The organism is Ruegeria sp. N4 (assembly GCF_056531425.1).
The window spans coordinates 169691-227361 of the sequence record NZ_JBQFLT010000001.1 but is presented as its reverse complement, the minus strand read 5'-3'; the positions used below and the strand labels follow the sequence as shown (position 1 = coordinate 227361).

The following is a 57671-nucleotide window of genomic DNA, read 5'->3' as shown; positions in this document are numbered from 1 at the left end:
GAAGTTGTCGGCATGTTCCGCGACAACTACAACATTCAGCTGATCCACGCGGATGAAAGCGAGCTGTTCCTTGGCGAGTTGGACGGTCAGAGCGACCCTGAAACCAAACGCAAGATCATCGGCAAACTGTTCATCGACGTGTTCCAGAAACACGCCGACACCATCGATGGGGCCGAGTTCCTGGCGCAAGGGACGCTGTATCCCGACGTGATCGAATCCGTCTCGTTCTCGGGCGGGCCTTCGGTGACGATCAAGTCGCACCACAATGTTGGCGGCCTGCCGGAAAAGATGGGTCTGAAACTGGTCGAACCCCTGCGCGAATTGTTCAAGGACGAAGTCCGGGCACTGGGCCGCGAACTGGGCCTGCCAGCCAGCTTCATCGGTCGCCACCCCTTCCCCGGACCGGGGCTGGCCATCCGCTGCCCGGGCGAGATCACCCGCGAAAAGCTGGAGATTCTGCGCGAGGCCGATGCCATCTACATCGACCAGATCCGCAAACACGGTCTTTACGACGACATCTGGCAAGCCTTCGTTGCCATTCTGCCCGTGCGCACCGTTGGCGTTATGGGTGACGGCCGCACCTATGACTATGCCTGTGCCTTGCGCGCTGTGACCTCGGTCGATGGTATGACCGCCGATTACTATCCGTTCAGCCATGAATTCCTGGGCGAAACCGCCACGCGAATCATCAACGAGATCAAGGGCATCAACCGCTGCACCTATGACATCACATCCAAGCCCCCCGGAACGATCGAGTGGGAATGACAGAGCATCGCAAAAGCCGGGATTGGTGACCACCATCCCGGCTTTTTTGTTTGCTGGCGCTGCTTCTGCGTCGACCTTAGGTTCTTAGGACCCTGCTGAACTCAGGCGTGACCCATTGCGCGATACAGCGCAGATCCGTCAAAACCGGATTCAGGGTGCCCGATCCGCACGAATCCGTTTAAGCCCTGTAAGACACAGGAACAAAGCGCGGAGGATGCGGGGTGGAGAAAGGATCGGTCCAGGTCTTCAAGGCCGGTTTCTGGATGATCGGCGCAATCCTGTCGTTTTCCTCGATGGCTGTCGCCGGGCGCGAACTGAGCCTGCATCACGACACGTTCGAAATCATGATGTATCGCAGCATCGTGGGCATCATTGTCGTCGCGACTGTGCTAAGCGCAGTTCGCGGGTGGCATCAGGTCACCACCGAACGCCTGAGCCTTCATGCGATCCGGAACGCGCTGCATTTCACTGGACAGAATCTTTGGTTCTACGCAGTCGGGGTGATCCCTTTGGCACAGGTCTTCGCCTTGGAATTCACGCAGCCGCTGTGGGTCATCCTGTTATCGCCGTTGTTTTTGAATGAGCGTCTGACAACACTCAAGGTCACTGCGGCCCTGATCGGTTTTGCAGGTATCCTCATCGTAACGCGCCCCGGTACCGCCCCGTTAAGCCCCGGCCTGATGATGGCTGCCGCCTCGGCAATTTTCTTTGCGTTTACAACGATAACCACCAAAAAGCTGACGCGGTTTGCAAGCATCGGATGCATCATGTTCTGGCTGGCCGTTATGCAGGCCGTTTTGGGGGCCGCAGCCGCAGGTCTGGACGGTCAAATCGCCCTTCCCACCCTGCAAACCGCACCCTACTTGCTGTTGGTCGGGTTGGCCGGGTTGCTGGCACATTTCTGTATTACCAACGCGTTAGCCATCGCTCCGGCCACTGTGGTCATCCCCTTTGACTTCGCGCGTCTTCCCACAATCGCCGTGGTCGGAATGCTTCTTTACAACGAGCCCATCGATCATTGGACAATGCTGGGGGCCGCCGTGATCTTCTCGGGGATTTTCCTGAACGTGTGGTCCGAGAATCGTAACAGTTTGGCAACAGTCCGCGACTCTAGTCGTAACTAGTAACGCACGGTCACGACTTGACCTTAAACTAACTGGAAAGAAAGTATCGGGCACATTTTTGCAGGTTGGAACGCAACTCACACTCAACGCGTAGCCGAAAGCACCTGCGAGGGACTGTAAAGGGAGGTTCAAAATGAAAAAAGCGCTACTGACGACATGTGCGCTTTGCTTTGGAGCGACAGTTGGTCATGCAGGTGGCCTGGATCGAAGCGGGCAAGGCATCAACCTGATTTTTGAGGAGGGATCGGTAGTTCAGTTTCGCCTTGGGTACACCAACCCAAGTGTATCGGGAACAATGCCTGCGTTAATCGGGCCAAATGCTGGTCAACCTGTCGATTCGGGCAACGTTGCAAATGACTTTTTTACACCGCACCTGGGGTACAAGACTGCTCTGACTGAACAGTTGGACTTTGCGATCATGTATGATCAACCTTTCGGCGCGGACATTGAATATGCCGATGATTACCCGCTGTCGATCAACCCAAACCCTGCTGGACGCCAGGATACTCTGAATGCAACCGCAGACACAGATGCTGTGACCGCGCTTTTGCGTTACAAATTTGACAACGGGTTCAGCGCACTGGGTGGCGTACGCGCGCAGCGCGTAAAGGCATCGGTTAGCGTACCACTTGTAGCCGGGTATGAAGTCAATACGGACGCGGACATTTCGTTCGGATATGTTGTCGGAGTCGCTTGGGAAAAACCGGAAATTGCTGCTCGTGTCGCACTGACTTATAACTCAAAGATCAGCCATAACCTCTCGCAAACCGAGGCACTTGATTCCACCGGTACACTCAACTCAGGAACCGAGATCGAAACACCGCAATCGGTCAATCTGGATTTTCAGACTGGCGTCGCCCCGAAGACCCTACTTTTCGGATCTATTCGTTGGGTTGACTGGCCTCAGCTCAACTTTTCGCCGCCGAATTATCCATTTAACCCACTTGTCGACTACGACAACGCCACCTATACCTATTCGCTCGGTCTTGGTTATCAGTTTTCCGACGAATTCTCTGGTGCGGTAACACTTGGCTATGAAACCGACGAGGGTGAACCAGTATCGAACCTTGGTCCGACCGACGGTTTCTGGAGCATCGGTGTCGGTGGAACATATTCGTTGGAAAAAGCCAAAATCTCGGGAGGCATCCGCTATACCGACATCGGCGATGCGACCGTGGACGGCGCAGGCCCCAACGCACGCGCCGACTTCTCAGGCAACAGCGCCTGGAGTGTTGGTTTCCAGATCACCTACGCTTTGGACTGATCTGACCGATCACGCAAACACAAGGCCCCGCCCATTCGGCGGGGTCTTTTTTTGTCGCATGTTTCGGGTCGCTTCGGCGTTCGCGTGGTGACAGGTTGGCCCTATGGAACCTCAGAAACATCTCTCATCCCGGGCCTGGGCCGAACTGTTGCTTCTTGGCCTGATCTGGGGCGCGTCCTTTGTGTCGATTCGCATTGCGCTGGATACGATCCCGGTGATGACCTCGGTCCTGCATCGAACTTTCTGGGCCATGGCCGCGCTGTGGCTGGTCGTTTGGATCAAACGCCTTGAGCTGCCCCGGGACCCGCTGGTCTGGCTGGCCTTCCTGATCATGGGTCTTTTGAACAATGCCGTTCCCTTCTCGCTGATGGCGTGGGGACAGTTGCACATCGACACCGGGCTTGTGGCCATCTTGAATGCGGCAACGGCGATCTTTGGCGTGCTGGTTGCGGCCTTAGTCTTCGCGGATGAACGGCTGACAAAGTCGCGCCTGACCGGGGTCGTTCTTGGGTTTGCGGGCGTCTCGGTCGCCATCGGCCTTGGCAACTTTGCAGGTTTCAACCTGCAAAGCCTGGCTCAGCTCGCCGTTTTAGCGGGCACGGTGTCTTATGCCTTCGCCAGCGTGTGGGGCCGAAAACACCTGTCCGGCATGTCCCCAGTCGTCGCAGCGGCGGGTATGCTGACCGGCGCGACACTCTTGATCCTGCCGATCGCGCTGATGGTTGATGGCGTGCCAACCCTGCGCCTTCCGGCTGCAACATGGGCGGCCATCGGATACTATGCCATCATCGCAACGGCGGGGGCCTATCTTCTGTACTACCGGGTGCTGGCAATGGCCGGTAGCGGCAACCTGATGCTGGTCACTTTGGTCATCCCGCCCGTCGCCATTGTCCTTGGCGCAGGGCTAAGGGACGAAGCGCTGCCGCCCAATGCCTATGTCGGTTTTGCAATCCTTGCCTTGGGACTGGTAATCCTGAACCGCTCGGGCAAGCGTGATTGACGCGGTCCCCTGCCCGTTCTAGCAAAGGCAAAACTAAGGGACAGCACAACATGATCTACGGCTCGGCAAAGGATTGGCGCAGCGCTGCGCGGAAGAAAGTGCTGTTTTTCGGCATGTCGGGCCTGGGCAAAACCTATGTGTCGAACATCCTGCGGGATTCGGGCGACTGGTTCCACTATTCGATCGATTATCGGATCGGCACGCGCTACATGGGCGAATACATCACCGACAATGCCAAGGCCGAGGCGATGAAGGTGCCGTTTCTGCGCGACCTGCTTTTGTCGGATTCGATTTACATCGGCTCGAACATTTCATTCGAAAATCTGACACCTGTCGCCGCCTATCTGGGCAAGCCCGGCGATCCAGCCAAAGGCGGGCTTGAGATGCCCGAATACCGCCGCCGTCAGGAACAGTTCCGACTGGCCGAGATTCATGCCTTGCTGGATACCGAGTATTTCATCGACCGGGCGCAGCGTCTGTATCATTACCCGCATTTCATCTGCGACACCGGCGGGTCGATCTGCGAATGGGTCGATCCGAATGATCCGTCTGATCAGGTGATGACCGAACTGTCCAAGCACACGCTTATGATCTGGCTGAAGGGGGACGAGGATCACACGGCAGAGCTTGTCCGCCGCTTCGACAAAGCTCCGAAACCGATGTCCTATCAGGCCGAATTCCTGGCCCGCGTGTGGACCGACTATCTGGACCAACATGGCTGCGCCGAGGCCGAGGTCGATCCGAATGCCTTCATCCGCTGGACCTATGCGCAGGCGCTGGCCCATCGTCAGCCCAGATATGCGGCCATGGCCAAAAACTGGGGCATCACCATCACCGCCGATGAGATCGGCAAGGTGCGCGACGCGGCCGATTTCGATGAGTTGATCGAACGCGCCCTTGAGACCCAACCCAAGAACGCCTAACTACAAGCTTCTGTAAAAACCCATAAAAGCCTGAACCGATGCCGATCAAGATCCCCTCAGACCTGCCCGCCTTTGACGTCCTGACCAAGGAAGGCGTCATGGTCATGGCCGAGGATCAGGCAATGCGTCAGGATATCCGCCCCCTGAAGATCGGGTTGCTGAATCTGATGCCCAAGAAGATTCAGACGGAAAATCAGTTCGCACGTCTGATCGGTGCAACGCCGCTGCAAATCGATCTGTCCCTGATCCGCATGACCGAGCATCGGACCAAGAACACCGCAGCCGAACATATGGCCGAGTTCTACCGCCCCTTTCAGGAGGTGAAGGACCAGAAATTCGACGGTCTGATCATCACCGGCGCACCGATTGAACATCTGGAATTTCCGGACGTCACCTATTGGGACGAAATCAGCGAAGTTTTCGAGTGGACCCAGACCAACGTGCATTCCACCTTCGGCGTCTGTTGGGGCGGGATGGCGATGATCAACCATTTCCATGGCGTCAAAAAGCATATGCTGGATGCCAAGGCCTTCGGCTGTTTCCGGCATCGGAATTTGAACGCGGCTTCTCCGTTTCTGCGTGGCTTTTCGGATGATTGCGTCATTCCGGTCAGCCGCTGGACCGAGATGAAACAGGCCGAGATTGACGGCGCACCGGGGCTGAACACCCTGCTGGGCAGCGACGATGTCGGCCCCTGTCTGGTCGAGGATCCGGGGCATCGGGCGCTCTATATCTTCAACCATTTCGAATATGACAGCGATACGTTGAAGCAGGAATATGACCGGGATGTGGCCAATGGCACGCCGATAAACGTGCCGATGAACTACTACCCCGATGACGACCCGACCCGGACGCCGCAAAACCGCTGGCGCAGCCACGCGCATCTTTTGTACGGCAACTGGATCAACGAGATATACCAGACCACACCTTTCGACATGGATGAAATTGGCCGTTAAGCTACTGATATCATTCGCCGTACTCGTTCTGGGCTTTACCGCGTTTACCGCGTGGCGCAGCGCCCAGATCGAAACACGGGCCGAGGCTGCCTTTCCACCGGAAGGTCAAATTCTGGACGTCGATGGGATCGCAGTCCACGCTGTCGTGATGGGCGAAGGCCCCGATGTGGTACTGATCCACGGGTCCAGCGGAAACACGCGCGACATGACCTTTGCGTTGGCGCCAATCCTTGCCCAGACCTACCGTGTCATAGTGTTTGATCGTCCGGGGCTGGGCTATTCCGCCAGTTTCAATCCTGACGGAGAAACCATCACCGAACAGGCTGACATCCTGCAAAAGGCTGCCGCTCAGCTGGGGGCTGATAAACCCATCGTCGCTGGCCAAAGCTATGGCGGATCCGTCTCGCTTGCCTGGGCTGTAACACGGCCCGACAATATCTCGGCCCTTGTTCTGATCGCCCCGGCCGCCATCCCGTGGGTGACGCCGCTTGATGGGTTCAACCGCTTGGCCTCGACCTCTGTCGGGAACACGCTCGCCCTGCCCCTGATCACGTCTTACGTGCCGGGTTGGTATGTCGAACAGGCGATGGACAAGGTCTTTGCCCCGCAGACGGCCCCCGAAGGATACGCCGCGCATTTCGGACCCGGCCTGACCATGCGCCGGGCCTCGATGCACGCCAATGCCAAACAACGCGCCAACCTGCTGGACGAAGTCGCCGCGTTACAACCCCGTTATGCCGAGATTTCGGTGCCGACGGAAATCCTGCACGGCACCGCCGACGATACGGTCGGGCTCGAATGGCACTCGCATCGCCTGATCGATCAGATACCAGGCGCCGAATTGATTGAACTGCCCGGCATCGGTCACATGCCACAGGTCGTGGCTGCCGAGGAAGTCGCCGCCGCAATCAACCGGGCTGCGCAGCGTGCGGGTTTGCGTTAGGCGGGCACCTAATCCATAGTAAGAAATGGATTTTATTGCGAGGTGATGCATGGCCCGGTCCGAAAAAGGCTCCATCGATAGCTACTTCCGCAAAGGCGCGCCAAAGGATGTACGCGACCTGATCAAAAAGGCAAAGAAGGGCGAGATTCTGAACCCGACCTATCCCTATGCGGAAAAGATGAAGTCCAAGGACTATGAGGCACAGATTGAGGCGTTGCAGATCGAACTGGTCAAAATGCAATCCTGGGTCAAAGAGACCGGTCAGCGGGTTGCAATCATCTTCGAAGGCCGCGACGCGGCGGGCAAAGGCGGTACGATCAAACGCTTTCGCGAAAACCTGAACCCGCGCGGCGCACGCAATGTGGCGCTGGCCAAACCGTCCGACGCCGAACGCAGCCAGTGGTATTTCCAGCGTTATATCCAACATCTGCCCACGGCTGGGGAAATCGTATTCTTCGACCGCAGCTGGTACAATCGCGGTGTCGTTGAAAACGTTTTTGGCTTTTGCGAGCCCGAACAACGCGAACGTTTCTTTCGTCAGGTTCTGCCGCTGGAAACCGGGCTGGTGAATGACGGCATCCATCTGTTCAAGTTCTGGCTGAATGTCGGGCGCGCCGAACAGCTGAACCGGTTCCTCGCGCGGGAAACCGACCCGCTGAAACAATGGAAACTCAGCCCCATTGATGTGGCGGGATTGAACAAATGGGACGAATACACTCAGTCGATCTCGGAGACTTTGACCCGATCCCATACCGAGCATTGCCCCTGGACCATCGTCCGATCAGACGACAAGAAACGCGCCCGCATCGCAGCGATTCAGACGGTTCTTGGCGCGCTGGAGTATGATGAAAAGAACAAGGGCGCGGTGGGTAAAATTGACCCAAAAATCTGCGGCGGGCCAGAGATTTGGGACGCGTAGGCACGCAGCACCAAGTGATGGACGCTCAGACACAGGTGGACTATGTCTTTGCTTCCCAAGGAATGAAAACTGACCTGAGGCCAGGATGACGAAACGCGGTTACCACCATGGAAACCTGAAACAAGCCCTGATTGAGGCTGCGTTGTCCCTGATCGAGGAAAAAGGCCCAACGGGGTTCACTCTGTCCGAGGCGGCGAAGACGGCCGGGGTCACGCCAGCGGCTGTTTATCGGCACTACCACGGGCGTGAAGATCTGATTGCAGAAGCTGCCAAGCAAGGCTTCGAGATGTTTGCCGACCTGATGCAGTACGCCTATGACAAAGGCCAGCCCTCGGCCCTTGCCGCGTTCGAGGCGACGGGCCGCGCCTATCTGGCTTTTGCCCGCAAACATCCCGGCCACTATATCGCGATGTTCGAAAGCGGCGTGTCTCTGAACCGCACGCCCGAGCTGTCTCTGGCGGCCAATCGTGCCAAGAACGTGTTGGAAAAGGCCGCAGCCGATCTGTCGCAACATATTCCACCGGAAAAGCGCCCGCCTGCCTCGATGTTCAGCGCACATATCTGGGCGATGAGCCATGGGGTTGTCGAACTCTACGCCCGCAACACGGGCGCAACGTCGCCCTTCCCGCCCGAGGACCTGCTGGAAAGTGGTATCGGTATCTATCTGCGTGGATTGGGGTTGGTGCCGCAGGACGACTGAACCGGTTCAGACCCGCTGACTGTTTTGCGGTACGCTCAGGCCAGAGGTGACATTGATCAGGTTCATCTGCCCCATGCCCTTTATGTCGACAAGACCGATATCCGAGACCTGAAACTCGTCGATCAGGGCGTATTTCATTTCCTCCGGCGCGACGATATTCATCGGGTTTGCAAAGACTTGCAGACGCGCGGCGGTGTTCACCGCTGGACCAAAGACGTCATAGACGTATTTCTGGATACCCACGACCGACCCGACCGCAGCCCCCATGCCCAACCCGACACGTGCCTGCCATTTATGGGGGTGGCTTTCATTGCGGCGTTCGAGATAGCGCAGAAACCGCACGGCACAATGGGCCACGGCGGTTGCGTGATCCGGCGTCGCATCGGGCATGCCCGAAACGGCCAGATAGGCGTCACCGATCGTCTTGATCCTCTCGCATCCGAACTGTTCTACGATCCGGTCAAAGGCTGTGAAGATGTCGTTCAACTCGCTCAGCGTCACTGTCGGATCGGTTTTCGCGGCAAAGTCGGTGAAGCCGACAAAATCCAACATCACGACCGAGACCTGATCGTACAATTGCGGGGTCACAACACCAAAGGTCTTGAACTCTTCGTACACCGCGCGCGGCATCACGTTCAGCAGCAGACGTTCGACCCGTTCCTTTTCGCGCTCCAACTCTCGGGTGTTGCGTTCCACCATGGTCGAGTAGCTGTCGATCATGCTTTCAAGTTCGCGAATGCGCGTGATGTTCTGGCATTCGATGATCAGAACCTGCTCGGACAGGCCATTGGCCAATGACACTGTGACCGCAAAGATCAAGGTCCGGCGTCTGGGCTTGATCTGCAACTCGACCGAGTAGCGCAGGCCAGACTGTTTGACGTCATCCAACTCTCTCAGATCAAGATCGGGCACCAGATCCAGCAGCGTTTGACCGTCCTCTGGTTTGCCGAACCATTCGGCGAAAGAGCCATTGTGAAAGACAAACTCCAGATCCTCGGCCCGCACCACGGCCACGCCGACGCCAATAGCGCGCAACAATTGCTCGTTGATGGCATGGATGCTCATGCAGCGTCCCGGGCGACGATGATCGAGCGTTTTCCTTCAATCGCGCCAAGGGCTGTCTTGATGTCTGGCTCTGACATACCGTGCATTTCCAGCGCCTCGCCGAACAACACGGCCATGGCGTCGAAATCCTCATGACTGATATTGAGATGGCGGTGAACCGCCTCGATCCTGTCGTCACTGAATGCAGCAGGCCCCCCGATCAGAGAGGAAACGAATTTGGTTTGATGGTCGATCAGGCGCGGCATGTCGATATCTTCGAAATAGTCGCCGATCTCGTCGGAATCCAATGCCATTTCGTAGAAGGACATCACCACCCGGCTGATCGTTTTGAACCCACCGTATTTCTCATAAAGCGTCTGTGTCACACCAATACCCGGGCGTTACCAATTGAATAACGCCACAAGACTATAACAAATTCCGATTTTTGTTAACGTTTATCAGACTTAAGGGTCTATTCGCCTGTTGTGGGGCTGTTTTTTGAACCCGGAAAGCGCCGCGAAAGGTCCAACCTCAATCCGTTCCATGGGTGCGGCTATAGGCCGAAACGGCCGGCGGTTCATGCGCAGCACGGGCTGTTTCACCGGGGTCGTAGACCTCGATCAACAATGGGTAGCAAGCGGCGGTGTCCGAGGAATGCTCGGACGAACAATCCCCGCCCGGGCAGGCCGACAGACCGACGATCAAATCGATCTCGGCGTAAAACTCAAGATAATCCCCCGGACGCACCGGGCTGGCCTTCATGAAATACTGACCGGTGTCCCGCGTGAACCCGGTGCACATGAAAACGTTCAACACGTCATGCACGTGCATCTCGGCCTCGTGCAGCGGCAGGCTGCAATGCCGGGACAAGGCGCGTGTCAGATTGGAATGGCAGCAATAGTGATAGTCGTCACCAGACAACAGCCGACCGGTATACGGGTCACAGCGCGTCCCGATAACATCGTGGACCGAGCCGCCGAACTCATCGAATCCATACCAGTCCAGCGTATCGTCAATGATGGTCGCCATCGGGCGCATGGTAGGGAAACTCGACCACATCCGGTCGCCGGTCGACAGATGCGTGCCATGCAACGCGCGGGTTTTTCCGGAATAGAACCGCTCGGCCAGATCGTGCTTGTTCCACAGGTTCAGATCGCCGACCTGAGACCCCTGCACCGACACAATGCGGAAAAACGCGCCTGCGGGGACGTCGATACACGCCGCATCCCGAGGGGCCGCAGTGACCTCGGCGGATTTTACGGCTGCGTTGCGCAGGGCACGCAGCCCGGTCAGGTCCGGCGGGTCCAGCGTGTCTGGCGGATAGCAGATGACGGGTTCAATGGCCTTGCGCTGAGACGCATCTGCAGGTGGCGTGGAGTTCGGGATTTCAAGTTTCACGGCGCACCTCTTGGCGAAAGACAATCAAATTGACGAACTCTGTAAGGGATAGAGCAAATCAGGCCGAACCGCCAAGGCCCGGAATCACAAATGCGCACCCCTTTCCGACACGCGTCAGCGCGCCATTCGCGCGCGCCGCCGGGCGATTGATTGCCGAAAGGCCCAATCGCTGAACACGGTCAACGGGAAAAGAACCCGCTCACCCAGCCCATCGATCACAACAAGCCGACCGCCGCGTTCCTGCGCGCGGACGATGTTTGCGGCCCACAGGTCGCCCACGATGATACGACCGCGCTCCAGATCGTCCAAAAGCTCCAGTAGTTCGGCCTTCAGCTTTTGCTGAACCTCGGGTTTATCCTTTGCCGCCACCATTTCAGCGTGCAGCGAGGGCGCGAGATCTCCGTCCGGCCCGGTCATTTTTTCAACCACAAGGGCCGGTCCCCGAGAGGTCGGCGCATAGCCCATGAACCGGGCCAGACGCTCAATCTCGGGACACCCACGATTCAGGGCCGCCAGGTATTCATTCGCCTCACGCGCCCATTGTCGCAGATTTCCGTACCGCCATTCGGCATAGCGCGGAATGAGATGGTTGCGCTTTGGCTCATCAACCCGAACCTTCAGCAAGGCGTTTTCCAGTTCAGGATGTTGGAATATCTCGTAATTCTGGCTTTTGCGCAGCGGCGCATTACCGTCCAGCTCAATCATTTTGTTTTTTGTCCTGTCTGCCGATATGCAGAGTTTTCCGCTTGAGGCAAATATAATCCCGTCATCAATTCGTTACAATGCAGGCAGTTGGCGCACCGGCGTTCACAGCTTGGCAATTGGACAGCAAATCGGATAAAAGTGGCGGAGAGACAGGGATTCGAACCCTGGAGACGGTTTCCCGCCTACACACTTTCCAGGCGTGCGCCTTCGACCACTCGGCCACCTCTCCGTGACGGCGATATTTGGACCAATGCCGGTGGATTTGCAAGGGCCGAATTCAGGGAAAGTGAACGGTTTCAAACAAATCCGTGACGTCGAAATCCGATGCCGTCTATGGACGGATCAAAGCTCATCCCCGGCGTCAGGGTCCAGATCCGCCTCGGTCATTTGGATCGGGGCAGACGTCGCCTTTTTCGCGACCTCGGGTTCTTTCTCAGGCGGCTCGGACGGGCCTTGGGGCGCCGGGTGCAGAACTTCGGGGTTGCGCAGCCACAGATCACGCTGCGCAAACGGGATCTCGATCCCGGCCTCGGCAAAGCGGCGGTTGATTTCGTGGTTCATGTCGGATTTCACCGACAGCACCCAGTTCACGTCGCGCAGGATGGCCCGGATTTCGAAATCTAGCGAATCCGCGCCAAAGCCCTGGAACACCACGCTGGGCGCAGGGTTCGCCAGAACCATCGGATGGGCGTTTGCGATCTCACCCAGAATTGTTTCGACTTGTTGCGTGTCAGTGCCATAGGCCACGCCCACCGGCACGATCACCCGCCCGATGGTATTGCCCCGCGTATAGTTCGTAACCACGCCGCTGATCAGGTCCGAGTTCGGAACGATCACATCTGTTCGGTCGAAGGTCTCAATCGTCGTGGACCGGACCGAGATATCGCGCACGTAGCCCATCATCCCGTTCACATCGATCCAATCCCCCTTCGAAATCGGACGCTCGACCAGCAGGATAATGCCCGAGACGAAATTCGACACGATGGTTTGCAGACCAAATCCGATCCCGACAGACAGCGCCCCGGCCACAATCGCAAGCGAGGACAGATCGAACCCGGCCACCATGATCGCGATCAGCGCAGCGATGGTGATCCCGACATAGCCGGACCCGGCCACAATCGCGTTCTGGCCGCCGGGATCAATTTTTGTTTTGGGCAACAAAGAGTTGCGCAACCCGCTTTGAACCAGCCGCGTCACCGTATAGCCGATGGCGAATACAGCCACAAAGGTCAGGAAATTGCTGGGTGAAATTGTGACCCCACCGATGTCGAAACCCAGCAGAATGCGCGTCCAGACTTCGATCAGATCAGTCTCGCGCGCGCCCCAGTAGATGGCCAGAACAGGCACCGACAGGATCGCAAGCGCAAACCCCAGCAGCACCGAAAATAATGAGTCGCGCGCGGCGTCGCCCTGCCCGGTTATCCAACCGTAAACCGTTGTCAGGAAGCGCTGTGCGATCACCAGCGCCGCAATCAGGATCAGCGTTTTGACCGCCGGAAAAACGATGGCCTCGGCTGCGTTCGTATAGCCGAACATCGCCAGAACTGGCGTCGCGATGCCAAGCAGGAACAGCACACGACGCAGCAGCTCGATCAGTTGACTCAGGCTTGCGCCCCGTGTTGAAGCGTTTGGGTCAACTTCGTCCTGTTGGACGTCATTGGTCCGGATATGGCGCACCCGCAGCAGAAGCAGCGCGGTCATGACGACAACCGGGAAGCTGACAACAGCCCGCGTCGCGTCCGAGATATTTTCGATCTGATCGAACAGAATGGCCAGTTCGTGCAAAATCAGCATGATGGCCAGCAGATCCAGATAGACCCGCAATTCCTTGATTTTATTTGCCGACAGGCGGCGGAAATTCTGCGCCTCTCCGATCAGATAGATCTGCCGACCGATCCAATCGTAGAAGAAAATGATCGCTGCCCAATACGGAACGCTTTGCAACAGAAACGTGCCGCGCAAGCCCAGCACCCCGGTCAGCGTGATCGCCTGAACGGCGGCCCAGACACCCAACCAGGGCAGAGCAATGCGGAACAGCGAGACGACAAAGGTCCAGACACCGGTGCCCCCACCGCCCAGTTTACGCAGGTAGTCCCCGCCTCTTTCCGACCAATAACGCCCAAAGATCAACAGAACCGCCGAGGCAACCATCAACAGAAAAATGCCCAGGCCGCGCTCGCGGATTTGTTCGCGGACGGAATCTGTACGCAGGTTCTTGGCGGTCTCGTTGAACAGGCTGCGGGTGGCTTCGGTCACATCCGCCCAGGCCGGCCGCCAATAGATCGGGTTGATCGGGGACGGGCCACGCTGCAACAGCTCTTTTTTCTGGCGGTCCCGGATGATCCGGTCAATCTCGCTGATCAACCCGTTGGCCCTGCTATAGGCCTCTTCCGAGATGATCCGGGGGACGCGCAGGCTGTTGAGTTGTTCGTCCAGATGCGCGCGCAACATCGCCAGTTGTTCTGGTTCTTCGGCATCACCTTCCGGCTTTGGACCCAGCGCTTTGATCTGGCCTTCCAATGTCTGAATGCGGTCAGTGTTTGCCCCGCGCGCCTGATTAAAGTCCTCGCGGTAATTGTTTATTTCAGAACGTAGATTTTCTAACGCAGCATTCGAGGCCCTGTTGGCCTCGATCACCGTTTCGGCCCGGTCCGCCGTCTTGATCCAGCCCTGATAATATTCGCTCTGCCGGTCGGTCAGTTGCGCGGTGGCCGCGCCAACAAACCCGAACAGACATAGGGCAACCAGAACAAGACACAGGCGGACCTGTTGCAGCATCATACGTCCTCGAACACGCCCGGAATGCTGCGGGGCGCTTCGGTCATCCAATCCGGTACCGGCAGCTCTTTTTCGCGCAGGAATTCCGGGTTGAACAGCTTGGACTGATAGCGCGTGCCATAGTCGCACAGGATGGTCACGATGGTATGGCCGGGGCCCAGATCCTTGGCCAGACGCACCGCGCCCGCCATGTTGATCGCGGTCGAACCGCCCATGACCAGACCTTCCTCGCGCAGCAGATCGAAGATCAGGGGCAGCGCCTCATTGTCGGTCATCTGGTACGAAAAGTCCGGCTTGAAGCCTTCCAGGTTCTTGGTGATGCGCACCTGTCCGATGCCTTCGGCGATCGAGCTGCCCTCCATCGCGATCTCACCGGTGGTGTAGTAGGAGTAAAGCCCTGCCCCCATCGGATCGACCAGGCCGATCTTCACACCTTTGGGCTGCAAAGCGTCGGCCACACCGGCCAGCGTTCCGCCTGAACCTACGGCACAGACAAAACCGTCCACCTTTCCATCGGTCTGTTCCCAAATCTCGGGGCCGGTGGTTTCCACATGGGCCTGACGGTTGGCGATATTGTCGAACTGGTTGGCCCAGATCGCGCCATTGGGTTCGGTTTGCGCCAGTTCCTCGGCCAGACGGCGCGAGTAATGCACAAAGTTGTTTGGGTTGCGATACGGCGCCGCCGGAACCTGAACCAGTTGCGCGCCGGCAAGGCGCAGCATGTCTTTCTTTTCTTCCGACTGGGTTTCCGGAATCACGATCACCGTCTTGAAGCCCATTGAGGCACCAACCAGCGCCAAGCCGATCCCGGTATTGCCCGCCGTGCCTTCGACAATGGTGCCACCGGGTTTCAACTGACCCCGCGCGACCGCATCGCGGATGATGTAAAGCGCCGCGCGGTCCTTGACCGACTGTCCCGGGTTCATGAACTCGGCCTTGCCGAGGATTTCGCATCCGGTCTCTTCACTGATGCGCTTCAGCCGGATCAGCGGTGTTTTCCCGACTGCGTCGGCAAGGTCTCGTGCAATGCGCATGGCGCCCTCTTGTCGTTTGGTATCAGGGAAGATTTACAGCCGAGCCGCCGCAACCACAAGCGCGATAGTCACTGGCGCAAACGGTCCCGGTGACGGGCCAGCCAATGGGCCAGCGACAGCAAGGGCAAATCCTTGAAGGCGTGGCTGTCCACAAGCCCGATGAATTCCGAATACGGCAGAATTCGGGTGCGAATATCCTCGCCTTCGCTGTCCAATCCGCCTGCGTCGGTCGTTTCGGTCAAAGCTCCAAGACCGACATACAGATAGACATACTCGGTCGAAGACCCGCTTGAGGAATAGGCCCCACCCGCAAATTCTAGCGCATCGAGCGTGACCTGAGCCTCCTCCAACGCCTCGCGATGGGCCGCCTGTTCCGGTGTTTCACCAGCGTCGATCATGCCCGCCACCGGCTCCCACATCCAGGGTTCGGGGTCTTCGATCAGGAAGATCGGGGGGCGGAACTGCTCGACCAGCATCACGGTATCCTGCACCGGATCATAGGGCAGAACCACAACCGCGCTGCCCTGCATCAGGCTGTTGCGGTTCAGAACAGGACCCATCGAACCGTCGTGCAAGCGGTGCTGTAGCTGGATTTCCTCCATGCCGAAATAATCGACATAGGCGCGTGTATGGCTGTGGACGACAACATCCGTTGCCGTATCGCGCGGATCACCCGAGCGGCGCTGCCGAGCAAACAACTTGGCCTGGGCGCGGGTTTGTATTGCCGGGATGCTGCGGGTCATCTTTTTGGCATCAACCTTGCCGAAATAGGCCATCTCTTCTTCGGCGGCCAGCGCGGTGACCTCGCCCAGTTTCTCGGCCCACCGCTCCAGCGACCAAAGACCCGCAGGCACCCAGGCACCGGGGGCCGGGAAAAACACCTGAGCGATCGTCGTGCTGCCATCGGGTAAGGCTACGGCCAAGGGCTGCAAATCATAGTCGAACCCGCCTTCGTAATAGGCCAGTCGTGCCAGATCTTGCTTGGTCAGGTCGCGGGCCAAAAGGCCGTCGGCCTCAGCCCCCGGCATTGGCTGGATCATTGGAAAGTCCTCTCCTACCACCTCATGAACGGCATGATCCGGCAGAGTGGCAGGGGTCAGCGACACATCCCCGGCGGACCGGCCCAGCACACGCTCCAGCAGTGGAACGTAGCGCAGGGTGCCGTAAAAGAACAAATCAGACACGGGTGAACAGCTTTCCTGTCAGGTTGAGGGTATCAGCGCCAGCGTCGGCTGGCGATTTCCGTGGCCAGTCCGGCCAGCACGGACCCGACGGCCAGAGTGATCAGGATTTCAGGAACCAGCAGCAACCGCCCATAGTCGACCCCGATCACGAAGATCGCCTTGAGCGCCTCGAACGGGCCATCATAGCGGTTGCGCATGGCAAGGCGAAACATCTCATAACAGCCCTGCACAAACAGCGCCCAGAACACCAGCGAGGCCACGCCGGTCAGCCCGTTGTTGATCCCGGCAGTCCAGCCGCGCCCTGCCCGTTTGCCCATGATTTTCCAGCCACATGCGACAGCGATTACAAGGTTCACCACGGTGAAATAGCCGTAATCCTTACCCTCTTCCCCGTTGTTGATAATCATGCTGGAGACCAGAAAGGCCACCACCGCAAGACAAAGGGCGGCAACTAATCGCGCGGCTGTGGGCATTTACCAATTCCGTTCCTTAACTGGGCTTTGCTATGGTGATCTGTGTCACATCGCAATTGCCCGTGTCAAAGGCCGCGCCACATGCGGTCAAATAATAATTCCACATGCGGCGGAAACGCTCATCAAACCCCATGTCAGCGATCTGATCCCATTTGGCGTTGAACGTGTCATACCAGCGGCGCAGCGTCAGGTCGTAGCTTTTGCCAAACTCTTTCGAGCGCACCAGATCAAGCCCCGCCAGATCGATCTGTTGGCGCAGGATCGTGGGCGATGGCAACATGCCGCCCGGAAAGATGTATTTCTGAATGAAATCAACGCCGTTCTTGTAAAAATCCCAGCGGTGATCGCCCACGGTGATGATCTGCAACGTGGCCTGAGCGCCGGGCTTCAGACGTTCGCGCACTGTCTCGAAATAGACAGGCCAGTACTTTTGCCCCACAGCCTCGAACATCTCGATCGAGGCGATGCCGTCATACAATCCGCGCTCGTCCCGATAATCCTGAAGCTTCAGCTCGACCATATCGGAAAGTCCAGCTTTTTCCATACGTTGTCGCGCAAAGTTCAACTGTTCCTGACTGATGGTCAGGCCGGTGACGCGCAAGCCACGCTCTTTCGCGGCATATTCGGCAAAGCCGCCCCAGCCGCATCCGATCTCAAGCACATGATCCCCGGGTTTGACGCCCATTTCGTCAATGAGGCTGGCATATTTGGCCGTCTGCGCCTTTTCCAGGCTCTCCTGTCCGGTCTCGAACAGGGCGCTGGAATAGGTCATCGTGTCGTCAAGCCACAGGCCATAGAAGTCATTGCCCAGATCGTAATGGTACGAGATGTTCTTCTTGGCCTGTTTCCGGTTGTTGCGATGCAGCCAGAAGCGCAGACGCTCGTAGGCCTGCACCAGGAACTTGCCGGTGAACCCGTCATAAACCGTTTCCGAACCGAGATGGACAAGATCCATAAAGGATCGCAGGTCGGGCGTGCTCCAATGTCCTTCCAGATAGGCGTCCGAGAACCCAAGCTCTCCTTCCCGGATAAGACGTGCAAAAACATCCGGGTCGTGGATTTCGACCGCTGCAATCGGGCCGGGTTTGGGGCCCTCTGATCGAAACACGCGACCATCCGGCAAAGTGATATCCAGCCGCCCGGACTCCATCTTGCCCAGCATCTTGAAGACTTGCGCGAAATATCTGGGCAGGTCTGTCTGCCCCTCGGTCGACGTCAGGATCATCCGCTCTCCCCTCTGCGGTGTTTGGTTCAGGCTAGGACGGCTTTTTGTTTCTGGCAAGTTTTCAGTTCCTTACTGGGTTTTTCGGCTTTCATACGCAGACAGAGCGCGCTTGCGCCCGTCAGCCAAATCCACGGCCGGTGGCGGGTATGGCGTGGACGGGTTCATTCCCCAGGACCTCGGGATCGCGTCGAAATAGGCCAAGGCGGTAGCGCTTGGGTTTGCGCGCCCTTCCGCGATCCAACGCTGCAGGTATCGGTTGTCGGGGTCGAACTTTTCCTGCTGCGTGTGCGGGTTGAAGATGCGGAAAAACGGGGCCGCATCCGGACCTGATCCCGCCACCCATTGCCAGCCCATCGCGTTCGAGGCCGGGTCCCAGTCGATCAGGCAGTCCTCAAACCAATTCATCCCGACTTTCCAATGGGTCATCACGTGCTTGGTCAGATAGCTTGCGACAATCATCCGGGCACGATTGTGCATCCGGCCGGTCACATACATCTCGCGCAGGCCCGCATCGACTACAGATATGCCGGTTCTGGCCTGTTTCCAGGCCAACACCTCGGGGTGGTCCGGGTCGGTATTCCATGGGAAGGCATCCCATTCGGGCCGCCAGTTGCCGGTCAGCAGGTGCGGCGTGTGGTACATCAGGTGATAGGCGAACTCGCGCCAGACCAACTGCCGTAAGAATCCGTCGGTCCCGGTCGTTCCCATCAACGCGGCCTGTTGCACCCGGTGCCACGCCGCCCGAGGGCCGATCTCGCCCAGCGACAGGAATTCCGAGAGGTTCGAGGTGCCATCGACATCCAGTCGGTCCCGGTCTTCGGAATAGCGCGAAACGCGCTCCAAAAAGGCGTTCAGTTGGTCATAGGCCGCGTTTTCACCGGGTCGAACATGCGGGCGAACGACCCGAGCGCCCCGGTTCATCGATTTTCCCATAACCCACTCACCCAGCGTCTCTGACACAGGCCAACGGGTGGGCGCGTTCAGGTTGGTTACTTTGGGAAACGGCTCGGGCACCTCGCGCCCCTGCACTGCGCGCCACATCGGAGTGAACACACGGAACGGCTGCCCGGTTTTCGTGGCAACGGTCCAGGGTTCGAACAGCAGATGGCCTGCAAAGGACCTGGCTTGAACGCCATCGTCGATCAGGGCCGCTTTGACTTTGGTATCCCGCGCAATCGACTCTGGATCATATGCCCGAGACCAGTAGACCTCGGTCGCGCCGGTCTCGGACACCAGTTTCAGCAACTGGTCCAACGCATCGCCGCGTCGTAGGATCAATTGGCTGCCAGCCTGACCCAGCGATTGCGCGAAGGCTTCAAGCCCCAAACCCAGACGCCATCTGGGTGCAGCGCCAAGTGCCTCGGTCAGTGGATCAAGAATGAACACCGGAATGACAGGCCGACCGGTTTGCGCGGCGGCAGACAAGGCCGGATGGTCCGACAGGCGCAAATCTCGTCGGAACCAAATAATGATTGGGGACTGAGTAGATGACATGACCGCCCTGGTGTTTTCTTCGTGATACGAAACAGGGCTTTGAGTGGATCACAAAACGCGATCAAGCGCCTCCAACAATTGATCAATTTCCTGTTGCGAGGTGTAGTGCGTGAAGCTGACCCGCAATACGCCCTGCGCCGGATCAACGCCCATGGCTTGTAACGGTCGCACCGCGTAGAAATCACTGCCACCCGCCATGATGCCATATTTGGCCAACTCGGCTGCCACAGGCTCGGCCGGTTTTCCCAAGGCCAAAGCGACCGTCGGTGCACGACGCGCCGCATCAGAAGGTCCGATCAGGCGCACGGCATTGCGCGATTTGACCGCATCCAGAACCGGTTGCAGCAACGCCTCTTCATGGGCGCGCATCAGATCATGGACAAAAGCCCCCTGCGCGGCCGCACCTGTGTCTGGTCCGCCGTGGTGCTGGCACAGCAGTTCGATGTAATCCGCCATCCCCGCACTTGCCGCGATCTGCGCGTGGTCGGGACCAGCGGGGGTAAAGCGCTTATACAGAACGTCCCCGTTGAAGTAATGCGCCTGGTTCGGCAGCAGTTCCCCAAGCGTTCGCCGAATGACCATGCAGCCCTGATGCGGGCCATAGGTCTTGTAGGCCGAGAACAGGTAGATATCCGGCCCCAGATCCCCAACATTCGGCAACCCGTGCGGCGCATAAGACACGCCGTCAACGCAGACAAACGCCCCGGCGGCATGAGCAATGGCGGTGATTTCCGTCACCGGATTGATCTCGCCCACCACGTTCGAGCAATGCGGAAAGCAGACAAGGCGGGTTTTCTCGTCCAGCAGATTCTCAAGGTCCTGCGGGTTCAGTGCGCCTGTCTGGGGGTCGATCTGCCATTCCCGGATTTCGATCCCCGCATCTGCCAGGCGTCGCCACGGACCGGAATTTGCCTCATGATCCTGGTTGGTTACGACGATGGCTTCACCCGGATTCATCCACTGCCGCACCGCCTGCGACAGAACGTAAGTGTTTTGGGTGGTCGAGGGTCCAAAGCTCAGCTCATCGGTATCGACACCCAAAATGGCCGCCAGCCGCGCGCGGGCTTCGTCCATTTCAGCCCCTGCAAGCTGGCTGGCCTCAAACGGCGCATAAGGCTGCACCTTGCGCTGGGTGTAGAACCGCGTCAGCCGGTCAATCACCGGCTTGCACGTATAAGACCCGCCCGCATTTTCGAAAAAAGCCTGCCCTTTCAGGCTGGGCTCGGAAAAGGCCGGGAACTGAGCCCGAACGAAATCGATATCCAAAGACGTCATGGCCGGTCCCCTTCCCCAATTGCTTTCAAAAGCGCCGCGTCAGCCCTGAACCTTGGTATAGGTTCCCTCACCCGCCAGAATGCCGCGGAAGCCACCGGGCTCATCAAGGCCGAACACAATCAGCGGCAGGTTGTTGTCCCGCGCCAGCGCAATGGCCGAGGCGTCCATGACCCGCAGCCGCTTGGCCAGAACATCATCATAAGAGACGGTGTCGTAGCGCACCGCATCGGCGTGCTCTTTCGGGTCCTTGTCATACACGCCGTCGACACCGTTCTTGCCCATGAAGATCGCCTGACAGGCCATTTCGTTGGCGCGCAGGGTGGCGGCGGTATCGGTTGTGAAATACGGGTTGCCGGTTCCGGCGGCAAAGATGCAGACCCGCTTTTTCTCCAGATGTCGCACCGCACGGCGGCGGATATAGGGTTCGCACACTTCATCCATGCGAATGGCCGAGATCACGCGGGTGAACACCCCAATCTCTTCCAGTGCCGACTGCATCCCCAGCGCGTTCATCACGGTGGCCAGCATTCCCATATAGTCGGCGGTGGTCCGTTCCATCCCCTGCGCCGATCCGCTGAGGCCGCGAAAGATGTTGCCCCCGCCGATCACCATGCAAATCTCGACCCCCAGATCATGAACCGATTTCACCTCTTGCGCGATACGCTGCACGGTTGGCGGGTGCAGACCGAATCCCTGATCCCCCATCAGCGCCTCGCCTGAGATTTTCAGCATGACGCGGTTATACTTGGGTTTCGTTGTTTCGGGTGATGGGGTCAGGCTCATATTGCGCTCCGGGCTGGCACGGGTTTATTTGCGGCGCAAAATGAAGCAAAAGTTCCGCAGGTTCAATGCGGATGCTTAGGAAGAAAGCGACCCTGATGGCGGACCGACCCGCAACACGAATTTGGGACCGGTTGCCGCCTATCGAGGATGGCAAGCCCGTGCTAATCGCAGGCCCGACCGCATCCGGCAAATCGGACCTGGCTTTGCAGATCGCCGAAACCTTTGGTGGGGTCATCGTTAACGCCGATGCCAGTCAGGTTTATGATTGCTGGCAGGTGATCTCGGCCAGACCATCGCCGCAGGACGAGGCGCGTGCACCGCACAAGCTGTATGGCCATGTCGCCTATGATCAGAGCTATTCCACCGGCCACTGGCTGCGCGAAGTTGTGCCCCTGCTGACCGCTGGGGAACGCCCGATCATCGTCGGCGGCACAGGGTTGTATTTCACCGCCTTGACCGAAGGGATGGCCGAGATCCCGGCCACCCCTGCTGAGGTTCGGCAGATCGCGGATCAGATGTCCCTGCCGGATCTGATCGATGGCGTGGACAGTCAAACGCTTAACCGATTGGACATAAACAACCGCGCCCGCGTCCAACGCGCGTGGGAGGTTCAGGCCGCAACGGGTCGCAGCCTTCAATCCTGGCAATCGGAAACGCCACCACCTGCATTGAAGCTGGAGGACTGCGTTCCGATCGTCTTTGATGTGGACAAAACGTGGCTGCTGGATCGGATCTCACGCCGATTTGATCAGATGGTGAGGACAGGTGCCTTGGACGAGGTTGCAGCCATGCGCGACCGATATGATCCGTCGCTGCCCGCCTTCAAGGCCATCGGCGTGCCCGAGCTGATGTCTTATCTGGACGGAGAAATGACACTGGACGAGGCACGTGAACGAGCCACGATTTCGACGCGCCAATTCGCAAAACGTCAGCGCACGTGGTTTCGCGCGCGCATGAAACGCTGGGCAAATGTGGATTTCTCCAAGTAACAAGATGGTAAGATAACGACGCGGGCCCCTTCCCTGAAGAAAACTTAATCCTTGTCCATGTTACGCAAGGAATCGATGCGCAATCCCCTAAAAACAGGCGGAAATACTGCGAATTTCGTGACAGACCGGTGCAACCTGTTACCGAAAACATCCCGAACACAAGACCGGCCAATGTCGTTTTTGTGCCTCGAATGACGATTTCGAACATTGACGCGTTCCAAATTCTGGTGCCGAATACGCCCATGGGGATGCAGAGAATCCAAAAAACAAATCCCGTAGATTTACCCGTCGGCGCGAAAAGCGCCGGGTAAGCTGGTTCATCAAATCAAAAAAACTGTTACTCAGGGAGATAGAGTAAATGTCAGATCGAACACCAACCGGAGCATCGGTTCATTGGGCAGCAGAGATGCACGCCCAGGAATGCCGCGACGGTAAACTCAGCCGACGCGAGTTCATTGCCCGCGCCACGGCGCTGGGCGTCGCAGTGCCAACGGCCTATGGCATGATCGGCTTGCAAACACCGGCGGCCGCACAGGAACCGCCGCGTGGCGGCACCATCCGCTATCAGATGGAAGTGCGCGCGCTGAAAGATCCGCGTACCTTCGACTGGACACAGATTGCCACCTTCACCGCAGGCTGGCTGGAATATCTGGTCGAGTATAACAATGACGGCTCGTTCAAGCCCATGCTGCTGGAAAGCTGGGAGGCCAATGACGACGCCACCGAATACACTCTGAACGTTCGCAAGGGTGTAAAGTGGAACAACGGCGACGATTTCACAGCCGAAGACGTTGCCCGCAATATCACCGGCTGGTGCGACTCGGCGGTCGAAGGCAACTCGATGGCGTCGCGGATGGCGTCGCTGGTTGACGAAAGCACCCAGAAAGCAGCCGACGGCGCAATCACCGTTGTTGACACGCACACCGTGAAGCTGAAGTGCAACGCGCCGGACATCACCATCATTCCGGGCATGGCCGACTACCCTGCCGCCATCGTGCACAGCAGCCACGACCCCGACAACATGTTGGGCAACCCGATCGGAACAGGCTTTATGCTGCCCGAAAGCCACGAAGTGGGTGTCAAAGGCGTTTTGGTGCGCAACGAAGGCTTCGACTGGTGGGGCTATGAAGCCGGCAAAGGCGGCTATATCGACCGGATTGAGTTCATCGACTACGGCACTGACCCGGCAGCTTTCCTGGCCGCTTACGAGGCCGAAGAAATCGATATGAACTGGGAGTCGGTTGGCGAATTCGTAGATATCTTCGACGGCATCGGCCTTGTGCGCTCAGAAATCCCGTCGGGCTTCACCATTGTCATTCGCCCGAACCAGCTGGCCGAAGACGCCGACGGCAACAAAATCTACGGCGACAAACGCGTGCGTCAGGCGCTGGCGATGGCCGTGGACAACGAAGTGTGTCTGGAGCTTGGTATGTCCGGCTACGGCATCGCGGCTGAAAACAGCCATGTTGGCCCAATGCACCCCGAGTATGACTCGTCGGTCACCCGGATCCCTTATGATCCAGCCGCTGCGAAGGCCCTAATGGACGAAGCTGGAATGGGCGACTTCGAGCACGAAGTTCAGTCCATCGACGATGACTGGCGCCGGAACACAACCGCAGCTGTTGTTGCTCAGCTGAATGACGCCGGGATCAAGGCGAAGCACACCGTGTTGCCTGGCTCGACCTTCTGGAACGACTGGACCAAATACGCCTATTCGTCGACCAACTGGAACCATCGTCCGCTGGGAACTCAGATCCTGGCGCTGGCCTATAAGTCAGGCGTGCCGTGGAACGAATCCGGTTTCGCGAACGAGGAGTTTGACGCGCTGCTGGCCGAGGCCAACTCGATTGCCGATGTAGACCGCCGTCGCGAAGTGATGGGCAAGCTGCAGGCGATTATGATCGAAGAAGGCGTTGTGATCCAACCCTACTGGCGCACGGCGATGCGCCACCACCGCGAGAATATGGTGGGGGTTGAGAAACACATCGCTGACCTGCCGCAAATCTACAAATTCGGCATTCTGTCCTAAGCCGAAAAACCCAAGGCCGCGCCGCGCTGGCGCGGCCTTTTCGTCCTGAATGCGGCGACCATAAAAACAGCTAAGCGTGAAGCCAGACGACATTCACGCCAGCCTACCAACAGGGGCTAACATGGGACTATTCATTCTAAGGCGCGTCGGCATCATGCTATTGACAGCATTATGCCTGACGTTCCTGGTTTTCTTTCTGACCAACCTCTACCCGAACCTTGAAAAGCTTGCGAAGACGCAAGGCAACTTCCGCATGTCGGATGAACAGGTCGAGAGTTTCCTGGAAAAGAACGGCTATCTTCAGGCGACGCCGATAAAATACGGCGAATGGCTGGGCGTGTTACCCTCGTACCGGCACACCAATGAGGACGGCACCGTTCAAGGCCGCTGCATTTTGCCCGGTCAACCTGCGGAAGAAGCGCCCAATTTCTGCGGCATCCTGCAGGGATACTGGGGCTATTCGACGGTCTTCAAAGACGAGGTCTCGGCGGTTGTTGGAACCCGTCTGGCGCTGACTGGACGGCTGATGTTCTGGGTCATGTTGCTGATGGTCCCTTCGGCGCTGATCCTTGGCATTCTGGCTGGGATGAAAGAAGGCTCGGCCACGGACCGCACGTTGTCCACCTTTGCCATTACCACGACGGCAACGCCGGAATACGTCTCGGGCGTTATCTTCATCGCGATCTTCACTTCGTCTGCTGTTGGATTGAAATGGTTCAAGGGGACGGCAACACAGGCAATGGAGAACCCGACGTTTGAGAACTTCTTCCTGCCGGTTCTGACCATTGCTCTGTACGGGATGGGCTATATCGCCCGAATGACTCGCGCCTCGATGACCGAGGTGATGACGGCGCAATACATCCGAACCGCGCGCCTGAAAGGTGTCTCATTCCCGAACATCGTCATGAAACACGCGCTGCGCAACGCGCTGATCGCGCCCTTTACCGTCATCATGTTGCAGTTCCCATGGCTGCTGAACGGCGTTGTGATCGTCGAGACCCTGTTCAACTACAAGGGTTTTGGCTGGGCGCTGGTACAGGCGGCGGGCAACAACGACATTCAGCTGTTGCTGGCGATCTCGGTCGTGTCGGTCTTTGTGGTGCTGGTGACGCAGCTGATCTCGGATATCGGCTATGTCTACCTCAACCCGCGCATCCGCATCGCATAAGGAGGGATAGATCATGGAACCACTTACCTGGACCGGCTCTATCGCCTTCCTCAACCCGCTTCTGGCGCTTGCACTGGGGCTGATGTTCCTGTCGATCATTGTCTGGATGCTGGCCAGCATCGTGCTGCCCGAAGATCAGATGACCGTGAACCCGGATGGCACGCTGACCTCAAGCTCGGGGCTGCGCAACATGATCCAGGGCGCGCTGCGCTACAGCTTTCTTGCAAGTGTCGGGATTGCAGTAGCCTATATCGTCCTCGGGATCGTGATGGGCACCGGCGCCGGTATCATCGGCGCGATATCGCAACAGTTCCTGCCGGTTTGGCTGTCACTGATCCTGCTTTATGCAATGTCCATCGCGTTCAAACGCAAGCTGGGTCTTTACGGCAAGCTATTCGACAGCCCCATCGGCATGATCGGCTTTGGTCTGGTCATGTTCTGGGTGTTCACCGGGATCTTCGGAGCGCTTGATCTGATCGTCACCCATGACCCGCTGGCGCAGGTCTCGGGCATGAAGAACAAGGTGCCGGGAACCCCCCTGCCGGGGTCGGAGGAAGGCGCGTATTCCTGGTATCTGCTGGGCGGCGACAACCTGGCCCGCGATGTCTTTAGCCGGATGGTCAAAGGCGCGTGGATCGTGGTTCAGATCGCGCCGCTGGCGACGATGTTTGCCTTCATGGTCGGCATCACGCTTGGTCTGCCCGCAGGATATTACGGCGGTCGTCTGGACACGTTCATCTCGTTCCTGGCAAACCTGATCCTAGCCTTCCCCGTGATCCTGCTGTTCTACCTGCTGGTCACGCCCGAGATCGTGGCGACCGGGGTTCCGAACTACATGGCTGCCGTGCTGTTCGTGTTCCCGATCCTGTTCCTGGGTGTATTGCTGAACTCGCGCTACTACACGCGTCCCAATTTCCGCACACCGTTGCTGATCGGGGTGCTGGGAGTGACGATCTGGCTGTATCTGTCGCTGATCTCATCCGGCGGCTACATCATCGACACCGATGCCTATCGCATCTGGGGCCTGCCGACCTATCTGGACCTGTTCGATATTCCGGGCGGGATTCTGGTGGTGTTCGTCTCGGTCGTCTTCGTCAACTCACCCACGGTGTTCCGCATCGTGCGCGGGCTGGCGCTGGACATCAAGACACGCGACTATGTGGCAGCGGCGCAGACCCGTGGTGAAGGCCCGTGGTACATCATGCTGTGGGAAATCCTGCCCAACGCGCGTGGTCCGCTGATCGTCGATTTCTGTTTGCGCATAGGCTACACCACCATCCTGCTGGGGACCTTGGGTTTCTTCGGGCTGGGCCTGCCGCCGGAAAGCCCGGATTGGGGGTCCACGATCAACGAGGGGCGCAAGCTTTTGTCGATCTATCTGCACCCGGCCCTGCCTCCCGCGCTGGCGCTGCTGTCACTGGTTCTTGGGTTGAACCTGCTGGCGGATGGTCTGCGCGAAGAAAGTCTGAAGGACTGATGTGATCTGTTCTGGGGGCTCTGCCCCCAGACCCCCGGGATATTTTTAGCCAGATGAACGGGATCCCCGGACTCTCGCGAGGAGATACAAGATGAACAAACTGGCGGATTATGATGGGCCAATTCTGGAAATCGACAAACTGTCGATTTCGTTCTTTACCCGTCTGCGTGAAATTCCGGCCGTTATGGATTTCTCGGTCAGCGTACAGCCCGGCGAGGCGGTCGGGCTGGTAGGTGAATCCGGCTGCGGTAAGTCCACCGTGGCCCTTGGCGTGATGCAGGATCTTGGCAAGAACGGTCGGATCGTCGGCGGCACGATCAAGTTCAAGGGGCGCGATCTGTCCGAAATGACGTCGGACGAATTGCGCGACGTTCGCGGCAATGAGATCGCGATGATCTATCAGGAGCCGATGGCCAGCCTGAACCCGGCGATGAAGATCGGCAAGCAGTTGATGGAAGTGCCGATGATCCACGAAGGCGTCGGCGCGGAAGAGGCTTATGCCCGCGCTTTGGAAGTGGTGACGGATGTGCGCCTGCCCGACCCCGAGCGGATGCTGAACTCCTTCCCGCATCAGTTGTCGGGTGGTCAGCAGCAGCGGATCGTGATTGCGATGGCGCTGATGTCGAAACCATCGCTGTTGATCCTGGACGAGCCGACCACCGCGCTGGACGTGACGGTCGAGGCCGCCGTGGTCGAGCTGGTCAAGGATCTGGGCAAGAAATACGGCACCTCGATGCTGTTCATTTCGCACAACCTGGGGTTGGTTCTGGAAACCTGCGACCGGTTGTGCGTGATGTATTCGGGCGAGGCGGTCGAGCGTGGCTCGATCAAGGATGTGTTCGACGAGATGCAGCACCCCTATACGCAGGCGCTGTTCCGCTCGATCCCCCTGCCCGGCGCGGACAAGAACGCACGCCCGCTTGTGGCCATTCCGGGGAACTTCCCCCTGCCACATGAACGGCCGCCGGGCTGTAACTTTGGCCCGCGCTGCGACTATTTCGAAGAGGGTCGCTGTGACGCGCAGAATATTCTGATGGAGGCTGTGCCGGGCAATGATCGCCACCACACGCGCTGTCTGAAGTTCAAGGAAATTGACTGGAACGCGCCCATTACCGTTGGCGAGCAGAAAGAAAAGGCCGAGATCGGGCGCACCGTCCTGAAAATGGACAACCTCAAGAAATACTATGAGGTGGCGGCCAATGCCCTGTTCGGGGGCGGCGAAACCAAGGTTGTGAAAGCCAATGAGACGCTGAGCTTTGAGGCCCATGAATCCGAGACCCTCGCCATTGTGGGTGAATCCGGTTGCGGCAAGTCCACCTTTGCCAAGGTGTTGATGGGGCTTGAGACGGCAACGGACGGTCAGATCCTTCTGGACAACCGCAATATCGAGGCGGTGCCCATCGAAGAACGCGATGCCAAGACTGTGGGCGAGGTTCAGATGGTATTCCAAAACCCGTTTGACACGCTGAACCCGTCGATGACGGTTGGGCGACAGATCATCCGGGCGCTGGAAATCTTCGGTGTCGGCAATTCCGAGGCCGAGCGCAAGCAACGGATGCTGGAATTGCTGGATCTGGTGAAGCTGCCGCGCGCCTTCGCCGACCGGATGCCGCGGCAATTGTCGGGTGGTCAGAAGCAACGCGTCGGTATCGCACGCGCCTTTGCGGGCGATGCACGGATCGTGGTTGCGGATGAACCCGTTTCGGCGCTGGACGTGTCGGTGCAGGCGGCAGTGACCGATCTGCTGATGGAGATTCAGCGCGAACACAAGACCACCTTGCTGTTCATCAGCCACGATCTGTCGATTGTCCGGTACCTCAGCGACCGGGTGATGGTGATGTATCTGGGCCACGTGGTCGAGTTGGGGACAACCGATCAGGTCTTCTCGCCGCCATATCACCCCTATACCGAGGCCTTGCTGAGCGCGGTTCCGATTGCGGATACTTCGATCGAGAAAGAGCATATCGTTCTGGAAGGCGACATCCCCTCGGCCATGAACCCGCCGCCGGGTTGCCCGTTCCAGACTCGCTGCCGCTGGAAGTCCGAAGTTCCGGATGGGCGATGCGAGTCGGATGTGCCGCCGGTCAAGACACTGGCTGATGGACATCAGGTGAAGTGCCATCTGGCCGACGAGGTTCTAGCCCGTATGGAACCGGTGATCAAAATCGCGGCGGAATAAACCCTGCAACACTGGAAAAAAGGGCCGGTTCAAGGACCGGCCCTTTCTTTTGCGCCCTGAGTCGGGAAAACCGTCAGATTATCGGCGCACTTGATTTGCGAGTGGTGGTTTTGCCGGTCCTTGTATCAACCGGTCATCACGTTGTTGCCGAAATGCATGAATTCCTGAGTCATGCCGCCAATCTCTCCGGCCTCAAGCGTCAGGCTCGCGCTGTCGAGCATTTTGTAGCTGGGTTGCGCCTTCACCCAGTCATCTGCCGATTGCAGCGTGGTCAGCGTGTAAGACGTGACCTCGTTCAGGTAGTGGGTCGGAATAACAACCTTCGGCTTCAGCTTTGAGACGATGTCATCGCCCTGCTGGTAGCTGAGGATATGCTCTGACCCATCGACCGGAAGGGTCAGCACGTCCACCTGCCCGATTGCATCCCAGAATTCCTGCGGCGGGTTATGGCGGTTGTCGCCCCAGATCAGCGTGCGAATGCCGCCGGTTTCGACCAGATAGACCACCATATCCATGTGACCCACGTTGTTGGGTGGGCAAGCTTCCACGCCAAACTCGGCCAGCGCATTGGTCCATTCGTACCAACCCGGTGCCACGCAGGCGTGTTTGTCTGCAAAGCCGGTGATTTTGACATCGGCAAATTCGAAATTGCCGACCATCCGGTCCAAAACCATGGTCGAGCTTGGGCGCTCGATCGCGTCATGGTCAAAATGGGCGTGGGTCGACAGGGTTATGTCCACAGGGATCTGAGGGAATTCGTTGCGGAACCAAAGGCCCCAAGCCCCCGACGGATCGTCCCGCCACGGGTCGAACAGCACGGTCGCACCGTTGGGCGAGGTGATCTTGATCGCGCAATGCCCGTAATAGTCGATCCCGACTGTGCCCGTGCTGGCCTGACCGGTCGCGCCTTGCAGGTCGATAACATGGTTATTGTTGCCCGGCTGCAGCCAGGCTTGCGATTGCGCCTGGGCCGGTTTTCCGTTCAGCAGCGATGCCCCGACTCCGGCCGCGCCTGCCGCCATAAAGAAAGACCGGCGCGACAGACCCTTGGCCAATCTGTCTTTCTGTCCGTTCAGGATTGTGGGCTTCAGATCTTTGCGATCCATCTTGTACCTCCTTGTTGGTCAGGCGCGCGTGCGTCGCACCTGATCGGAAGGGTAACAACGGGGGAACAACAGGCTCAGATCAGAAAAATCTGGGGGGAATATGGGGGCATTCCCCATATTCGATACTCAGGAAATAGACAGCAGATGACTGCGCAGATTCTGATCGCGCCCATCCAAGCCCAGTTTCCGACGAATGTTGTTGCGATGGAAATCGATGGTCGACGTCTCACGCGACAAGGCCCGCGCAATGTCTTTCGTCGTTTTCCCGGACATCACCAACTGCGCAATTTCGATCTCGGTCGGTGTCATGATCGAGAACGCATCGGACAGTTTGTCCGACAGCATCGAGGTCATATCCCTAAGGTTGCTTTCGGCCAGATCCAGATAAGCATGGGCCGCGTCGCCCTCGGGCAGGTGTCCGCGCAGCTTGTCCAGATAGGGCAAGACCATCAGGCGCACCCGCTCGACAATATCCTGGTCATGGTCTTTGCGGTCATCATCGACGCTGGTCAGCAGAACGCGCAGGGCGGTGTTTGTTTCTTGCAATTCACGGGTGCGAGCCTGAACCCGGCTTTCCAGTTGCGCCAATGTCTGGTTCAGCTTTTCTTCCAGCGCGCGACGCAGATAAACCTCTTGAATCAAAGCAAGATCGGATTCGACCATGCGCGCAAACTGCGCCAGCCCTTCGCGAAACAACAGCGCACGGCGATTGCGCTGCCGGTCCAGGATGCAGATGGTTCCAAACACGGCCCCATCGGGCCATTTCAGCGGCAATCCGATGTAAAAGGACATGCCGTGTTCCATGTCGTCATTGCCGCTCCAGACGGGATCACAGGTGGCGTCCTCGACCACCAACTCGCTGTCCTGTTGCAACACGCCCTGACAATACAGCTTGGGATTCAATTGAAAGTTCATCCCCACGGGATACGGATTCTGAGGGTGGTCCGAGGTGATCAGGACCGTATGATCCGGCGCATCCGTTTTCATGATCAGGCTGGCAGGCACGTCGGCAAGCTTGGCAACAAGGTCCACCAACCTTTGCCAATTGGCCTTTGTTTCGGCGGGAATTTCCGGTCGGTCTTGCAACATCGGCACCTGTTCGGGTCCTGAAAGATCGCCTACAGGTTAGGTCAGCGGTCATTGCCGGATCAAGGATCAGATCATGCCGCCTTGCAGCATCACCCGATCAGCCGCCCCAGATTACCTTCACGTAGTTCTGAGTTTCCTTGTAGGGTGGGATTCCGCCGTGCTTTTCAACCGCTTTCGGGCCAGCGTTATACGCCGCCAGCGCCAAAGGCCAGGATTTGAACTTGCGGTATTGCCAGGACAGATAGCGCGCGCCGCCTTCAAGGTTCTGCTTGGGATCATGCGGGTTCACGCCCAGCAACTTGGCGGTCTGAGGCATCAGCTGCGCCAGCCCCAACGCCCCCTTGTGAGATTTGGCATGCGGGTTCCAGCCGCTTTCCTGCTGCACCAGCCGCAGGAACAGGTCCTCGGGGATGTTGTGCAACCGGGCCGCATCGCGCGCGAGGCTCAGGTATTCGCCCCGGTAGCTGCCGGTATAGCGCTTGTTTACCTTGGCGCGATCAGTCTTTGGCTTAAGGCGTTCGGACCCGCGATATTGCGTCGCTGCGCGGTTATCCAAAACCTTGGACTGCTTCAGAAAAATGTCCATCCGGCTTTTCGTGGACAACGTGTCCGCCTGCACAGATCCAGACAGCAGCACAACGCCCAGAACCGTTAACCCAACACACACAGAACGCATGAAAGCCTATCCCGCTCGCTCAAAAATCAGTCGGAGTATAGGTATTCCAGTCAAAAATGAAAGCTTGGTAAAGACAGACGCAAGAATTCTTGCCGAACGTTGTCGTGATCAATCATGTTTTAACCAAGACGCAGGCGATATAGGGTCGCAAAGACATCCGGCGCCAGATTCGGCGCACTCAGATCAATACAGAACGGGGAAATACATGGCGGGTTCAGTCAACAAGGTCATTCTGGTCGGCAATCTTGGCCGCGATCCCGAGGTTCGGTCATTTCAGAACGGCGGCAAAGTGTGCAACCTGCGCATCGCCACTTCCGAGAACTGGAAAGACCGCAACACCGGTGAACGCCGGGAACGGACGGAATGGCACTCGGTTGCCATCTTCTCGGAACCGCTGGCCCGCATTGCCGAGCAGTATCTGCGCAAGGGCAGCAAGGTCTATATCGAAGGCCAGCTGGAAACGCGCAAATGGCAGGATCAATCGGGGCAGGATCGCTATTCGACCGAAGTGGTGCTGCGCCCCTATCGCGGTGAACTGACACTGCTGGACAGCCGCGGCGGTGAAGGCGGCGGCGGTGGCGGTTATGGCGGAGGACAGTCGGGCGGCTATGGCGGCGGTCAGGCCGGTGGCGGCTATGGCGACCCCTATGGTGGCCAATCCAGCGCCCCTGCCCCTGCATCCGGCGGAATCGACGACGACGAGATTCCGTTCTAAGCGAAACGGAGTAAACACATGACATGGTCCTTCGCCCTCGGCCGGTTCCTCGGGTCCGAACTGAGGGTCCATGTCACCTTCTTCCTTTTGTTGGCCTGGGTCGGCTTTGCCGCCTATTCCAACGGTGGCTGGCCTGCGGTCATCGACAATCTGCTGTTTGTGCTGGCCCTGTTTGCCTGCGTCGTGGCGCATGAGTTTGGCCATGCCCTGATGGCCCGGCGCTTTGGTATCAAAACCCCCGATATCACGCTGCTACCCATCGGCGGTCTGGCCCGTCTGGAACGGATGCCGGAAAAACCGATGCAAGAGGTCTGGGTGGCGCTGGCCGGGCCTGCGGTGAATATCGTTATCTGGTTGGTGTTGGTTCTGCTGGGTTCGGGCATTTCGCTCGGTTCAGTCACTGATCTGGACTCGGCCAGTTTCGGGATCTTGCAACGGTTGGCCTATGTCAATTTGCTTCTGGCGGCCTTCAACATGATCCCGGCCTTCCCCATGGATGGGGGTCGCGTGGTCCGCGCCCTGTTGTGCCTCAGGATGGACCGGGTTCAGGCCACCCGCATTGCCGCATTCAGCGGGCAGATCGTTGCCATTGGGCTTGGGTTCTGGGGTCTAAGCTCGGGCAATCCGATCCTTGTTCTGATTGCCGTTTTTGTGTTCATCGCAGCAAATGCCGAAAATCAGGACGTCGCGCTGCGATCCGTCGCGCGCCGTGTGCTGGCGCGGGACGCGATGATCACCGAGTTTCACGCGCTGTCGCCGCAGGACAGTTTGAACACCGCCGCCCAAGCCGTCATTCACACGACGCAGCACGAGTTTCCCGTCTTGGATACCGACGGGGCCTTGCTTGGCTTTGTCGCGCGGGATCGTTTGTTTGCCGCGCTGGCGGGGGATCATCCCCGGTCGGACCCTGCGACCTCGATCATGGAGGGCGATATCCCTCAGGTTGGACTGACTACCGGCCTTGAGGCGGTTCTGAAAGGGCTGCACAAGGGTGCCCCGGCGATTGCTGTCACCAGCCGCACGGGTCGTATGATCGGCTATATCACGCGGGAAAACATCGGCGAATTGATGGTGATCCGGGGGCGTTAGAGCGTGCGACCTTGAACCCGAGACACGAAGACCCTGCCACGCCTAAGGCGCTCTTGGGCCATTCGTGTCGCATGGTGCTTCAGGTAAAAGATCGCACGCTCTTGTATCAGGCTGTAGGCAACGCGTCCTGCAGCACCGACATCACCGCATCACGCGGCACATCCGATGTGACAAAGGCCTGACCGATCCCGCGCGCCAGAATAAAGCGCAACTGACCGTCAATGACCTTCTTATCCTGCGCCATCAGATCAACCAAAGCGTCGGCACCCGGAAGCTCTCCGGGAATGTCGGCCAGATCGGTTTTCATGCCCATGGCCTTCAGATGCGCCCGCACGCGGCTTGGGTCCTCCTGCGAACACAGACCCAGACGGGACGATAGCTCAAACGCCAGCGCACAGCCGATGGCGACACCCTCGCCGTGCAGCAGGCGGTCAGAATAGCCCGTCGCGGCCTCCAGCGCGTGACAGAAGGTATGGCCGAGGTTCAGCAGGGCGCGGTCGCCCTGCTCGGTCTCATCCCGCACGACAATGTCAGCCTTCATCTGAACAGACCGGGTGACAGCGCGCACCCGTGCGGCCATATCACCGGATGAAACGTCGGGGCCGTTGGCCTCCAGCCATTCAAAGAAATCCGCGTCGCCCAGCAGCCCGTATTTGACCACTTCGCCGTAACCGGACAGGAAATCCCGCTGCGTCATGGTGCCCAGAACCGAGGTATCGGCCAACACCAGCGAGGGCTGATGAAACGCGCCAATCAGGTTCTTGCCCTGCGGTGCGTTGATCCCGGTCTTGCCACCCACCGAACTGTCGACCTGCGCCAGCAGCGAGGTCGGGATTTGCACAAACCGCACCCCGCGCCGCAGCACGGCAGCGGCAAAGCCAGCCAGATCGCCGATCACGCCTCCGCCCAAGGCAACAACCACATCGCGCCGCTCGATTTTTTCGGCCAACAGCCATTCCACCGCACGTTCGAAATGCGGCCAGCTTTTGGTCGCCTCACCTGCCGGAAGGGCCAGCGCCGACATCTCGATTCCGGCAGCAGCCAGACCATCGCGCAGCGCGTCCAGATGCAGCGCGGCGACGTTTTCATCGGTCAGAACCGCAACCTTCGGACGGTGCAGCAACGGGGCAATCCGCGCGCCGGACTGCGCCAGCAGATCGGGGCCAATCTCGACATCATACGAGCGTTCGCCCAGTTCCACATGTACGGTTTGATGCATTTACTTCCGTTCCAAAACATCCGGGCGGGCCAACAGGGCCTCGACCACGCGGTCCACCATATTGTCGATCGAGGTCTCGCCATCCGACTCGGCAATCAGATCAGCCTCGGCATAGACCGGCACGCGATCCTCGTACAGGGCCTTGAGCGTCGCATACGGGTCGGAAGTGCGCAGCAGCGGGCGGGTATCCTTATGGCGCACCCGGTTCCACAGCACGTTCAGATCGGCCCGCAACCAGACCGAGGCCCCACGCTCGCTTATCATCGCGCGGTTGCCCTCTGCCATGAACGCGCCGCCGCCGGTGGACAGGATGCCGCGTTCCTCATCCAGCAGACGGCCAATAACTTGCGTTTCCTTCTGGCGAAAAAACGGCTCACCATCGCGTTCAAAGATCTCGGGGATGGTCATGTTGGCCGCCGATTCGATCTCGGCATCGCTGTCGAGGAACGGAACACCCAGCCGCGCGGCCAAAGCGCGGCCCACAGCCGTCTTTCCTGCCCCCATCATGCCGACAAGAACCACGGTTTTGTGCAGATCATATCGTGATCCCGTATCCGCCGGATGCGTGTTATGCTTAATTTCGCTCATTTCACCGTGAATGACGTGATCTTGGAAAAAATGCCAGTTATAACTTGGCCAAAATCAAAAATTGAGGCAGCGTGGCGCCATGGGTCGTCTGATCAAGTTCCTGATTTACTTAATTTGCCTGAGTTTCATCGGGCTGGTGGCCTATGCCTATATCGGCCCCTATTTCGGGGCGGATTTCTCGGCCCCGCAAACTGAAATCCGTGAACCGGTCACTCTGGATGTCGACTAAGCACATTGCGGTGGCATTGCTGCTGGCCGGGGCCGCACAGGCGCAAGAGCCGCTGTCGGCTATCGAATGGCTGACCGAGCCGCCGGAAAACCTGCCCGGAACCGTTCTGTTGGAGCCGCCTGTCACCCAGAACGGGGTGCAGCCTCAGGTCGAGGTAACACCGCTTGAGGCGCTGTCGCAGCCGCTGGGTCTGGTGTCATCCACTGTCACCGGCTTGCCGGTTGATCTGTGGCAGGGCAGCGACCCGGAACGTCTGTCCGAACTGATTGCGCGGGTGCCGGTCAAGCATAACCCGGCCATGCAGCGGTTGCTGTTCACCCTGCTGCTGTCCGAAGCCCGCGCGCCCGCCGGTTCCGGCGCCGAAGAGGTTTTGCTACTGGCGCGCCTTGATCGGTTGATGCAATTGGGGGCCGCTGATCCGGCGCAATCGCTGGTGCAACTGGCTGGTCCCACGGATTCGCAGGCTCGGTTTCAACGCTGGTTCGATGCTACTCTGCTGACCGGGGACGAAGACCGCAGTTGTACTGCCCTGATCGCGCAACCGCATCTGTCGCGTGATTATGCGGCGCAGATTTTCTGTAAGGCCCGGCGGGGCGATTGGCCTTCGGCTGCGCTGACGCTGGAGGCCGCGCATGCGCTGAAAATCCTACCACAGGATGAGTTGGACGTGCTGGATCGTTTCCTGAGCCCGGAACTTTACGAAGACGCAGCGTATCTGCCGCAGCCCGAAGACCCGACGCCGCTCAGCTTCCGCCTGTTCGAAGCGATCGGGGAACGATTGCCATCTGCCCCGCTGCCCCGCGCCTTTGCCAATGCAGACCTGCGCGATGTGGCCGGGTGGAAAGCCCAGATCGAGGCCGCCGAACGTCTGACGCGTATCGGGGCCCTGACGCCCAACCAGTTGCTGGGGCTTTTTACCGAGCGAGATCCGGCTGCATCGGGCGCGGTCTGGGATCGGGTCGCGGCCATCCAACAGTTCGAAAGCGCGTTGGACAGCGGCAATGCCGAAGCGATCGGAAAGACCCTGCCCCGCGCATGGGATCAGATGCGCAGTGTCGGGCTGGAAGTCCCATTCGCCGAGCTGTTCGCCGACCGGCTGGCCAACGTGGCCCTGCCCGTTCCGGCCACGGACAACCTGCGCTGGCGCATTCTGATGCTGTCCGAGCAATACGAGCGGGCAGCCCTGACAACACCGGACAAATCAACCGAGGCGCAGTTCCTCGTGGCCCTTGCGCAAGGGGACCCCGGTCGCGCCGTCTCACCCTCGCCTCTGGCCGACGCGGTGGCGCAGGGGTTCGAATGGGCCGCGCCTGTTCCGTCAGATATCGACGCCCTGCTGGAACAGGGACAGTTGGGAGAGGCCATTCTGGAGGCCATGCAACTGTTCACCCATGGTGCACGCGGCAATCTGGTCGATCTGACAGCGGCTATTGCGGCCTTTCGGCGCGTGGGACTGGAAGACACCGCCAGACGCGCGGCGCTGAACCTTCTGATCCTGCAGGGGTGACGGTCATGGGTGGACCAGCCTCGCAAGAATTGTGGATCTCGACCTTTTTGCAGGCGCAAGCGGCCGAGTTGGGGGCCGCAACCAACACTCTGCTGGCCTATGGGCGAGACCTGAAGGATTTCGCCGCGTGGTTGGAGCACCGAAACATAACGTTCGAACAGTCAGATCGCGACCAGATTGAAGGGTATCTTATCGATTGCGATGCACAGGGATTGTCGAAGTCAACTCGTGCGCGGCGGCTTTCAGCGATCAAACAGCTTTATCGGTTTGCATTTGAGGAAGGCTGGCGCGAGGCCAATCCCGCCATTCAGATCAAAGGCCCCGGTCGAACCAAGAAACTGCCCAAAACGCTGGACGTGCCCGAGGTCGACCGGCTGCTGGAAGCCGCCCGCAATACCGGGCGCACCGAAGCCGACCGCGTGCGCAATTCCTGTTTGATGGAGTTGCTCTATGCCACCGGCATGCGCGTGACCGAGCTGGTCTCGCTGCCTGTGTCATCGGCGCGGGGTGATCCGCGCATGTTGCTGGTGCTGGGCAAAGGCGGCAAGGAACGCATGGTGCCGTTGTCGCCCCCGGCCCGCGAGGCGCTTTCGGAATGGCTGAGAATGCGGGACGAAGCCGAAGACAAGACGGTCGAAAAAGGCGGGCAGCGATCCAGGTTCCTGTTCCCGTCACGTGGTAAATCCGGCCATCTGACGCGGCACCGGTTCTTCCTGCTGGTCAAGGAACTGGCGGTTCAGGGCGGTGTATCGCCCGAAAAGGTCACGCCCCACACTCTGCGCCACGCCTTTGCCACCCATCTGCTGGCCAACGGGGCCGATCTGCGCTCGATCCAGACGCTGCTGGGCCATGCCGATGTTGCCACGACCGAGATCTACACCCATGTTCTGGACGAAAGACTTGCGGAACTGGTGTTAGAGCATCACCCGCTGGCGAAAGACCCCGGCGACAAGGGCTAAACCCTTGATCCATAGGGGCAGCATCCCCATAACGGATGCAGAAACACGAACAACCAAGGACCGATGGAACCCACATCCTCTCTGATCGACGGCGCATTCTGGTTAACCTCAGGCGCTATCCTGCTTTTGCTTTTCCTGTCTGGCTTTTTCTCCGGCTCTGAAACGGCACTTACAGCGTCATCGCGCGGTAAGTTGCGCGCGCAGGCTGACAAGGGGTCGCGCGGGGCCAAGAAGGCGCTGGAAATCACCGACGATAATGAGCGTCTGATCGGATCGGTTCTGCTGGGCAACAACCTTGTGAACATTCTGGCGGCCTCGCTGGCCACGGCCCTGTTCACGCGCCTGTTTGGGGAAAGCGGCGTGGCGCTGGCGACGCTGGTCATGACCCTGCTGGTTCTGATTTTTGCCGAGGTTCTGCCCAAGACCTACGCCATCACCAACTCGGAAAAAGCGGCGGCAGCCGTTGCGCCGATCATCAGCGTGGTGGTCACGGTGTTTTCGCCCATCGTCGCGGCGGTTCGGCTTCTGGTGCGGGCTGTTCTGCGCCTGTTCGGGGTTCAGATCGACCCCGACAGCAACATCCTTGCCGTGCGCGAGGAAATTGCTGGTGCTTTGCAACTGGGTCACTCCGAAGGCGTCGTCGAAAAGGAAGACCGCGACCGCATTCTGGGCGCGCTGGATCTGGGCGACCGGGTGGTGGAAGAGATCATGCTCCACCGTTCGAACATCGAGATGATCGATGCAGACGCAGCGCCCGAGGCGATCCTGAAGCAATGTCTGGAAAGCCCCCATACCCGCCTGCCCGTCTTTCGGGATGAGCCCGAGAATATCGTCGGTGTTGTCCACGCCAAAGACCTGTTCCGCGCCATGTACGCGCAGGTCGGCGGGGCCGAAGGTGACACGGACCGTCTGAAAGCGTTCGACATCTCAAGGGTTGCCAATGACCCGTATTTCGTGCCGGAAACGACCACTCTGGACGACCAGATGCGAGAGTTCCTGCGCATGCACAGCCATTTTGCGCTGGTTGTGGACGAATACGGCTCGCTGCGTGGTCTGATCACGCTTGAGGATATTCTGGAAGAGATCGTCGGCGAGATTGCCGATGAGTTCGACCTTGAAGAAGAGGTTCCGGTCACCCGAACCGATGATGGCCAGTATCTGGTCGAAGGGGCGATGACGATCCGCGACGTGAACCGCGCGTTGGATTGGTCCCTGCCGGATGAAGAGGCCAACACACTGGCCGGGCTTGTCATTCACGAGGCGCAGATGATCCCGGTTGTGGGTCAAGTCTTCTCGTTCCACGGCTTCCGGTTCGAGGTCACGGCCCGTGAGGGCAACCGGGTAACGGGCCTGAAAATCCGCCCGCTATAAACTGCCGAAAGAAAAACCGGCGCCCGATCACAGGGCGCCGGTTCTGTTTCAGGGGTTACGCAAACCAGGTCCGGCTTGCGACATAACCGTCCATCAGGTCGCCATTGGCATGTGCGGCCCAGCCGGTCACCTTGTCCGAATAGCCGTCGATGAACTGGTTGAACATCGGGTTGATCAGACCGCCTTCTTCCCAAACGATCCGGGCCATCTGACCGTAGATTTCTTTGCGCTTGGTCTCATCCAGTTCGGCACGGGCTTTCAGCAGCAGCGCGTCGAATTCTTCGTTCTTGAAACGGGTGTCGTTCCAGTCGGCAGTCGACAGGTAGCCAACCGACCACATCTGATCCTGCACAGGACGCCCGCCCCAATACGAGGCGCAGAACGGCTTGTTGTTCCACACTTCCGACCAGTAACCATCTGCAGGCTCACGCTGGATTTCCAGCGGAATACCGGCCTCTTGCGCCGACAGCTGGAACAGCTGCGCCGCATCGACCGCACCGGCAAAGGCACCGTCCGAGACATGCAGAACGATGGGAGAGCCGTCATGGCCCGACGCCTTGTAATGCTCGGCAGCCTTGGCCAGATCGAACTGGCGCTGCTCCATCGTGCCGTCGAACAGCGGATAGGCTTCGTTGATCGGAATGTCATTGCCAACCGAGCCGTAGCCACGCAGCACCTTGTCAACCAGTTCCTCGCGGTTGATCGCGTATTTCAGCGCCAGACGCAGGTCTTTGTTGTCGAACGGCGCGGCGTCGCAATGCATGACAAAGATGTAATGCCCCCGGCCCGAGGTCGCGTTGATGGTTACACCCGGCGCGCGACCGAACAGTTTCGCGGTGCGCGGCGGCACGATGTTGATCGCGTGGACCTGACCGGCCTGCAACGCGGCCGAGCGGGCGGTGTCGTCGTTCAGAACCAGAATCTCGTGGCTGTCGAAATGGCCGACACTGTCGTCCCAATGGTTCGCGAATTTCTCGAACGCGTAGCGAATACCGGGCTCATCCGCGACCACCTTGTAGGCACCGGTCGAGATCCCCTCGGCCGGGTTGTCCATGCCACCGCCCGGCTGCATGATCAGGTGATAGTCGGACATCAGGTAAGGAAGGTCCGCGTTGGGGGTGGTCAGGCTGATCACGACATTGTCGCCATCGACGCGAATATCCTCGATCCCGCGCATGATCCCCAGCGCACCGGACTGCGACTCTTCGTTTGAATGGCGCGCAAGGGTCAGTTGCACGTCTTCGGGTGTCAGGGTCTTGCCGTTGTGGAACTCGACCCCTTTGCGAATGCGGAAGGTCCAGTCTTTGGCGTCTTCCGACGCCTCCCAGCTTTCAGCGATGCTGGGCTCAAGCCCGCCATCAGCCGAGACAACGGTCAACGTGTTGCCAAAGGCCCGCAGCGCCTTGGCTGTCACATGCGATGCCGACAGCGCCGGGTCCAGCGTGTTGGTGCTTTCGCCGCCCTTCAGGCCCAACACGAAGTGGCCGCCCTTCTTGGGGGTATCCGCCAGACCGGCCTCGGCCCAGATCAGGTTAGCCGCAGCGGCGCTCAGGCCCAGTGCGCCTGCTTTTGCCATGAATTCACGGCGGCTCAGCGACAGCGGTTTGAGGTCAAACTTGCTCATCTCATTTTCCTTGTTGAGTGTTTCAGGAGGGATCCAGTCGGCGCGGCAGTTAGCTTGATTCTGTAACAGCCTTGTGACCGCTTTTGTCTGTCATTGACCGGATTTGAGGAATTCGTCCAGCGACAATTCTTGTCGCATTTGGCGTTGCATCTGCGCGCGCGCAGATCACAGTGGAAACCAAGCAAATCGGAGGCGTTCATGAAACTTCAAACCCGTGTGGCGGTGATAGGCGGCGGCGTTGTCGGGTGTTCCGTGCTGTATCACCTGACCAAGCTTGGATGGGCTGATGTGATGCTGCTGGAACGCTCGGAACTGACCAGCGGTTCGACCTGGCACGCGGCGGGCGGGTTTCATACGCTGAACGGCGACACCAACATGGCGGCGCTGCAAGGCTATACGATCCGGCTGTATAAAGAGTTGGAAGAGATCACCGGCATGTCCTGCGGGCTGCACCATGTGGGCGGTGTGACCCTGGCCGACAATCAGGACCGCTTTGACATGCTGCTGGCCGAGCGGGCCAAGCATCGCTTCATGGGGCTTGAGACCGAGATTGTCGGCCCGGACGAGATCAAAAACATCGCCCCCATCACCAACACCGACGGCATCATCGGCGCGCTTTATGATCCGCTGGACGGGCATCTGGACCCCTCGGGCACGACACACGCCTATGCCAAAGCGGCGCGGATGGGCGGAGCCACGATCGAGACCCATTGCATGGTGCGCGAAACCAACCAGCGCGCCGACGGCACATGGGACGTGGTCACCGACAAGGGCACGATCCACGCCGAGCATGTGGTCAACGCAGGCGGCCTTTGGGCACGTGAGGTCGGCGCGATGGCGGGGGTCTATTTCCCGCTGCACCCGATGGAGCATCAGTATCTGGTGACGGACTCGATCCCTCAGATCGAGGCGATCATCGACGCGGGCGGCGAGCATCCGCATGTGATGGACCCTGCGGGCGAAAGCTATCTGAGGCAGGAAGGCCGCGGCCTGTGCATCGGGTTCTACGAACAGCCCTGCAAACCCTGGGCCGTAGACGGAACGCCATGGGAGTTCGGGCATGAACTACTGCCGGATGACTATGACAAGATCACCGACAGTATCGAGTTTGCCTATAAACGCTTTCCGGTTCTGGCCGAGGCCGGTGTGAAATCGGTGATCCACGGGCCGTTCACCTTTGCGCCGGACGGGAACCCTTTGGTCGGGCCGGTGCCGGGGATGCGCAACTATTGGTCGGCCTGCGGTGTCATGGCCGGGTTCTCTCAGGGCGGCGGCGTTGGCCTGACGCTGGCGCAATGGATGATCGAGGGCGAGCCCGAACGCGACGTCTTTGCCATGGATGTGGCCCGGTTTGGCGATTGGATCAGCCCCGGCTATACCCGCCCGAAGGTGATCGAGAACTATCAAAAACGCTTCAGCGTCGCCTACCCGAACGAGGAACTGCCCGCCGCCCGCCCCAACCGCACGACCCCGATGTATGACATCTTCAGCGATCTGGGCGCGGTGTGGGGGCAGCAATACGGGCTTGAGGTGCCGAATTACTTCGCCCAAGGGGATGAACCGGGCTACGAAACGCCGTCCTTTCGCCGCTCGGACGCGTTCGACGCCACTGGCCGCGAGGTTCGCGCCGTCCGCGACAGCGTCGGCATCAACGAGGTCCACAATTTCGGCAAATACCGCGTCACCGGCCCCAACGCCCGTGCATGGTTGGACCGGATCATGGCCGGACGCATTCCTCAGCCGGGGCGCGTGTCTTTGACGCCAATGTTGTCGCCCAAGGGCAAGCTGATCGGCGATTTCACCGTTTCCTGCCTGCGCGAGACCGAGTTCCGCCTGACGGCCGCATATGGCAGTCAGGCCTATCATATGCGCTGGTTCCAACAGAATTTGGCCGAGGGCGTGACGGTTGAAAATATCAGCGACCGTCTGAACGGCTTCCAGATTGCAGGGCCAAAGGCCACCGAAGTACTGGCGGCCTGCACACGTCAGGATGTGACAGACCTGAGGTTCCTCGACGTTTGCCCGATGACCATCGGCATGACCGACTGCATCGTCCAGCGGGTAAGCTATACCGGCGATCTGGGGTATGAGATCTACTGTGATCCAATGGCTCAAAGGCAGCTCTGGTGGACCTTGTGGCAGGCCGGGCAGCCGCACGGAATAACCCCTTTCGGTATGCGTGCCATGATGTCCCTTCGGCTGGACAAGTTCTTTGGCTCGTGGATGCGAGAGTTCTCGCCCGATTACACCGCCGCCGAAACGGGGCTGGACCGCTTTATCTCATTTTCCAAGAACGCGGACTTCATCGGCCGCGCCGCCGCCGAGGCGGAACGTGCCAATGGCACCGCCCGTAAACTGGTCGCTTTTGAGGTCGACGCCGAAGACGCCGATGTAAATGCTTACGAGCCGATCTGGCTGGACGGGTCCGTCGTCGGTTTCTGCACCTCGGGTGGGTTTTCGCATTATGCGCAGAAGTCCGTCGCCATGGGCTTTCTCCCAACAGAACGTGTAAGCGACGGGCTGGTGGTCGAAATCGAAATCCTGGGCCAGATGCGCAAGGCCCGCGTGATCTCGACCCCTCTGTTCGATGCGGATGGTGCCCGGATGAGGGGATGACTCGGCGTCGCCCGGACGGCATGTTGGCGGAATGACGAAGATTCCCATCATCTTGCTGGCCGCCGGGCAATCGTCGCGGATGGGCGGTGCGGACAAGTTGTTGCAACAGGTGGACGGTGTTCCGCTGCTTAGGCGATCTGCACAAACTGCGCTGGCTGTGGGGCCTGTGACGGTCGCCCTGCCCCAAAGGCCTCATCCCCGGTATCAGGCGCTGGACGGTCTTGATGTTCGTCGGGTGCCGATTCCGGACGCTGCGGAAGGAATGAATGCCAGCTTGCGCGGTGCGTTGGCGCATATGGGCCCGGACGCAACGGCCGTCATGGTGATGCTGGCCGATTTGCCCGACCTGACATCGAACGATCTGGCGGAGGTTCTGGCAGCACACAACAACAACCCCGACTTCCTGATCTGGCGCGGTGCCACACAAAGCGGCAAGCCGGGTCATCCCGTGGTGTTCGACCAAAGCCTGTTTGCGGCGCTGGCCCAATTGACCGGAGACGAAGGCGCGCAATCCGTCGTGCGCGCAAACAAGGACCGGGTCTTCACAGTTGCCTTGCCGGGGTCACATGCACTGCTGGATCTGGACACGCCCGAGGACTGGGCCGCATGGCACCAAAACCAGCCCCCAAAATGATCACGGCCCGGTCGTTGAAGACCGGGCCGCGTACCCAAACAGGACTACCACTTTTCTTCGATCTCAAAAGCGCGACCAATCTCGCCAATCAGGCTGACTGGGTTTTCCGCCGCTAAACCTAAACAAGACCCCCTCGTTAACATGCCGCTAGCGCTACTTAAGACCGAGATCACCGTTGGCACCCCCTAGTGCCTTCGGTTCCCCCTCACTTGGGCAGGTTCATATTCCCCGATCCGATCCGTCGAAACAACGTAAAATTGGACAAAACTGCCCAGTTCAGACGCAAACGGATGGCTTTTAAGCAACATTCTGCTTTCGCTTACACAACTTCCAAGTGTGCTTAGATTTTAAGGAATTCACAAATACGGCCGTTATGCACATGCGTAATGCGCTATCTGATAACAATCTCGTGTTATTAAACCGGTCGGCTCACAGTTTTTGGAACCGGTCCACAACTAAAGGAAGATCACTCTCTTTTTGATATTTCAGGCCACCCGATTGTCCACGAGGGAAACGAAATTCAACACTTTTGAGTGTTTGACACACGTTTCGGCAACAATCCTCCGATTCGCACAAGCAGTTCCCGCGAATCTCTGACTCGCTTTGACGGGCACTCAACAGACGGTTTGTGGCAAAATTAAGTTTTCTTAATTCACCAGTCAGGAAAGGCACAGGTTGGCGGCATATCTGCCTGTTCAACGCGCGACAGCAATCGCGCGATATGAACAGGAGACACAAATGAGCATCCGTAAATCCTCGCTTCTTTTGCCGCGAAATTCCAGTTGGATCGGCGTCAGCGCACTGGGCGCTGCATTGCTGGCGACAACCGCCCTGCCCTCGATGGCGGATGAGGCACTGGCCGATCTGGTCGAAACCGTTTCCCCGTCGGTGGTGACCATCATCGCTGAGCAGGACATCGCCGCAAGCCCGGCGCAAGGTCAGGAGTTTGACTTCGAAACCCATCCCTTTGGCGAGTTCTTCAAACGCTTCGGCGGCCCCGAAGGTTTCCAAATGCCACAACGCGGCCCCGCGCAAGGTCTGGGATCGGGGTTTGTTCTGGATGAGGCCGGGTTTATCGTGACCAACCACCACGTGGTCGACAACGCCTCATCAGTCACCGTGCGCCTTAACGATGACCGCACGTTTGACGCCGAAGTGATCGGCACCGACCCGCTGACCGATATTGCCGTTCTGAAGATCGACGCAGGCGAAACCCTGCAAGCGGTCGAAATGGGCGACAGCGACGTGATCCGCGTGGGCGAGGACGTGGTGGCCATCGGCAACCCGTTCGGCCTGAGCTCGACCGTTACCACCGGGATCGTATCGGCCAAGGGCCGCAACATCTCGCAAGGGCCTTATGCCGAGTTCATTCAGACCGATGCGGCCATCAACAAAGGCAACTCGGGCGGTCCGCTGTTCAACATGGAAGGCGAAGTGGTCGGCGTGAATTCGGCCATCTATTCGCCCAGCGGCGGCTCGGTCGGCCTTGGCTTTGCGGTGACATCGAACATCGTGGAACATATCGCAGCCGATCTGCGCGATGACGGTCAGGTCAGCCGTGGTTGGCTGGGCGTGTCGATCCAGAACGTCAGCCCGGAACTGGCGGCGGCGCTTGGTATCGACAGCTCGACCGGTGCTTTGGTTTCGGACGTCGTGGCCGGTAGCCCGGCGGACGGTGTTCTGGAACAGGGCGACGTGATCCTGAGTTTCAATGACGAGACCGTGGATAACAGCAGCGACCTGCCCCTTCTGGTTGGCACCACCAAAGTTGGCACCGAAAGCACCCTGACCGTGCTGCGCGACGGCACCCGACAGGACCTGCAATTGACGATTGGCCAGCACCAGTCGGCCCAGGCCCAAGTGGACGGCCCCGTTGATGCGGAAGCCACTGGTACCCAACTGGGTGTCACCGTTGCGCCGCTGACCGAGGCCGCCCGCGCCGAGATGGGTGTGGCCGAAGGCGTTGACGGCGTGGTTGTGACGGACCTGAAACCTGACAGCCCTGCCGCCAAGGCCGGTCTGCAGCGCGGTGATGTCATCGTCAAACTGGGTGGCCAGGACACGCTGACGCCGGATGCACTGAAAGCTGCGCTGGACAGCGAAAAGACCGACCCGGCGCTGGTGCTGATCAATCGCAGCGGCAACCAGATCTTTGTCGCGGTTGAAATCGCCTGACCGAAGACCCGCGCGCGTCACATGATGGGGATATATGACGTGCGCTTCCTGGCGGAATTGATTTGTCCGCAATCCGCCGGGCTTGCCGGGTGCGCGAGGCCGCACCCGGCTCGATCCCTCAGATACGAACCATTCTCAAACCATGTGCTTTATCTGAAAATTGTGTTTAAATCCCGATAGAAAGGAACCCCGATCATGAGCCGACGCCTGCTGATCGTCGAAGATGACGAAGACACACGGGACTTCATCGCTAAAGGTTTCAGTGAGGAAGGCTATGTGGTCGAGGTTGCCGCCGATGGCCGCGAGGGGCTGTATCATGCCACCGATGGCGGCTTTGACGCCATTGTTCTGGACCGGATGCTGCCGGGCTTGGACGGGTTGTCCCTGATCAAATCCATGCGCGCTGCCGGGTTGAAAACCCCCGTTCTGATGCTGACCGCCATGAGTGCGGTGGATGAGCGCGTGAAAGGTCTGCGCTCGGGCGCGGATGATTATCTGGTCAAGCCGTTTTCCTTTCAGGAACTACACGCAAGGATCGAGGCGCTTTTGCGTCGCCCGCAGGAATCCGAGGAAACGCCGACCCTGACCTGCAAGGATCTTGAGATGGATCTGCTGACCCGCAAGGTCACGCGCGACGGGCATGAGATCACGCTGACCCCGCGTGAGTTCCAGATCCTCGAATTCTTCCTGCGCCGCAAAAACCGCGTGGTCTCGCGCACCATGCTGCTGGAAGGTGTGTGGGATTATCATTTCGACCCGAACACCAATGTCGTGGACGTCCATATCTCAAAACTGCGCCGCCAGTTGGACGAAGGCGGCGACGCGCCGCTGATTGAAACGGTGCGGGGTGCGGGTTACATGATGTCTGATGGATAACATACGGCTTTCTCTGAACAATTCGCGCACGCGGCTGGTTCTGGCCAGCATGGTCCTCAGCACGCTTTTGACGGCGACAGTGTTGGCACTGGTCTATGTCACGGCCAATCGCAGTATTGAATCCGAGACCCGCTCGGTCGTGTCAGCAGAACTCACGGGGTTGGCAGATGAATATGAACGCCGGGGGCTGATCGGGCTGATTGCGGCCATCGAACGCCGCCTTCCCAGCGCTTCGGAACGGGATGCGCTGTATCTTCTGACGGATCGGTTCGGCAACAAGCTGGTCGGGAACCTCAAGCAATGGCCCGAACATATCACGGCGGGCAGTGGCTGGGTTGAACTGGAACTGCGCCGCGCCGATGACGATCAACTGGTCCCCGTCTCGGCCGCGTCGATCCGCCTGCCCGGCAGGGAGCGCCTTATCGTCGGCCGTGACGCCGTCGCGCAGCAACAATTCGACCGGGTTCTGTTGCGATCCGTGGCGCTGGCCCTTGGCATCGCATTGGCACTGAGCGTGCTGACCGGCTGGTTGTTCACCCGGCTGGTTTTTTCCCGCCTGTCCGACATCGCCAGCACTGCTGAAAACATCGTCTCGGGCGATCTGTCCCGGCGCATGCCATTGCGCGGAACTGGCGATGAGTTCGATCAGGTGGCCGGAACGCTGAACAACATGCTGGATCGGATCGAAGAACTGATCAGCAACCTGCGTACCACGTCCAATTCGATTGCCCATGACCTGCGCTCGCCCCTGTCGCGATTGAAACAACGGGTCGAGGCGCTTTCGGATCCTGACAAAAGCGACTTGGATCGCGAGGTTGATATTGCCCGCGCCACAGGTGAAATCGACCACGTTCTGCGGGTGTTGGGGCAGTTGACGGAAATTTCACGCGCCGAGGCCGGGCTGGGGCGTGAACAGTTCGAACAGGTGGATTTGCAGCAACTCGCCCGCGACGTTGTTGAACTCTACGAACCTGTCGCCGCTGATCAGAATATCCGGCTAAAGGTTCAGGGACAGGCCGCCCCGATACAGGGCCACCGGCCCCTTCTGTCTCAGGCGCTGTCGAACCTGCTGGAAAACGCTATGCGCTATGCGCCCGAAAACACCGCCATCACAATCTCGATCGGTGAAGATGGTGACACGGCCCACCTGAGCGTGCGCGATCAGGGACCGGGCGTCCCGCCAGAGGACCTGCACCGCCTGCAACTGCCCTTCGTGACGCTTGACCCCGCCCGCACGGAACGCAATGCGGGGTTGGGGTTGGCGCTGGTCGCGGCGATCTCACACATGCATGGCGGGCGGTTCGCGGCACGGAATTGCGAACCCGGCCTGGAAACCACCCTAAATCTGGCGCGCCGGGTTTAGTCAGGCGCGCCGTCGATGGCCATGTTCCTGTTTTTATAACGCTTATCCTCGGTCACATCCACGCCGAACCAAGCGGGCGGCGCAAAACTGTGCGCCTCGTCTTCTGACGAGAACTCAACCTCGACCAGTTGCAGCGGCGCCAAATTGCCCTGAAAAATATCCAGTTCGAATACCCGCCCATCCGGCAAAGCGCCGGTGAACCGTTCTTTTTCGACCCGCCGCCCTTCGGTCTCCGGCCAGAAGGTTTCGAATTGATCGGCCGAGATTTCGGCCTCACGCTCGACCCGAACCAGCCCTCCGCTGCCTTTGAGGGTCAGGAAGTACCGGTCATTCTTCTGCCGCAACCGCAGCTCGGTCGAATCGTCAGGGGCCGTCAGATAACCCTGCCGGACAACCGCTTTCTGCGCGCCGCTCAGGTCCGGCAGACTGTTGACCAGAAACTTACGCTCGATTTCCTTGCTCATTTGGTCGAAACCACCCCGTTTTCCAATTCCTCATACAGCGCATTGTAGGCCGCCCCCGCCACGCCGCGCGGGGCGTAGGTGACCACCGGCGCGCGATATTGGCCCATCTTCTCGATATCCGAGGCAAAAGGAATGCAACTTTGCATGAACCGCTTCCGATAAGCCTTGCGCATCGTCTCCATCGTCTGCTGATGCAGGGTTTTGCGCTGCTGCACCATCGAAAAGAATGCCTTCAGCTTTTTCTTCGGCAGTTTGTGTTCGTCAAAGAACCCCACCAACTGATCGAACGTACGCTCAGACAGGGTGGTTGGGATGACCGGCACGACAATCTCATCGGCGGCCTTGAAGATATTCTCGGACAGGGTCGAAAAATTCGGCGGGCAATCGAGGATGATGACGTCATAGTCACTGCCCGCCGCCGTCAGAGCCTTTTTCAGGCGCGAGCGCTTGTTCCGCATCCGAGACAGAAACACATCAAAATCGCGGAAGGTCAGATTTGCAGGCAGAATGTCCAACCCTTCGAAGTCGCTGGCCCGAATGGCGTTGGTAAAGCGCTTCACATCCTCAAAGAACCGGGCATCCGTTAGTTTTTTCGAAGGCTTGACCCGAAAATAAAACCCCGAGGCCCCTTGTGGATCAAGATCGCACAACAGCACCAGCTTGCCCGCCGCGGCATAGGCATGGGCCAGATTGACCGAGGTTGCGGTTTTCCCGACACCGCCTTTGTTGCTGTAACAGGCAATGATCTTCATTCCTCACTCCTTGGGCTGGTGAAACAGGCTGCGGAACAGATGGCGTGTTTCGGGGGCATCGAATTGCTGGAAATTGGCGATCACCCGGTCACGCTCGGCCCTCTGACGCTGATCCAGAACGGCGATCAGCCCGCCAACAGCCAAACCGACCTGAGCATCCACACGGCCTTGGGCGTTTGATTGCTGAGACGTAAAAGCCAGCAGAACCTCTTGCTGGACCGAGAAATCGTTGAACAGTCCAAGGTTATCCTGAAGCTTTTTCAGGGGCTTGAGGATCGATTTGAAATCCTTTGCGTCGAACAGGGGCGCAAAGAACTCCATCAGGTATCGGAGTTTCTTGCAGTCGATCCGAAGGCCATGCACTGATTCATCCGGAGTTTCGGGCGTGATGCTGCGCGCGATCTTGCAGACCTTGCGATAGCGTTTCCAGATCAGCGCGCAGGCATAATCATACGCCCCGCGCTGCGCATTCGGTCCCGGTTTTACGTTATCCGTCCCGTCAAACAGCGCCCTGAGGTCAGACATCTGGCTTTGGTAAGTCTTGCTGCGCAATCGGCGCGTGATGCGCGACAGTTCTTGGGCGCGTTCCTTCTGGAATTGCGCAAACATGGCGTCCAGACCAGCATGAAGCGTGCTTGGCACCAGGTTGAAATACATATCCTTTTCCAGAAGATAGACGTCCAGATCCCGCATCCGCCCTGTCGGCGCCATCAGCTCCGAGAAGGTCTTTTTGAATTCGGCGGTCTGCGCCTCAGAAAACACCCCTTTGAACAGGCTGATGACCGAGCGAATTCGACGCAGCGACACGCGGTAGTCATGCAGAAACTCGGTATCAATATCCGCGATCAGGCCACTTTCATTTTGTTGCGCAACCTTCAGATAAGTCTTGATAATATCGGCCGCGACTTGGATCGAGGGTTCGTCGGTCCCCAGTGCGATCTCGGGCTTTGCACGATAGCGCGCGTCGGTCGCCGATATCGCATCCACCAGTGTTTCAATGTCTGGGCTTGCCCCAGCCATTGCACGGACCGCAGCGCAGGCTTTGTCAAAGGCTTTGTCGTACCCACGCAATCGCCGAAGGCGCAGGATTGTTGCCTGACCATTGTCCGTTGACAGCGAAACCACACTGCCGCGTACTTGCGTCTTTTGCAGATCGTCCAGCAGGGCCACGTCGCTTTCCTGCCTTTCGCCCGTGGCGATATCCATCAAGGCGCGCAGATTGGGAAAGCCGCTCAAAGCCTCACGCACAGGACCTGCTGGCAGATCCTTCACAAACCGGCCCCGGCCCTTACCTTTTTGGCTCCGGCGCGCACCGTCCTTCTGCAACAGGTGCAACGCCCCTTCCGTTTCCAACAATATCCGACCAGAGGCGCGGATCGACTGATCATGGCAATCCAGCAGAATAAACGGCTTACCAGCGTTCGACCTGGTGACACGCACCGACATATCAGTCAGGGCCGACGCAAACGCAGCCTGATCAAACGCGCCAAGAACAAAGAAAAGCGCCTCGGACTCAGAATTCATGAACTGCTCTTTCGCTCTGCTTCAAGGTCGTCATTGACCAAAATCTCCGTGACCTTCTGAATGCCGTTGCTTTCTGCAATCGAACTTTTTTCAGCAATCCAAGGGGCTTTCCCTCAAGCGAATGTGGGGTGTTTTTCGCTATTCTCCACAGTTTGGCCGAAGCCTTTGGTCTTATCCATCCGGTTTTCTGCGATCGCTTGACGTTATGAATGCAAGACTCTGCATTCGTTGCAAGTAAAACCGGGTGCGACCCAACGAAATGCGCGGGTGACAGCCCTGCAACGGCTGGTTAAACCAAGGGCATGTCTGATCCCGTCTCATCCATCCGCAACCTGGGCCCCGCCTTCGAGCAAGCCTGTGCCCGCGCAGGCATCCATTCGGCGCAAAAACTGCGCGAGTTGGGGCCGGATGAGGCGTATTCCCGGCTGCTACAGGCCGGAACCAAAGCGCATTTCATCGGGTATTATGTGCTGGTGATGGGCCTGCAGGGCCGCCCTTGGAACGACTGCAAGGGTGAAGAGAAAAAGCAGCTGCGTCAGCGGTTTGACGCCATCAAGGCCAGCACCAAAGCCGCGCCGGAAAGCCAGATGATCTCGGATCTGGATGCGATTGGCGTGCGCGTCGCTGCCAAGGACCTGAAACAGGTCTGAACGAAAAAGGCCGCTCCGGAACGGAACGGCCTTCAAAATCTGGTCTAAACAGTGGTTTAGCCGACCAGTTCGATGCCCGAGAAGAAATAGGCAATCTCGACCGCTGCGGTTTCCGGTGCGTCCGAACCGTGGACCGAGTTTTCACCGACCGATTCAGCGAACTCGGCGCGGATGGTGCCGGCGGCCGCGTCTGCGGGGTTGGTTGCGCCCATGACTTCGCGGTTCTTGGCAATGGCGCCTTCGCCTTCCAGAACCTGAACAACGACCGGAGCCGACGACATGAATTCGCACAGTTCGTCATAGAACGGACGCTCGGCGTGGACTTCGTAGAACTTGCCAGCCTGTTCCTTGGTCATGTGGATGCGCTTTTGCGCAACGATGCGCAGGCCCGCGTCTTCGAATTTGGCGTTGATCTTGCCGGTCAGGTTGCGGCGGGTTGCATCGGGTTTGATGATCGAGAATGTGCGTTCCAGTGCCATGTCGGCCTCTCCTTAACATAGGGCGCGACACTCGCGCCGAAATCCATCGCGCGCCGCGTAGCATGGTATCGGGCGTAAGAAAAGGACAATGATTGCCTGACATTCAGATCGTGTCCGGAAGCGGGTCGTGCAGATCGATCCAGCGCACATACAGGATGGACAAAAGCCCTGCAAAGCTGCTGGCGCACATCATGCCCAACACGACAAAGGGCGCGTTCTGGGCGCTGACCAGCGCGCCGGTGGCGGATGTCAGCACTGCGCCCAACAGAACGGTGATCGCGCCGGACAACCCGGCAGCACTGCCCGCAAGCTGCGGCCTGACCGACATCAACCCGGCCGTCGCATTAGCGACCGTCAAACCGTTGCCAAAGCCCACAAAGACCGCAGAGCCGAAGAATGTCCAGACCGTGCCGAACCCACCGAAGAATGTCAGCAAACCGATCAGCGGGCCAAGGGATGCGATTGTTCGTCCGATCAGGATCATCGTGCTCAGTTTTGTGCGGGTGGCGAACCGACCGGTCAGGAAGCTGCCAGCCATGAAACCCAGCGTGATAATCCCGATCCCCACACCCAGCAAAGCCGGGTTCAGATCGAACCACGCGCCCGCCACCAAAGGCGCGCCGGTGACGAATGCATAAAACCCCCCGATCGAGAATGCCGCGCAGAACGAATAGCCCCAGAACCGACGAGAGCCAAACAACAGCGGATAAAGCCTCATCTGCGCGGCGAATGTTGCGTTAGTGTTCGTGTTGGTCTCGCCCATATCGGCCCAGACCAGCACCAACATGGCCACGCCCAACATGGCATAAAGGACAAAACCCGCGCGCCAGCCGAACAGCATTTCAAGCACGCCGCCCAGCATCGGGCCCAGCATTGGCGCAAGGGCCATCGCCATCGAGATGTAACCCAGTTTGCTGGCGGCTTCGTTGGGCTCGTACATATCGCGCACAGCAGCGCGCGACAGCACCTGCCCCGCGATGATTGCGCCCTGCAACATGCGAAAGCCAAGAAAGACCCAGATCGACTCGGCCAGGGCACAACCGACGGATGCCGCAACAAAAATCACCATGCAGATCAGCAGAACGGGCCGCCGCCCGAACCGGTCGGACAAGGGCCCCATGATCAGTTGAAGAACAGCGGACAGGGCCAGATAGCCCGCGACCGCCAGATTGACCAATCCATAGTCAGCCTGCAAATCCTCGCCAATATGGGCCAGTGACGGCAGGAACATATTCAGCGACAGCACCGACAGCGCGGTCAGCAGGACCAGCGTGATCAATGTCGGGTGCGATTGGGCCGCGCGCATAAGGTGTCTCCGGTGCTTGTAGACCGCGCTAACACATTGCCCGGCGGTTGAACATGCCAAGCCGCTGGCGGCGGCATCACGGCTCTGCTAAGAGCGGCCTCATGCTACGGATCGAAGACATCACCTATGCCGTTGAAGGCCGCCCCCTGTTCGACGGGGCCAGTGCAACCATTCCCGACGGGCACAAGGTCGGGCTTGTGGGGCGCAATGGCACCGGCAAGACCACACTGTTTCGACTGATCCGAGGGGAACTGGCGTTGGAGTCCGGCAATATCACGGTCCCGAAACGCGCGCGGATTGGTGGGGTGGCGCAAGAAGTGCCCTCGTCCGATGTGTCGCTGATCAACACGGTTCTGGCCGCCGATACCGAACGTAGCGCGCTGATGGCCGAGGCCGACAGCGCCACCGACCCCGCACGGATCGCGGAGATTCAAACTCGTCTGGCCGATATTGATGCGTGGTCGGCCGAGGCGCGCGCGGCCTCGATCCTCAAGGGTCTGGGGTTCGATGACGAGGACCAGCTGAAACCCTGTTCCGATTTCTCGGGCGGCTGGCGGATGCGCGTGGCGCTGGCGGCGGTGCTGTTTTCTCAGCCTGATCTGCTGCTGCTGGACGAACCGACCAACTATCTGGACCTCGAAGGTGCGCTGTGGCTGGAAAGCTATCTGGCGAAATATCCGCATACGGTCATCATCATCAGCCACGACCGCGGGCTGCTAAACCGCGCGGTGGGCTCGATCCTGCATCTGGAGGATCGAAAGCTCACCTACTACGCGGTGCCATACGACAAATTCGCCGAACGCCGGGCCGAGCGGCTGGCGCAGGCGGAATCGGAAAACGCCAAGGCCAAGGCCCGCATCGCGCATCTGCAAAGTTTCGTGGACCGGTTTCGCGCCAAGGCGTCCAAAGCCGTGCAGGCCCAGTCACGCCTGAAGATGATCGAACGCATCCAGCTGGTCTCGACCCCGCAAGAGGCCGCGTTGCGCGCGTTCTCTTTCCCGGAACCGGAAGAACTGTCGCCGCCGATCATTAACCTTGAGGGCGGCGTCACGGGCTATGGCGAGACCGAAGTGCTGCGCCGTCTGAACCTGCGCATCGATCAGGACGACCGCATCGCGTTGCTGGGCAAGAACGGTCAGGGCAAATCGACGCTGTCCAAGCTGCTGTCCGACCGCCTGCCCCTGATGGCGGGCAAGATGAGCCGTTCCAACAAGCTGCGCATCGGCTATTTCGCACAGCATCAGGTGGATGAGCTGTATGTGGACGAGACCCCTCTGGACCACCTGCGCCGCCTGCGCCCGGACGAGGCGCCGGGCAAGTGGCGCTCGCGTCTGGCGGGGTTCGGGTTGAACGCGGATCAGGCGGAAACCAAGGTGGGGCGCCTGTCGGGCGGTCAAAAGGCGCGGCTGTCGCTGCTGCTGGCCACCATCGACGCGCCGCATATGCTGATCCTTGACGAGCCGACCAACCATCTGGACATCGAAAGCCGCGAGGCGCTGGTCGAGGCGCTGACCACCTATTCCGGCGCGGTTGTGCTGGTCAGCCACGATATGCACCTGCTGTCGCTGGTGGCGGACCGGCTATGGCTGGTCTCGGACGGGACGGTCAAGCCGTTTGATGGCGATCTGGAAGCCTATCGCTCCTTGCTGCTGGCCCGCGACAAACCCGTGAAGGCCAAGCCGCAAACCGCCAAGCCCAAGCGACCCTCGCGCGAGGCGATGCTGGCCCTGCGCGCCGATCTGCGCAAATGCGAGGACCGGATCGAGAAACTGACGGACATGCATGACAAGCTATCGGCCAAACTGGCGGACCCGGCCTTGTACGAGGATGACAAGATCAACGATCTGGAAACCTGGAACCGCAAATTCGCCGAAGTCACTGAGGCGATGCAAAAGGCCGAAACCCTTTGGGTTGCCGCCGCCGAACGGTTGGAACAGGCCGAGAGTGCAGCATGATTGACGCCGCTTTCTTCATCACCGCCTTCACCACCTTGTTCGTGGTGATCGACCCGTTCGGCACCGCGCCCATTTTTGTCGCCATGACACAGGATATGGACGCGCGTACCCGGCGGCGAACGGCCTATCGCACCTGCGTTGTGGCCTCGGGCATCCTGATTGCCTTTGCCGCCTTTGGTGAGGCCGTACTGGGTTTCGTTGGCATTTCGATGGAGGCGTTCAAGGTCGCAGGCGGCGCGCTGTTGTTCCTGACCGCGCTGGACATGCTGTTCGAACGCCGCACCAAACGGCGCGAGGATCGGGCCGAGGAAGAGGAACATAATGACCCGTCCGTCTTTCCGCTCGCCATCCCTCTGGTCGCCGGGCCAGGATCGATTGCGACCATTATTCTGCTGTCCGGGCAGCATCCGGGCATTCAGGGAATTGCTGCGGCAGTGGCCGTAATGCTGGCCGTCATGGCGGTGGTGCTGTTGTTCTTCCTGTCGGGCGGCCTGATCGCCCGCATTCTGGGCAAAACCGGTCTGAACGTGTTGACCCGGTTGTTGGGTATGCTGCTGGCCGCCCTGTCGGTGCAGTTCATTCTGGATGGCCTCAAGGCCTTTGGTTTTGCGTCCTAAATCCCCATATAGAGGGTCAGAACCAAGGATAAGGGCAGCAGCATGAATGGCGACGATATCGGGCGTTTGGTGTATCTGGTCGTGTTGGCCGCGGCCATATTGCTTTGGTTTGTCGCCCAGAACCGCCAATCTCTGAACAAGACCCTGCAACAGGTGATGGCCTGGGTGTTCATCTTTGTGGGCGTCATCGCGGTCATTGGCTTGTGGGAGGATATCCGGTCCTCGGTCGGACCTGCCCCGCAAATGGCCGTCACCGGCG

52 protein-coding genes and 1 tRNA gene (2 of these 53 running past the window's edge) are annotated in these 57671 nt (G+C 59.0%); 29 read left to right on the top strand and 24 right to left on the bottom strand.

Annotated features, from left to right (window positions below; all coding sequences use genetic code 11):
• From guaA to ACR0LW_RS01035, 9 genes are all read left to right on the top strand, one after another.
• Positions 1-765, top strand: partial view of a glutamine-hydrolyzing GMP synthase gene (gene guaA, locus ACR0LW_RS01075; RefSeq protein WP_480881296.1) — the final stretch only. It extends 795 nt beyond the left edge of the window; 765 of the gene's 1560 nt are visible here — the last part of the coding sequence; the start codon falls outside the window, past its left edge; its stop codon occupies positions 763-765.
• A 263-nt stretch (positions 766-1028) separates the two neighbouring features.
• On the top strand, positions 1029-1889 hold the full coding sequence (locus ACR0LW_RS01070) for a DMT family transporter (RefSeq protein WP_480881745.1): 861 nt from the start codon (positions 1029-1031) through the stop codon (positions 1887-1889).
• Between the two features lie 133 nt (positions 1890-2022).
• Positions 2023-3153 (top strand): outer membrane protein transport protein, encoded by a 1131-nt coding sequence (locus ACR0LW_RS01065; RefSeq protein WP_170630157.1) that lies wholly within the window; start codon positions 2023-2025, stop codon positions 3151-3153.
• Positions 3154-3256: 103 nt separating this feature from the next.
• The gene (locus ACR0LW_RS01060) at positions 3257-4153 is read left to right on the top strand and encodes a DMT family transporter (RefSeq protein WP_480881293.1); all 897 of its coding nucleotides are present in this window, start codon (positions 3257-3259) and stop codon (positions 4151-4153) included.
• A 50-nt stretch (positions 4154-4203) separates the two neighbouring features.
• Entirely contained in the window at positions 4204-5076 is an 873-nt protein-coding gene (locus ACR0LW_RS01055; RefSeq protein WP_170518218.1) for an ATPase, read from the top strand.
• A gap of 38 nt (positions 5077-5114) precedes the next feature.
• A complete protein-coding gene (gene metA / locus ACR0LW_RS01050; RefSeq protein WP_170451156.1) occupies positions 5115-6032 on the top strand; it encodes a homoserine O-acetyltransferase MetA in 918 nt (305 codons plus the stop codon).
• Positions 6016-6975, top strand: coding sequence for an alpha/beta fold hydrolase (locus ACR0LW_RS01045; RefSeq protein WP_480881290.1), 960 nt, complete (start codon positions 6016-6018; stop codon positions 6973-6975). Before metA ends, ACR0LW_RS01045 begins: the two co-directional genes overlap by 17 nt.
• A gap of 49 nt (positions 6976-7024) precedes the next feature.
• On the top strand, positions 7025-7894 hold the full coding sequence (gene ppk2, locus ACR0LW_RS01040; protein WP_480881288.1) for a polyphosphate kinase 2: 870 nt from the start codon (positions 7025-7027) through the stop codon (positions 7892-7894).
• Positions 7895-7979: 85 nt separating this feature from the next.
• Positions 7980-8594: a TetR/AcrR family transcriptional regulator gene (locus ACR0LW_RS01035; RefSeq protein ID WP_170451162.1), complete on the top strand. Its 615-nt coding sequence runs from the start codon at positions 7980-7982 to the stop codon at positions 8592-8594.
• Between the two features lie 6 nt (positions 8595-8600).
• Here the strand turns inward: ACR0LW_RS01035 and ACR0LW_RS01030 are convergent, their stop codons facing one another.
• The 13 genes from ACR0LW_RS01030 to pyrH all read right to left on the bottom strand — a co-directional run bounded on the left by ACR0LW_RS01030 (position 8601) and on the right by pyrH (position 21981).
• Positions 8601-9659, bottom strand: a complete 1059-nt coding sequence (locus tag ACR0LW_RS01030; protein WP_170621713.1) for an adenylate/guanylate cyclase domain-containing protein — start codon at positions 9657-9659, stop codon at positions 8601-8603.
• A complete protein-coding gene (locus ACR0LW_RS01025; RefSeq protein ID WP_170451166.1) occupies positions 9656-10024 on the bottom strand; it encodes a group I truncated hemoglobin in 369 nt (122 codons plus the stop codon). Before ACR0LW_RS01025 ends, ACR0LW_RS01030 begins: the two co-directional genes overlap by 4 nt.
• A 145-nt stretch (positions 10025-10169) precedes the next feature.
• The gene (locus tag ACR0LW_RS01020) at positions 10170-11036 is read right to left on the bottom strand and encodes an urea carboxylase-associated family protein (RefSeq protein WP_480881285.1); all 867 of its coding nucleotides are present in this window, start codon (positions 11034-11036) and stop codon (positions 10170-10172) included.
• 114 nt (positions 11037-11150) lie between these two features.
• The gene (locus ACR0LW_RS01015; protein WP_480581438.1) at positions 11151-11741 is read right to left on the bottom strand and encodes a YrbL family protein; all 591 of its coding nucleotides are present in this window, start codon (positions 11739-11741) and stop codon (positions 11151-11153) included.
• Positions 11742-11880: 139 nt separating this feature from the next.
• A tRNA-Ser gene (locus ACR0LW_RS01010) sits at positions 11881-11970 on the bottom strand.
• A gap of 113 nt (positions 11971-12083) precedes the next feature.
• Positions 12084-14519: a DUF3772 domain-containing protein gene (locus tag ACR0LW_RS01005; RefSeq protein WP_480881283.1), complete on the bottom strand. Its 2436-nt coding sequence runs from the start codon at positions 14517-14519 to the stop codon at positions 12084-12086.
• Positions 14519-15553, bottom strand: coding sequence for a cysteine synthase A (locus ACR0LW_RS01000; protein ID WP_170621710.1), 1035 nt, complete (start codon positions 15551-15553; stop codon positions 14519-14521). Before ACR0LW_RS01000 ends, ACR0LW_RS01005 begins: the two co-directional genes overlap by 1 nt.
• A 68-nt stretch (positions 15554-15621) precedes the next feature.
• Positions 15622-16737 (bottom strand): NUDIX domain-containing protein, encoded by a 1116-nt coding sequence (locus ACR0LW_RS00995; RefSeq protein WP_170451174.1) that lies wholly within the window; start codon positions 16735-16737, stop codon positions 15622-15624.
• Between the two features lie 32 nt (positions 16738-16769).
• The gene (locus ACR0LW_RS00990; RefSeq protein ID WP_170518201.1) at positions 16770-17210 is read right to left on the bottom strand and encodes a TrgA family protein; all 441 of its coding nucleotides are present in this window, start codon (positions 17208-17210) and stop codon (positions 16770-16772) included.
• Between the two features lie 16 nt (positions 17211-17226).
• Positions 17227-18435, bottom strand: coding sequence for an SAM-dependent methyltransferase (locus ACR0LW_RS00985; RefSeq protein ID WP_170734621.1), 1209 nt, complete (start codon positions 18433-18435; stop codon positions 17227-17229).
• Between the two features lie 69 nt (positions 18436-18504).
• On the bottom strand, positions 18505-19884 hold the full coding sequence (locus tag ACR0LW_RS00980) for a cryptochrome/photolyase family protein (protein ID WP_480881280.1): 1380 nt from the start codon (positions 19882-19884) through the stop codon (positions 18505-18507).
• Positions 19885-19977: 93 nt separating this feature from the next.
• The gene (locus tag ACR0LW_RS00975; RefSeq protein ID WP_480581447.1) at positions 19978-21204 is read right to left on the bottom strand and encodes an aminotransferase class V-fold PLP-dependent enzyme; all 1227 of its coding nucleotides are present in this window, start codon (positions 21202-21204) and stop codon (positions 19978-19980) included.
• A 39-nt stretch (positions 21205-21243) separates the two neighbouring features.
• A complete protein-coding gene (gene pyrH / locus ACR0LW_RS00970; RefSeq protein ID WP_480582223.1) occupies positions 21244-21981 on the bottom strand; it encodes a UMP kinase in 738 nt (245 codons plus the stop codon).
• A 101-nt stretch (positions 21982-22082) separates the two neighbouring features.
• On the opposite strand from pyrH, the gene miaA reads away from it, so the two are divergent.
• The 5 genes from miaA (at position 22083) to ACR0LW_RS00945 (ending at position 29829) form a co-directional block, all read left to right on the top strand.
• A complete protein-coding gene (gene miaA / locus ACR0LW_RS00965; RefSeq protein WP_480881277.1) occupies positions 22083-22976 on the top strand; it encodes a tRNA (adenosine(37)-N6)-dimethylallyltransferase MiaA in 894 nt (297 codons plus the stop codon).
• 358 nt (positions 22977-23334) lie between these two features.
• The gene (locus tag ACR0LW_RS00960) at positions 23335-25005 is read left to right on the top strand and encodes an ABC transporter substrate-binding protein (protein ID WP_480881275.1); all 1671 of its coding nucleotides are present in this window, start codon (positions 23335-23337) and stop codon (positions 25003-25005) included.
• 121 nt (positions 25006-25126) lie between these two features.
• A complete protein-coding gene (locus tag ACR0LW_RS00955) occupies positions 25127-26173 on the top strand; it encodes an ABC transporter permease (RefSeq protein ID WP_170451191.1) in 1047 nt (348 codons plus the stop codon).
• A gap of 13 nt (positions 26174-26186) precedes the next feature.
• Positions 26187-27650: an ABC transporter permease gene (locus tag ACR0LW_RS00950; RefSeq protein WP_170630167.1), complete on the top strand. Its 1464-nt coding sequence runs from the start codon at positions 26187-26189 to the stop codon at positions 27648-27650.
• Positions 27651-27741: 91 nt separating this feature from the next.
• Positions 27742-29829, top strand: a complete 2088-nt coding sequence (locus ACR0LW_RS00945) for a dipeptide ABC transporter ATP-binding protein (RefSeq protein WP_480581454.1) — start codon at positions 27742-27744, stop codon at positions 29827-29829.
• 125 nt (positions 29830-29954) lie between these two features.
• On the opposite strand, the gene ACR0LW_RS00940 is transcribed toward ACR0LW_RS00945, so the two are convergent.
• The 3 genes from ACR0LW_RS00940 to ACR0LW_RS00930 all read right to left on the bottom strand — a co-directional run bounded on the left by ACR0LW_RS00940 (position 29955) and on the right by ACR0LW_RS00930 (position 32700).
• Positions 29955-30935: an MBL fold metallo-hydrolase gene (locus tag ACR0LW_RS00940; protein WP_480881273.1), complete on the bottom strand. Its 981-nt coding sequence runs from the start codon at positions 30933-30935 to the stop codon at positions 29955-29957.
• Between the two features lie 126 nt (positions 30936-31061).
• On the bottom strand, positions 31062-32024 hold the full coding sequence (locus ACR0LW_RS00935) for a LuxR C-terminal-related transcriptional regulator (protein WP_170451199.1): 963 nt from the start codon (positions 32022-32024) through the stop codon (positions 31062-31064).
• A gap of 97 nt (positions 32025-32121) precedes the next feature.
• A complete protein-coding gene (locus tag ACR0LW_RS00930; RefSeq protein ID WP_480581456.1) occupies positions 32122-32700 on the bottom strand; it encodes a lytic transglycosylase domain-containing protein in 579 nt (192 codons plus the stop codon).
• Between the two features lie 205 nt (positions 32701-32905).
• Between ACR0LW_RS00930 and ssb the strand changes: the two genes are divergently transcribed.
• Together ssb and ACR0LW_RS00920 are read left to right on the top strand one after the other, a co-directional pair.
• Complete coding sequence (gene ssb / locus ACR0LW_RS00925; RefSeq protein WP_170451203.1) at positions 32906-33415, top strand: single-stranded DNA-binding protein; 510 nt, start codon at positions 32906-32908, stop codon at positions 33413-33415.
• An 18-nt stretch (positions 33416-33433) separates the two neighbouring features.
• The gene (locus tag ACR0LW_RS00920; RefSeq protein WP_480881269.1) at positions 33434-34504 is read left to right on the top strand and encodes a site-2 protease family protein; all 1071 of its coding nucleotides are present in this window, start codon (positions 33434-33436) and stop codon (positions 34502-34504) included.
• 106 nt (positions 34505-34610) lie between these two features.
• Here ACR0LW_RS00920 and aroB read toward each other — a convergent pair whose 3' ends face one another.
• Positions 34611-35723 carry a 3-dehydroquinate synthase gene (gene aroB / locus ACR0LW_RS00915; RefSeq protein WP_480881267.1) on the bottom strand — a complete coding sequence of 371 codons (1113 nt, stop codon included), beginning with the start codon at positions 35721-35723 and terminating at the stop codon, positions 34611-34613.
• Positions 35724-36311, bottom strand: a complete 588-nt coding sequence (locus ACR0LW_RS00910) for a shikimate kinase (RefSeq protein ID WP_170734611.1) — start codon at positions 36309-36311, stop codon at positions 35724-35726. It abuts the gene before it with no gap.
• Positions 36312-36390: 79 nt separating this feature from the next.
• Here ACR0LW_RS00910 and ACR0LW_RS00905 point away from each other — a divergent pair, with 79 nt between their 5' ends.
• The 4 genes from ACR0LW_RS00905 to ACR0LW_RS00890 all read left to right on the top strand — a co-directional run bounded on the left by ACR0LW_RS00905 (position 36391) and on the right by ACR0LW_RS00890 (position 40377).
• Positions 36391-36540, top strand: a complete 150-nt coding sequence (locus ACR0LW_RS00905) for a hypothetical protein (protein ID WP_170451211.1) — start codon at positions 36391-36393, stop codon at positions 36538-36540.
• The gene (locus tag ACR0LW_RS00900) at positions 36530-38047 is read left to right on the top strand and encodes a hypothetical protein (RefSeq protein WP_480881264.1); all 1518 of its coding nucleotides are present in this window, start codon (positions 36530-36532) and stop codon (positions 38045-38047) included. The genes ACR0LW_RS00905 and ACR0LW_RS00900 overlap by 11 nt, the downstream gene beginning before the upstream one ends.
• A 5-nt stretch (positions 38048-38052) precedes the next feature.
• Positions 38053-39006: a tyrosine recombinase gene (locus ACR0LW_RS00895; protein ID WP_480881262.1), complete on the top strand. Its 954-nt coding sequence runs from the start codon at positions 38053-38055 to the stop codon at positions 39004-39006.
• A gap of 63 nt (positions 39007-39069) precedes the next feature.
• Positions 39070-40377 carry an HlyC/CorC family transporter gene (locus tag ACR0LW_RS00890; RefSeq protein WP_170451217.1) on the top strand — a complete coding sequence of 436 codons (1308 nt, stop codon included), beginning with the start codon at positions 39070-39072 and terminating at the stop codon, positions 40375-40377.
• Positions 40378-40432: 55 nt separating this feature from the next.
• Here ACR0LW_RS00890 and ACR0LW_RS00885 read toward each other — a convergent pair whose 3' ends face one another.
• Positions 40433-42001, bottom strand: a complete 1569-nt coding sequence (locus ACR0LW_RS00885) for an ABC transporter substrate-binding protein (RefSeq protein ID WP_480881260.1) — start codon at positions 41999-42001, stop codon at positions 40433-40435.
• A gap of 198 nt (positions 42002-42199) precedes the next feature.
• Here ACR0LW_RS00885 and ACR0LW_RS00880 point away from each other — a divergent pair, with 198 nt between their 5' ends.
• From ACR0LW_RS00880 to ACR0LW_RS00860, 5 genes are all read left to right on the top strand, one after another.
• The gene (locus tag ACR0LW_RS00880) at positions 42200-44617 is read left to right on the top strand and encodes a GcvT family protein (RefSeq protein ID WP_480881258.1); all 2418 of its coding nucleotides are present in this window, start codon (positions 42200-42202) and stop codon (positions 44615-44617) included.
• 31 nt (positions 44618-44648) lie between these two features.
• Positions 44649-45251 (top strand): nucleotidyltransferase family protein, encoded by a 603-nt coding sequence (locus ACR0LW_RS00875; RefSeq protein WP_480881256.1) that lies wholly within the window; start codon positions 44649-44651, stop codon positions 45249-45251.
• Between the two features lie 738 nt (positions 45252-45989).
• Positions 45990-47426: a Do family serine endopeptidase gene (locus ACR0LW_RS00870; protein ID WP_480881254.1), complete on the top strand. Its 1437-nt coding sequence runs from the start codon at positions 45990-45992 to the stop codon at positions 47424-47426.
• 195 nt (positions 47427-47621) lie between these two features.
• Positions 47622-48302: a response regulator transcription factor gene (locus tag ACR0LW_RS00865; RefSeq protein WP_170451226.1), complete on the top strand. Its 681-nt coding sequence runs from the start codon at positions 47622-47624 to the stop codon at positions 48300-48302.
• Positions 48295-49665 (top strand): ATP-binding protein, encoded by a 1371-nt coding sequence (locus ACR0LW_RS00860; RefSeq protein WP_480881251.1) that lies wholly within the window; start codon positions 48295-48297, stop codon positions 49663-49665. The genes ACR0LW_RS00865 and ACR0LW_RS00860 overlap by 8 nt, the downstream gene beginning before the upstream one ends.
• Here ACR0LW_RS00860 and ACR0LW_RS00855 read toward each other — a convergent pair.
• From ACR0LW_RS00855 to ACR0LW_RS00845, 3 genes are read right to left on the bottom strand one after another with little or no spacing between them, the layout of a single operon-like run.
• Positions 49662-50129, bottom strand: coding sequence for a CYTH domain-containing protein (locus ACR0LW_RS00855; RefSeq protein WP_480581473.1), 468 nt, complete (start codon positions 50127-50129; stop codon positions 49662-49664). The genes ACR0LW_RS00860 and ACR0LW_RS00855 overlap by 4 nt on opposite strands.
• Positions 50126-50881, bottom strand: a complete 756-nt coding sequence (locus ACR0LW_RS00850) for a ParA family protein (protein ID WP_480881249.1) — start codon at positions 50879-50881, stop codon at positions 50126-50128. The genes ACR0LW_RS00855 and ACR0LW_RS00850 overlap by 4 nt, the downstream gene beginning before the upstream one ends.
• A gap of 3 nt (positions 50882-50884) precedes the next feature.
• On the bottom strand, positions 50885-52405 hold the full coding sequence (locus tag ACR0LW_RS00845; RefSeq protein WP_480881247.1) for a CHAD domain-containing protein: 1521 nt from the start codon (positions 52403-52405) through the stop codon (positions 50885-50887).
• 302 nt (positions 52406-52707) lie between these two features.
• Here ACR0LW_RS00845 and ACR0LW_RS00840 point away from each other — a divergent pair, with 302 nt between their 5' ends.
• A complete protein-coding gene (locus ACR0LW_RS00840) occupies positions 52708-53055 on the top strand; it encodes a TfoX/Sxy family protein (protein ID WP_170734600.1) in 348 nt (115 codons plus the stop codon).
• A gap of 56 nt (positions 53056-53111) precedes the next feature.
• On the opposite strand, the gene ndk is transcribed toward ACR0LW_RS00840, so the two are convergent.
• Positions 53112-53534 (bottom strand): nucleoside-diphosphate kinase, encoded by a 423-nt coding sequence (gene ndk / locus ACR0LW_RS00835; protein WP_170352964.1) that lies wholly within the window; start codon positions 53532-53534, stop codon positions 53112-53114.
• Positions 53535-53637: 103 nt separating this feature from the next.
• Positions 53638-54840, bottom strand: a complete 1203-nt coding sequence (locus ACR0LW_RS00830; RefSeq protein ID WP_170734599.1) for a multidrug effflux MFS transporter — start codon at positions 54838-54840, stop codon at positions 53638-53640.
• A gap of 101 nt (positions 54841-54941) precedes the next feature.
• Between ACR0LW_RS00830 and ACR0LW_RS00825 the strand changes: the two genes are divergently transcribed.
• The 3 genes in view from ACR0LW_RS00825 to ACR0LW_RS00815 are tightly spaced (at most 42 nt apart) and all read left to right on the top strand, a layout consistent with a single transcriptional unit that may run on beyond the window.
• A complete protein-coding gene (locus tag ACR0LW_RS00825; RefSeq protein ID WP_480881244.1) occupies positions 54942-56795 on the top strand; it encodes an ABC-F family ATP-binding cassette domain-containing protein in 1854 nt (617 codons plus the stop codon).
• Positions 56792-57412, top strand: coding sequence for a MarC family protein (locus tag ACR0LW_RS00820; RefSeq protein WP_170630185.1), 621 nt, complete (start codon positions 56792-56794; stop codon positions 57410-57412). Before ACR0LW_RS00825 ends, ACR0LW_RS00820 begins: the two co-directional genes overlap by 4 nt.
• A gap of 42 nt (positions 57413-57454) precedes the next feature.
• Positions 57455-57671: the start of a retropepsin-like aspartic protease family protein gene (locus ACR0LW_RS00815; RefSeq protein WP_480581487.1), read on the top strand. 365 nt of this gene lie beyond the right edge of the window; 217 of the gene's 582 nt are visible here — the first part of the coding sequence; its start codon is at positions 57455-57457; its stop codon lies off the right edge, out of view.

What these genes read in the sequence shown, in the direction of transcription:
- ACR0LW_RS01030 (WP_170621713.1), bottom strand. Translation starts at nt 9,659, where the DNA reads ATGAGCATCCATGCCATCAACGAGCAATTGTTGCGCGCTATTGGCGTC.
- ACR0LW_RS01060 (WP_480881293.1), top strand. Translation starts at nt 3,257, where the DNA reads ATGGAACCTCAGAAACATCTCTCATCCCGGGCCTGGGCCGAACTGTTG.
- ACR0LW_RS00975 (WP_480581447.1), bottom strand. Translation starts at nt 21,204, where the DNA reads ATGACGTCTTTGGATATCGATTTCGTTCGGGCTCAGTTCCCGGCCTTT.
- ACR0LW_RS00880 (WP_480881258.1), top strand. Translation starts at nt 42,200, where the DNA reads ATGAAACTTCAAACCCGTGTGGCGGTGATAGGCGGCGGCGTTGTCGGG.
- ACR0LW_RS00885 (WP_480881260.1), bottom strand. Translation starts at nt 42,001, where the DNA reads ATGAGCAAGTTTGACCTCAAACCGCTGTCGCTGAGCCGCCGTGAATTC.
- ACR0LW_RS00920 (WP_480881269.1), top strand. Translation starts at nt 33,434, where the DNA reads ATGACATGGTCCTTCGCCCTCGGCCGGTTCCTCGGGTCCGAACTGAGG.
- ACR0LW_RS00930 (WP_480581456.1), bottom strand. Translation starts at nt 32,700, where the DNA reads ATGCGTTCTGTGTGTGTTGGGTTAACGGTTCTGGGCGTTGTGCTGCTG.
- aroB (WP_480881267.1), bottom strand. Translation starts at nt 35,723, where the DNA reads ATGCATCAAACCGTACATGTGGAACTGGGCGAACGCTCGTATGATGTC.
- ACR0LW_RS00855 (WP_480581473.1), bottom strand. Translation starts at nt 50,129, where the DNA reads ATGAGCAAGGAAATCGAGCGTAAGTTTCTGGTCAACAGTCTGCCGGAC.
- ACR0LW_RS00840 (WP_170734600.1), top strand. Translation starts at nt 52,708, where the DNA reads ATGTCTGATCCCGTCTCATCCATCCGCAACCTGGGCCCCGCCTTCGAG.
- ACR0LW_RS01005 (WP_480881283.1), bottom strand. Translation starts at nt 14,519, where the DNA reads ATGCTGCAACAGGTCCGCCTGTGTCTTGTTCTGGTTGCCCTATGTCTG.
- ACR0LW_RS00905 (WP_170451211.1), top strand. Translation starts at nt 36,391, where the DNA reads ATGGGTCGTCTGATCAAGTTCCTGATTTACTTAATTTGCCTGAGTTTC.
- ACR0LW_RS00945 (WP_480581454.1), top strand. Translation starts at nt 27,742, where the DNA reads ATGAACAAACTGGCGGATTATGATGGGCCAATTCTGGAAATCGACAAA.
- ACR0LW_RS01000 (WP_170621710.1), bottom strand. Translation starts at nt 15,553, where the DNA reads ATGCGCATTGCACGAGACCTTGCCGACGCAGTCGGGAAAACACCGCTG.
- ACR0LW_RS01045 (WP_480881290.1), top strand. Translation starts at nt 6,016, where the DNA reads ATGAAATTGGCCGTTAAGCTACTGATATCATTCGCCGTACTCGTTCTG.
- ndk (WP_170352964.1), bottom strand. Translation starts at nt 53,534, where the DNA reads ATGGCACTGGAACGCACATTCTCGATCATCAAACCCGATGCAACCCGC.
- ACR0LW_RS00845 (WP_480881247.1), bottom strand. Translation starts at nt 52,405, where the DNA reads ATGAATTCTGAGTCCGAGGCGCTTTTCTTTGTTCTTGGCGCGTTTGAT.
- ACR0LW_RS00985 (WP_170734621.1), bottom strand. Translation starts at nt 18,435, where the DNA reads ATGATCCTGACGTCGACCGAGGGGCAGACAGACCTGCCCAGATATTTC.
- ACR0LW_RS00935 (WP_170451199.1), bottom strand. Translation starts at nt 32,024, where the DNA reads ATGTTGCAAGACCGACCGGAAATTCCCGCCGAAACAAAGGCCAATTGG.
- ssb (WP_170451203.1), top strand. Translation starts at nt 32,906, where the DNA reads ATGGCGGGTTCAGTCAACAAGGTCATTCTGGTCGGCAATCTTGGCCGC.
- ACR0LW_RS00990 (WP_170518201.1), bottom strand. Translation starts at nt 17,210, where the DNA reads ATGCCCACAGCCGCGCGATTAGTTGCCGCCCTTTGTCTTGCGGTGGTG.
- ACR0LW_RS01035 (WP_170451162.1), top strand. Translation starts at nt 7,980, where the DNA reads ATGACGAAACGCGGTTACCACCATGGAAACCTGAAACAAGCCCTGATT.
- ACR0LW_RS00850 (WP_480881249.1), bottom strand. Translation starts at nt 50,881, where the DNA reads ATGAAGATCATTGCCTGTTACAGCAACAAAGGCGGTGTCGGGAAAACC.
- ACR0LW_RS01065 (WP_170630157.1), top strand. Translation starts at nt 2,023, where the DNA reads ATGAAAAAAGCGCTACTGACGACATGTGCGCTTTGCTTTGGAGCGACA.
- ACR0LW_RS00950 (WP_170630167.1), top strand. Translation starts at nt 26,187, where the DNA reads ATGGAACCACTTACCTGGACCGGCTCTATCGCCTTCCTCAACCCGCTT.
- ACR0LW_RS01055 (WP_170518218.1), top strand. Translation starts at nt 4,204, where the DNA reads ATGATCTACGGCTCGGCAAAGGATTGGCGCAGCGCTGCGCGGAAGAAA.
- ACR0LW_RS01015 (WP_480581438.1), bottom strand. Translation starts at nt 11,741, where the DNA reads ATGATTGAGCTGGACGGTAATGCGCCGCTGCGCAAAAGCCAGAATTAC.
- ACR0LW_RS01070 (WP_480881745.1), top strand. Translation starts at nt 1,029, where the DNA reads ATGATCGGCGCAATCCTGTCGTTTTCCTCGATGGCTGTCGCCGGGCGC.
- ACR0LW_RS00960 (WP_480881275.1), top strand. Translation starts at nt 23,335, where the DNA reads ATGTCAGATCGAACACCAACCGGAGCATCGGTTCATTGGGCAGCAGAG.
- ACR0LW_RS00955 (WP_170451191.1), top strand. Translation starts at nt 25,127, where the DNA reads ATGGGACTATTCATTCTAAGGCGCGTCGGCATCATGCTATTGACAGCA.
- ACR0LW_RS00820 (WP_170630185.1), top strand. Translation starts at nt 56,792, where the DNA reads ATGATTGACGCCGCTTTCTTCATCACCGCCTTCACCACCTTGTTCGTG.
- ACR0LW_RS00875 (WP_480881256.1), top strand. Translation starts at nt 44,649, where the DNA reads ATGACGAAGATTCCCATCATCTTGCTGGCCGCCGGGCAATCGTCGCGG.
- ACR0LW_RS00870 (WP_480881254.1), top strand. Translation starts at nt 45,990, where the DNA reads ATGAGCATCCGTAAATCCTCGCTTCTTTTGCCGCGAAATTCCAGTTGG.
- ACR0LW_RS00895 (WP_480881262.1), top strand. Translation starts at nt 38,053, where the DNA reads ATGGGTGGACCAGCCTCGCAAGAATTGTGGATCTCGACCTTTTTGCAG.
- ppk2 (WP_480881288.1), top strand. Translation starts at nt 7,025, where the DNA reads ATGGCCCGGTCCGAAAAAGGCTCCATCGATAGCTACTTCCGCAAAGGC.
- ACR0LW_RS00910 (WP_170734611.1), bottom strand. Translation starts at nt 36,311, where the DNA reads ATGAGCGAAATTAAGCATAACACGCATCCGGCGGATACGGGATCACGA.
- ACR0LW_RS00860 (WP_480881251.1), top strand. Translation starts at nt 48,295, where the DNA reads ATGGATAACATACGGCTTTCTCTGAACAATTCGCGCACGCGGCTGGTT.
- ACR0LW_RS00900 (WP_480881264.1), top strand. Translation starts at nt 36,530, where the DNA reads ATGTCGACTAAGCACATTGCGGTGGCATTGCTGCTGGCCGGGGCCGCA.
- ACR0LW_RS00890 (WP_170451217.1), top strand. Translation starts at nt 39,070, where the DNA reads ATGGAACCCACATCCTCTCTGATCGACGGCGCATTCTGGTTAACCTCA.
- metA (WP_170451156.1), top strand. Translation starts at nt 5,115, where the DNA reads ATGCCGATCAAGATCCCCTCAGACCTGCCCGCCTTTGACGTCCTGACC.
- miaA (WP_480881277.1), top strand. Translation starts at nt 22,083, where the DNA reads ATGGCGGACCGACCCGCAACACGAATTTGGGACCGGTTGCCGCCTATC.
- ACR0LW_RS00830 (WP_170734599.1), bottom strand. Translation starts at nt 54,840, where the DNA reads ATGCGCGCGGCCCAATCGCACCCGACATTGATCACGCTGGTCCTGCTG.
- ACR0LW_RS00865 (WP_170451226.1), top strand. Translation starts at nt 47,622, where the DNA reads ATGAGCCGACGCCTGCTGATCGTCGAAGATGACGAAGACACACGGGAC.
- ACR0LW_RS00825 (WP_480881244.1), top strand. Translation starts at nt 54,942, where the DNA reads ATGCTACGGATCGAAGACATCACCTATGCCGTTGAAGGCCGCCCCCTG.
- ACR0LW_RS00940 (WP_480881273.1), bottom strand. Translation starts at nt 30,935, where the DNA reads ATGGATCGCAAAGATCTGAAGCCCACAATCCTGAACGGACAGAAAGAC.